Genomic DNA, 57,671 nt, shown 5'->3' with positions numbered 1-57,671 from the left:
TGCCGGCGGTTGCTTTTCGAGATTACCGCCAAAGATCATCAGGCGGGAATCCTCGCCCCATACCTGTTCGGGAACGCGTGACACCGCATCGACAAGCACGTCAATGCCTTTGAATGGATTAATCTGCCCGAAAAAGGCAAAGCGACTGCGCCGTGGGTCCGGTCCGGTAAGCTCGCGCGGCGGCGTTGTCTGTGTGATCGCGATCCCATTTTCGATCACTGCCATTTTCGCAGCATTTATACCCCATTCGCGATAGCGGTTTGCCAGAAACTCGCTGGGCGACACGAAAGCGTCTGCCAGTTCCAGCATCCCGCGCACGAACCGTTCGCGCTTTAAAAAGCGGGCAGGCGGTATCTGCGGGAAGCAGGCGTGACAATCAATTGGCGAGGCTTCATTGCAGAGCTTCGAGGTGCCAGCTTTTACCATCTGCCCGTCATTGTTGCAGATCGATAGGAACTCGTGAAACGTCACCAGAATGATGCGATCCGGTAATGTCTCGCGAATGGCATAAAGCGTTTCGAGGCCGAGGCCGAGTACGTGGTGAAAGTGAATGATATCCGGGTCGAAATCGCGCACAAACCGCAGCAGATCGCGGCGGATTTCGTCGGTGTTTTTGTTTGAAAGATAGAAGTGATCATACTCGTCAGCATGAAAGAGAATTTCATCGCTTGCGCGACGCATACTCATCAGCGCAGTCGTCCCATGCCGCGGGATGGGGTGTGCCGCGCGTGCCAGATAGACTGACTGCACGCCGGGAATGGAGTTTAATCCCTTGTGCAGATTATAGGATGCAATTTCACCGCCGCCGAGTGAGATCGACGGATGGGCGTGGGAAATGACCAGAACGCGGAGCTTCTCGCTCATACGGGTTCCTCCATTTGTACTTTGCGCTTGCCAGCGAGAATGGCCGACCACCGGGCGTCGAAAACCTGGCGGTCGATCCGTTCAATTAAAGCAATCGTTGAAGCCTTGTCGGTGACAGAAGTATCATCCGCACCAAGCATCTGTGCTGATGGCAGCCAATAGGAACGCAGGCCCGATTGTTTGAGCTTCAGTCCAAGGTCCAGGCCCTTTTCATGGGTGCCGAGATAGCCTCGTGTGAAGCCACCGGCAGAAAACAATGCTTCGCGCGGCATGATGCAGCATTCAAAGGTTGCCGTTGCCACTTCGGTCAGCGACATGCCGGATATGGCGTCGATCGGATAGCCCGCATAACGACTGATGAGGGCGCGATCCGATTGTGGTCCTGCAACCCACGTCCCTGCCCAGCGGATTGAATCATCTTCATAGGCAAGGGTTGGAGAGAGCACACAGTCTTTATGGGTTTCATATGCACTGACCAGCTTGTTGAGCCAGCCAGCCTTTCGCGGCAGCAGGGAGCCTGCCAGAAATACAACCTGATCGGTGGTGACGGTGCGTGCGCCGACTTCCAGCGCGTCATAAAGATCTTCCGAGCCATTGGCCGAAACAAGTCGAATGCGCAGACGATAGAAATCAGCCAGCCGTCTGATCTGAACACCGACGCGGTCTATGATTTCAGTTGCTGCTGCGATCACAATCGGTGCTATTCGCGTTTCAGGATCAAGGGCAAGCAGCGCGAGCAATGGCTCGATCTCTTCGACGCGCTCGTCAATCCCGATGATGATTGCTGGCCCCATTGCATCTTCAAATGGTCCCAGATCAACCACACCAAATACTTCAGGTGCCGGGCGGGTAACGCCACGCAGCAGCGGCACCAGCTGCTGATCGACGATGTGGCGCAATGCCCAGGCGTTGGGGTCCGTTGCGCGAAGCTGCCGCACGATTGCATCGCGCGAGGTCACACGCGTAGGCGTCAGCGGAAAGAAGGCTCGCCGCCCGTCGCTGATGGATAATTCTAGGTAGAAGGGTGAGGTACTGTCACCATCAAGTTCCGCAGCAAATGCCACAAAGCCATGAGCATGTCTGCTTGGATCAAGGCCAGCATTGAACGGGGGTTGATTGTCAAATTCACGCGTCACATCCGGGCGATCAATGCGCGTCCATGTTGTGTCGATCTGGATTTCTCCACGATGACGACGCAGTTTTACACCCTCGACGTGGCTGTCGGGATCGAGCAGCCAGCCTGCAACAAGAAGTCCACTGCCTTCAACGCGGAAAACATTGTCGATGCCGATCCGGACCGGAAACGGAAGGGCCGAAACAGTATCGGTGCCGTCAAAGCGATTGGCTGCCGAACGCAGCCTTAACAAAATATCGGTTGAGCTTCTAACGCGCGGCAGGATCGCGCGGATATGGGCCGGCGTCTCGCGGGAGCCAGACAAAAGCCTGCGATCATAGACTTCTGTAAACCGCCAGCCGCGCCTGCCGCGAAACAGAATTCGCTCAATATCATTGGCTTCAACCGGCTCATTGGAAAGCAGCAGCCCGGCAAAACCGGATGCTTGTTCGTTGAGATCAGGGCGGGCGAAAACACTGATCGCACATTCGGCGAGCGACGAATTTTTGCCGCTGATAAGCAGTCGCGTGACACTGGGTGTCAAATCCTGCGCCCAGCCCTGAACGAAAATCTCGCCTTCGTCGCTGGCGCCGATCAATTCGATACAGCCATCCGAACGCGCTCCAGCTTGTAAGAGAACGGTGATCGCTGAAAGCTTCTTCCTGCTGATTGGCCCTGAAATCAGGCCTTCCACGAGCTCGTCAATGACGCCGGGCAGAGTTGAACCCGACAGATCGGCAATCATTGCAACAAAATCCGCAATGGAGGCGGATCGTGAGGCAAAGTTATAGCGCCCCACCTTGGCCCGGTGCTGGAACATGATTGTTTTAAGCACGCCACGACGCAGCACATTGGTCGGAACAATTGCCACAAAACCGTGCGTTCCGGCAGGCGAAGGTTCTTTTAGTGGCCAGGTAATGAGGTTTGTTTTCACACTCATTGCAGGGTCGCCATTCAGAAAGGCCGTAACCTGATCATTGGTCGCACTGCCAATACCCAGCACTAAAACCAGCGTGTCCTCAATCACGCTGCCGACCACCATTTCACCCTCCATCATCATGGGTGGGCGATCAGGTGTTCGGGGCTGTTTTGGAGCCGAATTTGGACGTTCGTCTTGCACCATACGGCTTGTCCTTACGGCATGACTGCAAGCGTCAGAAGCGCGCCTGCGACAAAGCCGGTCAAAACGGCGGCCAGTACGAAAAGTACCTTGATGTCACCGCTGCTTCTCTTGCGCACGTCTTCCATGCGTTGTTCAAGTCCCGCCACCACACCATCCATCCGCATGATATGAACATCAAGTTCGGTCATGCGCTGGTGAAGATCGGTGCGCAGTGCATCAACCGAACCGGCTATATCGAGAAGCTCTGCTGGTGCTGCATTGCCGGAACTGTCGATGGTGGGCGCTGCGCGCTGCAATGAACGCTGGTTGACCTGCAATTGCCGCTGTGCAGCCATCAACATATCGAGTTTATCGAGAATGCGGGTCATCGGTGCTGCGATGAGCGCTTCAGCTGCCTGCTCATCAGGTTTTGGAACGCGCAGCTTTTGCTCATTGCCTGCGGCATTGGCTGCCACGACCACCAGATCGCCAGCGCGGGCTGCAGCAAATTGCGGCAGCATCACTTCGAAAGCGTGCAGCCCATCGCCAATGCCATTGCGCTTGAGGTCTGGTCGCTCTTTGTCGGCAGGTGCTTCGGCAATGGGCTTGTCGTCCAACAGAACGCGAATGATGAGCCGCTCAGTCGGATAGGACGGATCAAATGCCCAGCCGTAAAGGCGTCCTTCTTCAATAGCGTCAACGCGTCCTTTCATGGCTTCAGTCCTTTGAGCTGTCGGCGAAGCGCTCTGTGCTTCAACCGGCTTTTGTGCCCCTTCGGATGGAATTTTGGTCGCGATGTTCATGATCTACCTCTCATGCTGCCTCGACACGGGCCGCGCGCAAGGATCCAATCAGATCGAGATAGCGTGCTGCGGTGGTGTCGATGGTGTCCGGGTGCCGCGCGTTTTCACTAAGCGACTGGCGCAGGTCCGGGTTTTCCGCCATGCGTCGCATTGCTTGGGCGAGCGCCAGCGGATCATTGGGCGGAACGGTGAGACCATTGATGCCATCAGTGATCATCTCGGCCATTCCACCAATATTGCTGCATATGACGGGACGGTTCTGTCCCTGTGCTTCCTGAATGACGAGCGGTGCGTTTTCCCACCAGATCGAAGGCATGATGGCGCAATCCACGGATTGGATGAGTTGCGCGATATCCTCGCGGCGGTAAGCACCACGCCGCTGCACAACAGGAGATGTCTGGGCAAAAAGCTCATCGATTTCGCTGACAAAGCTCTCGCTCTGAAAGGGAGCTGCTCCATGAACACGGAGCTCGAAATCAAATCCCTCGGCAATGAGCAGCTTTGCGGCCTCAAGCAGAACCGTTGCACCCTTCCACGGGTTGAGATTGCCAAAATAGCCAAAGGTCGGCTTGGCCCGCTCATGCGAAACAGCCGTTGATCTTGGACGTTCCGGCTGACCATTGGGGATGACCTGAATGCGATCATCGGCAAGGCCCCATTCTACATAGCGCTGTTTAAGAAACGCACTTGGTGAAACAAAGGCATCGACAGTGCTCAGCAGCGATTTGATGTGCCGCTCACGAAGCACAAATTTATCCAGCGCAATATCTTTGAAGCAGGCGTGGCAGCGATCTGGACTTGCTCCATGACAAAGTTCTTTGCCGGTGGTGCGAACCATCAGCCCGTCATGATGACAGATAGGGTAATAATCGTGCAGCGTCAGGACAATCCGGCAATTAGGCAGTGTGCGGCGCACGATATGGGGGAATTCTGCGCCCAAAAGTAGCAGATGATGCAGGTGCACAATGTCGGGCCTGAAGTCACGCAGCAGTTCAACAATATCCGGCACAATGCCGTATAGGTCGATCTGGCTCATATAGAAGCGATCAAAGTGCCCGGACCACAGCAGAATTTCATCGCCGCCATTGCCGATGCTCTGAAAGCTCGTGCCCGGACGCGCTTCGCGATGCACCTTGTTGGTTGCACCTAGAAACATCGCTTCACATCCTGCCCGCTGATAGGCGCGGAACAGATCATGGGCGAAAATTTCCGTTCCGCCGGGGTGCAGCGAAGGATGATTGTGGGCTGCGATGAGAACGCGCGGGGCCATCAGGCGGCACCTCCGCGCGAGGCAATGAAGATATCCTGATAGTGATCGGCTTCGATGCCGCGCCAATGTCCAAAGGATTTTGTTTGTAGCTCCAGCTTGGCACCTGCAAGCGCACGATCCAGAAAGCCGTTTTCAAAGCCGACCGCCGCAAGGGGCGGAAGTTCCGGCACAAACCAGCAAGGGCCGGTTCCGTGACGCTCAAAGGAGAGGCGCTTGTCGCGCTTGCCGTGCCTGTCGCGAGCGGCAATGTCGTCTACGACAAAGGCAGTCATGAACAGCTTGCCACCAGGCGCTAGGACGCGCGAAATCTGTTCCAGATAGGATTTTACCTCGTCAGGCGGTAAATGCGTGACCACTGAGGTCATGATGACGAAGTCGAAGCTCCTATCCGCAAAAGGCAATGTGAGGGTCAGACCGCTCACGCTTCCTTTTGGATTATAAAGATCATGGGCAATGTCGAGATGACGGAACTCGAAATTGGGATAGCGCGCAGTGATGTTCTGGCGACACCAGTTAACGCCACCGACCACAGGATCAATACCGGCATAGCGTGCCTTCGCCGTGTCGAGATACTGGGTCAGTGGTACGGCCATGCGGCCAATCCCCGAACCGATATCCAACACGCGTGAATCAGGCCTCAGCCCGCCCTTGCGGATGAAATGACCAAGGAACTCGGCACCCACGGCGCGATAATCGCCGTCTCCGACGAACACGCTGTTCGGGTCGGGTGAGGGCAGAAACCGGTTCTTCAAAACAGATTGTATCAGCCAGTCAATCTGTTCTTCGGGTATTGCTGGTTTGGCTTCAGGTTCTGGCTGTTTCAGCATTACCACTTCCGTCAAGCGGCGCTCCTTTCAGATTTGGCCACGATCACATTTGAGGGCATTGAGAGCTGCATCTCGTCGTGTTGCGGGGCCATCAATTCACTGATTTCTTCGTTCCAGCGCTGTGTGTGCAGCCAGGAATTATATTGGCTGGCAAGGCCGCGCATATAATCCGCGCTGCGGCGGATTGAGCGGCGCTCGAAATGGTAGAGGGCAACACTCGGCTCGTAGTAAATCTGGAAACCGAGCTGGCGAATTTTCAGGCACAGGTCGCTGTCTTCGTAATCGCCGATGACGTAATCTTCACTGTAACCGCCTACCAGATCAAAGATGTCCTTGCGGGTAATCAGGCACGCGCCGGTAACGCCCGGAACATCACGCCCACGGCGCGCAGGCGCATAATTGCCGGGCATACCCTTGTGGTAGTGATGATTGAGCCAGATGCCCTGTCGATCGCGGGCGAAATAAAGCCCGGCATGTTGCAGAGAGCCATCTTCAAACAAAAGGCGCGGACCGATTGCACCGAGCTTCGGCTCATCGAATAGCGGCTGGATCAGCTGCTGCAACCAACCATGTTCGGAAGGCACCACATCCGAATTGAGCATAACAATTGTTGTGCCTGTCGCGATGCTTGCGCCCGCATTGCAGGCGCGCGCATAGCCGCCATTGCGGTTCATGATTGCAAGCTTGAACGGCATATCATGAAGGATGTTGAGGCCGCCCAGCATATGCTCCGTGTCATCCTGAATTTCAGGTGAATCGAGCACGAAGATAAATTCAGCATTGGCCATCAGCCAGGGATCAGTTGCCATCGATGAGAACTGAAACCGCAGAAAATCGAGATTGCAGTAAAGCGGGATGACGATCGAGGCCAAAGGAGAAGCAGGCGTCTCACCAAACTCTTTGACTTCCGTGATGCGCACCGTTGCGCCGATCTTCTTTTCAACTTCTGTGAGTGCGGGCGCGAGAATCTGCTCAAAAACATGCGGTCGCGCCTGTTGTGGCGGGACGGAACGCAAGATTCGCATTCGCTGCGCGGATGGTTCAAAAGGTTGTGGCGCAGGCACCAGTGGTGCGGTGCTGCCCGAGGTAAGCCGCATCTGAAAACGCGGCTGCAGCAATGGGCCAAGGTTTTTTGCCGATGGCAACCACGCAACAAAGCCTGTCACGTCCCTTTGTGGAGCATCCTCACGCTTGGCAATTTTGCCTGCAAACTTATGGAAATAAGGCTTGAGCGACTGAGCACTGCCGCCTTCAGGCAAATATTCGATATCGGCTAGCATGGCCGAAGGATCATGCATCCAGCCACCGACGATCAGGCCCCCATCCAATGCCAGCGCCAGATCGATTTCGGCTGCCGGCTGAGAAGCAGATTGTGCAATTTGACGGACAGGCAGCGGCGAGCGCGTCTGTAAATCAATGGCAACGGCGGTCCCTGCCGCATTGATTTTGCCCAGCTGGCGAACCAGAAACTCCCGCAAAGCACCGTTACTCTGCCATTTGCTCCACCATTTGGTGAAGTCGTTCTGTTCTGCCGTTCGGGTTGCCATCTTGCGCACCGCGACACCCTTCTGCCCGCTTAGTACAAGCAGGAGCGATGAAGGCAGATCCTGCGGAGCTTCAACCAGAAGATGGCAGGCCTGCCAGGCATTGCGGCCCTGCTGACCAAGCACAAATCGCGGCGGGATGACCATGACGCTGCCCGGCGTTATGCCGTAAATGGCGGAGATTTCGCCGAGCATCGGATCAACTGCTGTTTCGAGAAGATGATGCCCGGAAACAGGTTCACCACAATGCTGTGCTTCCCGGGGTTCCGGCGTTAACGCGAAAGTCAGCTCGCGCACGAGGGATGCGAATGCCTGATTTCGCGTCAGCCGGAACGTGCTGCGCCAGGTTGTGAGGATATTGGTCAGCAGCTTGATATGGCCGGGCAAAGTGAGATCGCTGACGACATGATTGACGTCGAAAGCTGCAAGCTCATTGGCCGGATAAAGGATTGCTTGTGCTGTAGGTCCCAATGAACCCGCACTTAGCGATAATTCGATTGGTTCGGGTCCGGTCCGCATGGCCCAGAACATGCGCATCCCACCATTTTCCAGTGGAATGCCAACACTGAGCAGCGGGACGGGCTGGACAGGCGTTTCCAGCGTGCATTTGTTTGTGGAGCGAGCCGGGCCGGGAACATCCCAGATGACCACAGCCACGTCGGCGCATAGACGGCAAATGGAGAGGTTCTCGGTTTTGCTTTCAGTGTCCGCCGAATGGTCGAGGTTCAATGTGAGCGCCCTTTCATTCTTGTTGGAAATGCAGGGCCAGAAGCAGCGCTAACGAGGCTGGGTCGGGCCAAAAATCTAGATTGAAAAAAATTAAAGAAGGAACGTGCCCGGCGGGAGGATGCCGGGCACGCACTCAATCGTTTAATCAGTGGACAGTGAAATACTGGTCGGGATGAGCCTGTATATCTTCTGCACTGGTGTTCACGAGGGTAACGGTGTCGCCATTGCCGAGATCGACAACGACATTGCCACCAACCTGTGTGACACGGTCTGCGAGGTCATCCGCCGAATTGACATCAAGGCCATTGATGCCCTGCTGGATCTGAAGGATGTCTTCGCCTGGGTTGAAGTCAAGGATGACGTCGTTTCCGCCGCCGCCATTGAACAAGAAGACGTCGCTACCGGCACCGCCGATAAGGATGTCATCTCCAGCACCGCCATCGAGGATGTCGTTGCCGTCGCCGCCCAAGAGAATGTCATTCCCTTCGCCGCCGAAGAGAAGATCCGAGCCTGCACCGCCCTGAAGAACATCGTCTCCAGCGCCGCCAAACAGCACATCGTTCCCATCGCCGCCGCTTAGGACGTCGTTTCCTGCATCACCGAACAGAATGTCATTTCCGTTTCCGCCGAAAAGGAGGTCATCACCATTTCCGCCGAAGAGGATGTCATTCCCGTCATCGCCGAAGATGGTGTCATTGCCATCACCTCCGAATACGAGATCATCACCGCCATGAGCGCGGATGAAATCGTCAAAGCGGGAACCGAACAACACGTCGTCGTAGGCGCCGCCTTCTAAAGTGGCCATCTGCTTCTCCTTGTGTTCCTGTATGGGTTACAAAAAGGCCGGGAATAAACCGACCATCATGCTTGTAGTAGTTTGCGCCGCATCAATAAGGATTGCAACACTATTAATTGTTGCAATTTTGGCATCCGTAAGTAACAAATTATTACGAATAATTTATATTAAAGTTTTGTAAACACAATTATGATGTATATTTAATATCATTATAATTTCTATTTAGATTATATTTAAATCCAATTTACTTCAAAATTTGAACTGGATCGGTTCGGACAGAAAAATTAATATATTTCAATATGATGACGCCGCGCATGTCGGAACATGTGCGGCGCGGGTATTTTCAGCGTATTCAACCTATGGATGAGTTATATTATAGAATACTCTTTCGTTACGTTTCACGACTATCCGGCTGTTGTTGTGTTAAGCACGCAGCCGGATGCAGTTTAATCTTCGCGGAATGCGCGATTGAGACTGTCGGTAATCGGCGACACGAGATAGTCGATTGCGCGGCGGTCTTTGTGAACGATGATGATTTCTGCAGGCATACCGGGATAAAGTCGTGCAGTTGGATTGGCGACAATCGCCTCAGGCGTAATTTCAGCGCGGGCGACGAAATAAGCCGTATCTGTCTTTTCGTCGAGCGACTGGTCGGCGGCGATATAGGTCAGTCTGCCGTCGAGCGGCGGCATTGAGCGCTGGTTGTAAGCTGTCAGTTTGATCTGTGCGCTTGCCCCCACAGAAATACTATCGATGTCGCGTGGGCTGATCTTCATTTCCACCACCATGGGTTCGTTTTCCGGTACGATATCCATGATCGGTTCACCTGGAGCCACAACGCCGCCAGGCGTCCGCAGCCGGATATTGGCAACAATGCCCTGTTGTGGCGAATTGACCTCGACACGGCGCATGACATCCTTGGCTGCCACGATCCTTTCTTGCACATCGGACAATTCGACCTGACTTGATGTAATCTCGCCGGCGATTTCCGACTGAAGGTCGCTTTCAATCGCGCTCAGTGCAAATTCGGCACCGGCTTTTGCCTGTCCAGCCTTTGCCTTGTCGCCAGCATATTCACCGCGATCACCGGAAAGCTGGCTCAAACGTGTATCGATTTCAGTGAGTTTTGATTTCTGCGCGAAGCCTTTCTCAACAAGACTTGCGATAGCATTGCGCTGTTCAGTAATCAGTTCGATCTGGCGATCAGTCGCGGAAATCTGTGAAGTCGAAGCCTTTTCCTGCTCGGTATATTGCTCAATGGTTTTTTGCTGAATGTCGATTTTGCTCAGCTTCTGGGCGAGGCGCTTCTGAAAGAAGATGTTCTCTGCGCGAACGGCGTTTTCAGCATTCTCGCCACCTTCAGCAAATTTTTCCGGAAAGGTGATTTCCTTTGCACCAGACTGCTCGGCACGCAGGCGCGCAAGTTTTGCAATCAAACCGATGCGACGGCTTTCGAGAGATTGAAGTTCGGATCGCGCCTTTGTTGCATCGAGCCTGACTAACGGCTGACCAACTTTGACGACATCGCCTTCCTGCACCAGTAGCCGATCAAGAATGCCGCCTTCGAGATGGCTGATCGTTTTGCGTTTGGAATCAACAATAACCGTACCCAGTGCCACAGCCGCACTGCCAAGATTGGCGGAATAGGCCCAGGCAAAAAAGCCGCCAAAGGCAACGCCGATTGTTGCAAGCCCTGCGATAATCAGCCCGCGCAGCGGCGATTTCATATCTTCCTGTTCGATATCATGCGCCCATTCCGGCTTAACAGAGCCAAATCGGGTCAACGACTTGTTGTCGGATGATTCTGCACGCGGGGCGAGCAGGCTGGAAACACGACGCGGAATAACGGATTTGCCCATCATGCGCTTGCTGCTCCCATTTTAGGGCCAGTCGTGGCCGGGGTGAGTGTGGAGACCACATCGGTTCGTGGGCCGAATTGCGAAATCCGACCGTTTTCGAGCACCAGCAGCTTGTCTGCGACCTGCATGATAGACGGGCGATGTGCGATCATGATGACAATGGCACCGTCGTCGCGCGCGTGTTCGATGGCCCGCATCAGGGCGCGTTCGCCGACCGCATCAAGGTTCGAGTTCGGCTCGTCCAATACGATGATGCGCGGACGGTTATAGAGGCAGCGTGCCAATCCGATACGCTGGCGCTGACCGCCCGAAAGCGTCAGTCGTCCGTCACCCACAGGTGTATCATAACCAAGTGGCATACGCCCGATCATCTCGTGCACATCAGCAAGGCGTGCGGCTTCCAATACGCGCTGCGGATCACTGTCACCCATGCGGGCGATGTTGTCTTTGATCGTGCCATCGAGCAACGATACCGATTGCGGCAGATAGCCGGCGATTTCGCCAAAAGAGCCGCGTTCCCAGAGATAGACATTGTTGCCATCCAGGAAAACACCGCCGGACGTGGGCTTAACGATACCGATCAGCAAGCGTGCAAGCGTAGACTTGCCTGCAGCCGAAGGACCGACGACGCCAAGCACTTCGCCCGGTGAGATCGAAAACGAAATGCCTTTGATGATTGGCACATCGACGCCGGGTGCCGCGTAGATCAGCTTGTCGACAACCAGATCACCATTGGGTCGGGGGGTTGGCATTGTCTGACGTACAGCAAGGTTTTCGGAAAGCAGGGATTGAACGCGTTTCCAGCTTGCAATTGCGCTGACCCACTGGCGCCAGTTCTCAACAATCCGGTCAAATGGCATCAGCAGGCGACCGATGATGATGCTGGTAGCGATCATTGCGCCTGGCGTGATCTCCTGCTGCATCGCCAGAAGCGTACCGGCGCCAAGTGAGCCGATCTGCACGATGAAGCGTGCCGTTCGCGCAATGGATGACATAGCACGGGCTCGTGTTCCGCCCAGATCAAGCACTTCAAGCGCCTGCATCTGCATGGTGCGCCAGCGGCGCGCCAAAGCGGGCAACATGCCCATGGCTTCAATGGCTTCCGCATGACGCAGGCTGCTGCCGATTTTGGCGACAGCCTCGACATTGGCCTGATTGGCTTCCTGTATGAGATTGCGGGTCAAAAGATCGGTCAGCACGCCACAGGCAACCAGAATGATCACTGCGACCAGACCGATCAGGCCGAGCATTGGATGCAGCATGAACAGCACACCAAGGAAGATCGGCGACCAAGCCGCATCAAGCGGCGCATTGATGGCGGGTGAGGTTAGAAAGCTGCGCAGTTCAGTGAGATCGCGCAGCGTTTGGGTGGCTTTTGGCAGGCCTTGGTTGACCGATGCCTGCACGGCCGCAGTCAGCACTGCCAAGTTTAGCCGGCGAACGAGTGCGCTGCCCATAGCCTGAAACGAAAGTGCCCGAATGTATTCCAGAACACCGAATACGAGCATCGCACCCACGGCCAGAATCGTCAGCATGGTCAGTGTGTCCATGCTTCGGCTGTTCAGCACCCTATCATGAACCTGCAACATATAGAGGGGCACAGTGAGTTGTAGCAAATTGATACAGGCACTCAAAAGCACCGCATAAAGCAGGCCTGACAGGAAAACGCGCCGAGCCTTGAAAATAAGGCTTTTGGACGTAGTTACAGAATCGTCGGGCCTTTTTTTATCCGCTGGGCTCTTGCCAACTGGATTGTTTTCGCGAGTATCATTCATACGCGATCTGCCTTGTAATGGTCACAGGTGGCGGATATCCCTAAAAAGTGTGGTCTAGTTCTCAAGATCAGTAAAGTAATACTGCAGAGAATGTGACAGAAAAAAGTTTTTATGGCGGGGAAATGTGAAAGGAGCCAAATAAATATAACTGCAAATTTCTTCAAAATTTGAAGTAAAATTGAAAAATGGAGAGCTAAAGATGCAAAAACTTCTGCACGAGGGAGTGGAAGTCGAGACATCAGTCGATAGATTTACTTCCGTCGACTTTCCTGAAGTTACCGCCGAAAAACAGGAACGCAGACATCCGGTTCATACAGTTGTAATTACCCATTTCGAGCTGGCCCGGATGATAGAAAGAGTGAATCGTCGCTTTGTAAGCCTTCTGAAAACGGAGCTTACCAAGTTGGGCGTGGAAGACGTTGGCCCAGCACAGACCTTGGTTCTGATGGCTATTGGCGATGTCGAGCTCACTGTGGGTGAACTATTGGATCGCGGGCACTATGTCGGTTCCAACATTTCCTATTATCTTAAACAACTTACAGACGGCGGGTATGTCGATCGCGTTGCCTCTCAGAGGGATAAAAGATCGGCTCGTATTCGTCTGACTGACAAGGGTGAACGGCTGTGTACGAGCTTGCGAAATGCCAGCAGAACCTACAGCCATGTGCTTGCCCGCGACGACGACGATCTTCGAAATCTCGAGATCGCATACCAGACTCTGCACCGGCTTGAGCTCGTGTGGGGCAATGCCGCGCGTTATGGCATTTGATGCTGAATCGCGGTTTTTCGACCGATAACCGGACACTTTTTGTGACATGCGTATAGCTTTTGTGCACAGGCGCGGTTTCGGCCAGTTTGCTGCGTTAGCCGAGAATCTGGCTACCAGTGGACATGATGTCAGCCTGATTTGTGAGACAGTGGACCGTCGCCTCCCAGCGGTCCGCGTCATCCGCCACCGAGTAGAATCTGGTCCTCGCCCAAATGGGGCGATGGCCAGATATCTTGAAATACCCGATCATCATACGAGGATCGGGTATCGGGTGGCTGAAACCCTGGAATCCATGGCACGTCATGGCCAAGCGCCCGACATTGTGATCGGTCACATCGGTTGGGGCAGTATGATGTTCGTGAAAGACGTACTGCCCACCACACCCGCGCTGGGTTACTGCGAATTCTTCTATCGCGCGCATGGCGCGGATGTCGGCTTTGCACCTGATGACACACCGGATATGGAAACGCGAAAGCGGCTGCGCCTGCGAAATATGGCCCAGCTTGTTACGCTCGACGGTATTGATGGCGGTTTCAGCCCCACGCACTGGCAGAAGAGCCTTTACCCCAAATCTGCCCAGAAGCGGATTGCGGTCGTGCATGAGGGCGTGGATACGAAATTGTTTTATCCAGACCGGCACGCCTCAATAGAGCTGCCGGGTGGGCGCGTGCTCAAGGCAGGTGAATCCCGGGTGATTACATTTGTTGCGCGCGATCTCGAGCCCTACCGAGGTTTCCCTCAGGCACTGAAAGCGGCGCAAAAAGTTATCCGGCAAAATAACGACGCGATATTCGTATTTGTTGGTGGAGATGGAGTGAGCTACGGCACGCCGCCGCCGGGTGGTGGTTCGTGGCGCGAATATCTGCTTCGTGAAACCGAGTTGCCACCGGACCGGGTTGTTTTCCCTGGCACCATTTCCCATGCGCAGCTGCGCAAACTCTACCAGATATCCACTGCCCATATCTATCTCACCTATCCGTTTGTGTTGTCCTGGTCCGTCATTGAGGCCATGGCATGTGGTGCGCTCATCATAGGCTCTGATACGCCACCGGTGCGCGAGGTGATCCGGGCAGGGAAAAATGGCCTTCTCGTACCATTTTACGATACCGACATATTGGCGGAAACGATTCTGAACGTGCTTCGAGATCCCGATGCATGCCTGCCGATGCGTGCTGCTGCACGCAGAACAGTGGAAACGCGCTTTCGGTTGTCGGAATGTTTACAACAGCAAAAAACCTTGATCGAAGCAGTATTAGATGGCCGATGAGTGTTATGTGGCAACAATCGGGCATACAAGGCCAAATGATATAATATAAAATCCCGTATTTCTGCGTGTTTAAGCGCTATATTCAATATGTTTTCATATTGTTTCTAATTTTGAATTAAATAGCTTCCAAATATTCGTAATATTATCATATAGTCTTCGCTATATTATTGTTGACAATACATAATCAGTATTTTCTCATTGAGAGTAGAAGCCAAACCTCCCAAGTTGGCTCTTAGACAATGGATGATTATGTTGAGCACACCACTTCCAGCGATCTCGGCGCGGAAAACCCGCCGTTATGCCATTGCTTCAATGCGTGATCGTGAAGCGTTGGAATCGACTTCTCTCGGCGAACTGACAGCTTTCGTTGAAGGAGACGGCAAGCGTCTGCGTCTGGCGAATACATTTCCACTCGTTGCTGTTGCCGCTTCCGATGAGGGCGCAAAAGAACTCAATGGCGTCCTGCAGCAGCTTTACCGGATGCGCACCATTCCTGAAGTCCCCGTCGTGCGCGTTGATGAGGCGTCCCCTGAAACCATACCGCTTCTCGTATCGCAGCTGCTCGAAAACGGTCTCGACCGGCTTGTCGGCCATGTGAGCAAAGTGCATGCCGAACTTGCAATGCTGCGTCGTGAACGCGAAACGATGTTCGAAAACTATCGCGCTATCGAGGATGCCTTTCACGCCCGCAACTGGGATTCCTCTACAGAGATTTTCAGCCATGCGCCTTTGGTCGATCCAAAGGATGAAGGTTTTGCACGCTTGCTGCGTGAATCGGAAATAGAACAGCTCTTTCCAGTTTCAAGCTATGCCGTATCGGGCTTTGCTCTGCATTTCCGTGATATGCCTGCCAATCGCAACGGACAGCTGATCGTAACGCTCGATTATCTGGAGAATGGCGAAGGCATTGCCGAATGGCTCGTGCCTTATGCCACGCTTCATTCGGAATGGAATTTCTTCTCGCTGCCTAAGGCTTGCGATGGTAGCCACCGGACCCTGCGCCTGCGAATTTCCGCGACCGGCGGTGTGCCACCAGAACTCTCGTTGGGCAATGTGATTGCCAATGAACGCTATGCGGCTCGTGCCCGCATCCCGCATGGCGATCTCGATATGCGTCCGCTGGCACTTCGTATTTTTACGGGGCTTCCGGGCGTTCGGCCAGCATCATTGCCCAACGCAATTGTGCCGACATCGCTCATCAATGGCCGCAAGGTTGATGATTATCGCCTGCCGATTGAATTGCTGCGCAATGTCGCCAATGTTTCCGTTACCCCCCTGACGCCGGATTTCCCAACCGTGCGGTTTCTTGAACATGAGGATGCAATCGGCTGCCATCCACTTGAGGAAGGTATTACGGCCGCTGCCATCCGCCGGGTTGTTGCCCCCGGTACGGTCCGGATTTCAGCGCGTGCCGTGATCGACCACCCTGAGGGGCAGCCATGCGTGGCGGGTTTGCTGCTGGTCAATCTCGCTTCCGACGTGAAGGAAGAGATCGACGCGATCACCAATATGGACCGCCGGCGCGCCCAGGTCTTGTTCAGTGGCTGGTCGGAAGTGGCACCCAATCGTCCAATCGATATCAATTTCATGCTCGAAGAGCCGATTGATCGCACGATGGATCTGATCGTGCTCAGCAAGGCTGCAGGTGATTCAGTCGACTTTTCCTGGTTGAAGATTTTCAACTTCCGCCTGGTCAAGCACATCGAAGCCGCAAGCCCCGTTCAGGAATTAGCCAAAGAGGTTGCGAATGTACGATAGATCGAGAGATTTGATCGTCGTTGCCATGCCGCTTTATGGCCATGCGGCGCTTGCGCTGGAGGCGCTCGAAACCCTTCTTGCCTCGGAAACGGTTTTTCGTACCCAGATCGTCGTCTCCGTCGATGGGGATCCGCGTCGCGAAGTTTTCGACAGTCTGGCGCTTTATGCGGCAGCACATCCCAATATCCATGTCATTTTCGGAGAGAATGCCGGCCCCGGTGGCGCACGCAACCGCGCGGTCGATTATATTCTTGAAGAGATGCCGGATGTGAAGGCCGTCTATTTCGTCGATGCCGATAATCGGGTGCAACCGCAAACTATCGACACGCTTTATCGCAAGCTTCTGGCAAGCAATGCCGGTTGGGTTTACACCAATATCGACACGTTTTCAGTCAATTGGCGCTCGCATTATGGCGATAGCTATTCGCGGCTTATTCACTGCATTACTGACAATATCTGCGATACCGGCTCGATGATCTCAGCGGAAGTGTTTCGCAGCGGCGTGCGCTTTGACGACGACCGGCAGAACGGTTTTGAAGACTGGGAATTCTGGCTTTCGGCCATTGAAGCCGGTTTCGTCGGAACGCCATGCCATGATACCGGATTCGAATATCGCCTGCGGGCTGAGAGCCGCTTCAAGGAAGCCAATCGCGACCGCTCCGGCTCCATCAACTTTCTCCGCAAACGACATAAGGCGCTGTTTCGTCGCCCGACGCTTGTAGGTTTCGAGCATGAGGAATGTCCGCGCTATGGCGTGATCCGTGCAGGCGAGGGAACAGTCAGTCTTTTTACTGATCTTAGCCTTGGCACGACTGATCTTAAATTTGATGATGCCATCCGCGCATTTTGGGGTAGCGTTTCCGAGCCGGATAATTTTCACTTCCCGCCATTTCTTGCTTCATCCAACACCGAAACTTTGAAGCTTCTGGCGCGGTCGCGGTTGTTGCCAAACATCCTGTCTCGGCTTGAGAGGCTTTCTGAACAGGCGAATATCGTCTTTGTCGAACTGACCAATGTTGAAGACGAGCGGCGTATCGATACTGAAATCACGCCTTCCGGCACGCGCCAGCCCCATGCGGATCTGATTTTCGTCTCGACGAAACTGATCAAAGACATCATCGAAAACGATGCGCTGGATTGGTTTGCGTCATTGGGTACACAGCAATTGTGGCCCACCTCGGCGCGCATGAAAGTCCGCTTCCCATTTCCGCGCGTTCGTCAGCGCAGGGCGCTTTCCCGCCCCGAACAGTCGATGCTCAATCTGGTGACATCGATTGCGACAAGCCCGCTTAAACAAAGTGCCGCCATGCGCTGGACATGGCGTCCGCGTCGTCTGCCAGCGCTTTCAGAAATGTATCAGGTGTTACGCGATGAAATGGGCGGTGGACCAGTTCTGCCGCTTGCGCATAACACCGCAAGAAAGAAGACGGCTGCAGTGCTGGTGCCCAATGCCTCCTTTGGGGGAGCAGAGAAGGTGGCTTATGCGGCTGGTCGTGAGTTGAAGAACCAGGGATTTGAAACGCATCTGTTCGTGCTTGGCAATGAGCGCATGGATGTGCTCGACGAGTTCGATCAATCCTTCGACTATTTGCACTTCTGGAAAGACGGTATTCCGGCGTGGGGCGACACAAACCGCTTCCTTGGGCAGGATTTCATAACCGAGGATCATCCGCTTGATTGGGGCATCCTGCGCGGGCAACTCTCCGGTTTCGATCTCGTGGTCAACAATCACGTCATGGCAGCGCATCCATTAATGGGCAAGCTGCGTTCGGAAGGCACACGCACGGCCTGTTATTTGCATGTGGTGGACGAAACCGTCTTCCGCAGGCAAGCGGGCCAGCCCTATGCGGCGATTGCCTTCGAACACGCTTATGACGCCTTTCTCACCTGTTCAGATCAGTTGAAAATCTATCTGCACAGCTTTGGCGTGCCGTTTGAGAAAGTATTCTCGGTGCCTAATGGTGCGAGCTTCTCCATTGATTCAAAGCTGCGCGCGCAGGTAACAGCCGCGCGAAAACAGATACGGAAGGGTGAGCCGTTTCGGATGCTTTATATGGGCCGTCTTGATCGCCAAAAGGGGATCGACCGGTTACATGACGCAATCGTCAAGCTCAAAGAGCAGGGCATTGTGTTTGAAGCGCAAGCCATCGGTGGAGAAATCCTTTCCGACGATCCAAGTGCATCTTGGATGACGCGTCTCAAAGATGCGGGCGTGAAGGTCTCGCCACCGGTCTTCGACGGCAGAGATATCGCAAACCATCTCGCCTGGGCAGATGTGCTTTTGATGCCGTCGCGCTGGGAAGGCGCACCGCTGATGATTGCCGAAGCCCAGCAGCTCGGCTGTGTGCCGGTTGCAACTGCGGTGGGTGCTGTCGATGAGCTGATCAATCATGGTCGCGACGGCATCTTAATCCGCAATGGCAATGATGCGCAGATCGTGGCCGATATGACGCGCATTCTCACCATTCTTGCGCAGGATCGCGAAGCCCTGATGCGTACGGCTGAAGGCGCATTGGCGTCAGCCGCTCACCGCACCTGGGGCGCTGCTTTCTCCGAATTTACCGATTGGGCCAATGAAATAAGCCCGGTCTATCCGAAATCCCGGTCCTCCCAGCCGGACGTTGCTGACGATGCCAGCACGATTGCCGTTTTCCCCGGCCGTGCAGTTGCCTGATTATACCAGAAAGGTCGACCTATGAGCCGCCCAACCAACCCAAGAATTCTTGTCACCGGCATTCCGAGCCATCTGACACGTCTCATTGATCGCGCAGACAAAGCGCAGGTCTATTATTCGGAAAAGCAGAAGGATTCAGAATCCAGGGACAATTTTATCCAGGAACTGAAAAACATCTCCAATACCGGAAATTATCTGATCGGCGAGGGCGCAATGACGGCCCTTCTGCCGTCAGCCAAGCATATTCCGTTCTGGCATCTCTATAATTGCGTGAACAATGGAACAGGTGTCGAGGAGATCAACAAGGAGTTCGATATCTGCGTCTTCACTTGCGCAAACCTTCTGCGCAAAGGCCTGTCGGCAGATGCGGAAGCGCTGGTTTTATCCAAGCTCGATATGCCGGTGGTTATGCTGGGCATTGGTATCCAGAACCGCCCTGATATTGAAGGCGAAGACGGTTTGCCTGCTGGCACGAAGAAGCTTCTCGAAGTGCTTAAATCCCGCGAGCATTATTTCCTTACCCGCGGTGAAAATGCAGCCGGCTATCTTCGCGACCAAGGTTTTTCCTATGTGCGTCCGGTTGGTTGCCCGTCGCTTTATTTCCGTCCCGATAATATGCGCAAGGCCATTACGCGTCTGCCGCAGGTCAAAGTGGGTGAAGGCCGCACAGTTTTCACAGGCTATATGGGTGCAGAACTTGAAACCATCGGCGACATGAATGCGCTGAGTTCGGACGACGGTCGTTCAGCCTATGTGGTTCAGGATGAGCTTTTGCATTTCGATATGCAGCTTGAATCGGACGCCAATGGCCGTGCTTATGATTCAACGACTGGTGAGCTGGTGGGACCGCTGACCTACAAAGGCTCAAGCGATCTCAAGAAGAAGCTCAGCGTTCACGCTTTCCTTGACACCAATCAATGGCGTGCCTGGTGCTCGACGATGGACTTCTCATTCGGTCGTCGCTTCCACGGAAATATCATTTCCATGCAGGCGGGCGTACCAAGCCTTATGGTCGCCGTTGATGACCGTATGCGTGAAATGCTCAATTTCTCCGGTCTGCCAAAGATTGATGCCCGTGATCTCAATGCAGCCAACGACCGGCGCGCTTTCGTGAGTGATCATATCGCAGCAATGAACATCCCTGATGTGGTTGAAAAATACTCGGCTCGCGAACGCAATTTCCGAAGCGTGCTTTCAGACATCGGCATTGGGGCATCTCACGCCTAATCCAAATCCAGCAATTTTCTTTAATTTAAGCGAAGATGGATCACCATGCGCATAATGATTACCGGCATTCCGTCCTATTTGATGCGGACCGTCGAAAGCGTTTCGGGTGCAAGTGTTAAACACCGCCCTTATTTCGAGCCCATCCGCACCAAAAAAGATGTGATCGACCAGGTCAAAAAGATTGCCAATACTGGCAATTACCTCATTGGTGAAGGCGCTGCCAATGCCGTCCGCGGCCATGATGTGACTTATGTTCCGTTCTGGCATCTGGCCAACAGCCTCAATTCACCTGACACCTATGCAAAGCTCAATGAAAGCTTTGATCTTTGCCTGTTTGCGTCGGCAAATCTTTTGCGTCCCGGTTATGCCGCAACAACTGAATCCTTCGTCTTTGAAAAGCTGAACATGCCGATTGTCGTCATGGGCATCGGCATTCAGAAGAAGGAAAATCTGAAAGCCGAATTGCCGGAAGGCACGCGCCGGTTTTTGGAAATTCTGCGCCGCAAGGAAAGTTTCTTCCTCACACGCGGGCATTTTACGGAAGCGTTCCTGAAAGATGCGGGCATGAAATATGTCCGCCCGACCGGCTGCCCTTCGCTCTACTATCGACCAGAGCAGATGAAGCTATCGCTGAGCCGTCTTGCTGATCCGAGCCTTGCGGATGCGCAAAAAATCTCATTCGGCGGCTATCTCGGCAGTGTGGCCGATACGATTGTCGATGCCCATGCGCTGCTCGAAAAAGACAGTGTTGCAAGCTATGTCATTCAGGACGAGGTGATCGTCTATAATATGAACATCGCAGGCGAAGATCATGCGCAAGCTTTCGATGAGGCTGCAAGCCGCATCACCGCACCTGTCGACTACAAACACATGGAAAAGTGGCAGCGCAAAAACGAGCTGCTGGTGTTTTTCGATACGCATAAGTGGCGCAGCTGGATTTCCAGTCAGGATTTCGGTTTAAGCCGTCGTTTCCACGGCACGATCATCGGTATGCAGTCGGGTGTTCCGGGACTGATGATCGCGGTCGATGACCGAATGCGAGAAATGCTCGGCTTCGTCGGCTTTCCACATATTGATGCAAGCATCTGGAACCGTGAGCCGCAGAAGAAGGCCTATCTGCGCGACTTCCTTTCCAAGATCGATGTGCCTGCTGCCATCAATCGCTATTCGGAATGTGAAGCCAATTTCAACGGCGCACTCAAGGATATCGGGATAAGATGATGCCAAGCTGCAAGAGCATCGCGGGCAAAATGGTGGCGATGATAGCGCTTGTGGGCGCTTTGTCGTTGGCTCTCCAGCCTCAAAGTGCTCTTGCCGATACACGCTTCGGCGTCAACCGGGTCAATATGGCCTGGCTCAAGCCAGCAGAGCGTGAGCTGATTTTTGATCAGATGGTGGATAATGACGTGGTGGCAGTTCGGCTGTCCCTCACGCGACCGGTGGATCAGAGTATCGATGCGGTGCGTCTTGCTCATGAAAAAGGTTTGGCCATCCTGCTCGAAATCTCGCTCAATAACGCGGATTTCTATCCTGAAGGAACGAAGCCTCGTTCCGGTCGCGGGCGCATCTGGGATATGTATCGGCTTTCAGATATATCGCCGGATCGCTTTCAGCAGGCGATCGCAGATGCCTTGCAAAAGATTGATGCACTTGGGGTGCCACTGGTTGCTGTTGAACCCGGCAATGAGATCAATTGGGGTGCCTATAATGGCGATCTTGCCATTTTACCCAAGGAAAAGATGAAGACCGCACGTTCTTTGGATGAGATGGAAGAACTGCCTTTGGTCGAAAAGGGTGCAGAAAAATACGTCGATCTACTGCGCATTGTCAGGGCGGAGCTGGCAAAGACCAAGCACAGCGCCAAAGCAAAAGTTGTATCTGCGGGTTTGTCCGATATTCCTTTCATTGATGCCGACCGGCGCGGAATAGACAGCGTTGATCCAGCCGTCTTTACGGATCTTCTCAGGAAATATGGTCTCAATGATGTGGCCGACGGCTACGGCATTCACATTTATCCGGGCAGCAGCGGCTCACGGGCTGCGCGCGCGAAACACATCGCCAGTGCGCTGTCTTTCTGCGGTGGTGCCAATGGCAAGCCATGCTGGATCACAGAATGGGGTTTTGCGAATACCTCCAAAGCCTGCCCGGCCAATGATAACAACCGCGAACAGCTGGTTGAGAAGGCGCGCGATCGGTTTCGTCAGATGATGGATAGTGGCCAGATCGCAGCCGCTTATTATTTTGATTGGGATGCAAGCACTTACGGTGTGTGGCGTTGCGGTTCGCTGACGCCGGCAGGCCAAGCTGCAACGGTGACGAAATGAAGCTCAAGACTGTAATCATCGGTGGTTCAAACACCGTCATGCTGCCCGGCTATTTGCCAACCCTTCTGGGGACGATGGCAAAACGCGGCGTGGAGCTGGACATTGTTGCTGATCTTGCCGTGGGCGGCACCACGAGCGCGCTTGGCCTTTATCAGCTCAAGCAGTTTGAACAGCTCGAGGATTGCGAGCTGCTGCTGATCGAATATGCGATCAATGATGCCTTTGTTTACGGTGATGAACGGCGTCCGTTTCGCCATTGGGCACGATTTTACGAAGGGATCATTCGTTACGCGCTGGAACGCAATCCAAATCTGCGGGTCGCAACGCTTGTATTTGGCGCACGCAATGGCTCGTTCCTGAATTCTGTTCCTTCAATTGATGCAGGCATCAATTACATATCGCAATGGTATGGCACCATTTCTGTCGATGTTTCGCGGATGCTGATGCAGCAATATGGCCGTGATGTCGTAAGCAATCCGGCTTTCTATCTCGATCAGGGTCATTATGCGCGCCCTGTTTCAACGACCATTGTAGCCAACTTGATCGCTGATGTTCTCGAACCAGCTTTGTCTATGCAGCATCGCCCAAAAGCGCTGCCATTTGCTATTGATCCGGACCATTTCGCCAATGCACGCGCCCTGAGCGGCGAACAGCTTTGCAAGCGGTTAGGACGCGTGCCAATTCAATATAGCAACCGCCGCTTTTCAATTTCCGCGCTCGATCTTGGTGCAGACAGAATGCGCTTTGAGGTTGATAACGGCCAACTGCTCGCGCTTGGTTATGTTTGTGATCCCCGTATTCCACCGCTTGATGTAGCAATCGGCGAGGAGGTCCATCGCGCCGCCATGATGAAGGGTGGTGTGCGCGATGGAACCTATAAATTCCTCGTTTCGATGCTGAGCTTCGAGTTCCTGTACGGGACAAAATTGCTGGAAGCACGCGGGAATGTATCGCTTATCATGTCCGGTGCCGATGACGGCACCGAGCATAAGCTTCATGTTCCAAAAGACAGCACCCACCATGAAGCACTGCCTGCGGAACCAGTTCTGCCGATCACCGGCATTCTATTTTCAGGTAATCTCAAGACGATGACGCTTGAGAAAAAGACCCCTGCCATACCAATTATCGCAGAAGCCGCTCAGTAATTAAGTTCAGTAATTTGAAGATAAATAATTAGGCCGCCCGGTTTGATAATGCCAGGGCACAGTCTCTCCACGCACTTACCGCAGTTCCCTGCGTCACATTTTCTACAACAATATGCTTTCCATCGAATACACCGGATGCAATCCAGTGACGTGCTTCTCGCTGATATACATCGATCGTAATACCCAGCTGTTCTACTTTGGCTTCTGCCAGCATATATTTTGCTCCACGAATGATGAATCTTGGGCGAAGGTCGCAATATAGACCAAATCCACGACAATCCGATGTCACGTTTGTGCTACCGGATTGTGAATGGCACTTTCAGTGCAAAACAAACTTCCATTATGGAATATTGGTTCCCAGTTGAGGAAACAAACATTCAATAAAACGCGCAGCTGTCGGCTGCGGTTCATGATTTGCAAGGCCAGGACGCTCGTTCGCTTCGATGAACACATATTCTGGTGTTTCGGGTGACTTCACCATGAAATCAATGCCCACAACCGGAATATCAATAGCGCGTGCTGCCTTGCACGCAGCATCAACCAATGTCGGTTCCACGATAGTCGTTACATCGTGGATCGTGCCACCGGTATGAAGGTTGGCTGCTTTACGAACGGTAATTTCACGTCTGTCTGTAAGCACGTCATCTAGTATCAGACCTTGCTGCTCAAGACAACGCTTTGTCTCGGCATCAACCGGAATGCGGCTTTCACCGCCCGTTGCAGCCATACGGCGGCGTGATTGAACTTCGATGAGGCGTCTGATCGTTGATTTGCCGTCGCCGATCACGCGTGGTGGACGACGCACCGCGGCGGCAACCAGCTTGTAATCGATAATCACCAGTCGCAGATCTTCACCTTCAAAACAGGCTTCGAGCAACACCTGATTGCAAACCTCTCGCGCTTGCTTGATGGCGGCACGCAAGTCTTTCATCGTGGTGACACCGACAGAAATCCCGCGACCCTGTTCGCCGCGCGCGGGCTTCACAACAAGCTTCTGATGTTTGGCAAGAAAGGCTTCCAGCGTTTCATCATCTGCATCGGCTGCGATTTGCTCAGGCACGCTCAGACCGGCTTTTGCGACGGTGCGGCGGGTGACTGCCTTGTCGTCACAGATCGACATGGCGACACCGGATGTCATTTCAGACAGGCTTTCGCGGCAATGGATCGAGCGTCCGCCATGGGAGAGGCGGAAGAAGCCGCCTTCCGCATCGGTGATATCCACATGCACGCCGCGACGCAGCGCTTCGTCCACAATGAGACGGGCGTAAGGATTGAGCGCATCAAGGGAGTTGATCGGCTGGGCGAAAAATTTCTCATTGATCGCGTTTTTGCGTTTGATCGCAAAAAGCGGGACGCGACGAAACTTCAGCTTCTCGTAGAGGCGGATTGCATTGTCATTATCGTACAGCACCGACAGATCGACATGGTTGAGCCCACGCGCCTGAAAATGCTCGGCCAGTTTGCGAACCAGCTTCTCACCAATGCCGGGCTGGCGTGCCTGCGGATGCACTGCCAGACACCAGAGCGAACCGCCCTGATCAGGATCATTGAACAGGCGTTGGTGATTGATGCCGGTAACTGTTCCGACAATTTCGCCCGTCGCATCATCTTGCGCGACGAAATAGGTGACGGCACGGTTATCGCGTTCTGATGAGAAGAAATCAGCCCGCAACTGGACCATGCCACAGGCGGCATAGACCGCATTGATGCCATCCGCGTCAATTTCCGATACTGCGCGACGAATGGTGATGCCGCGTGTGCGACGCCCACCGGCGCGGTAATTGGACAGCTCAAGCCGGTAGGTGTGCGAGGGATCGAGAAAGATCTCCTGCGGTGCCTGCGATAGAAGCACATGCGGATCGCTGACATAAAACAGAATATCACGGCTTAAAGGAGCCTCAGCGCGCAATGCTTCGATGATCCCTTCATTGCTCTCGAACGTCTGTGCGAAAAGCAACCGCCCCCAACCGCAGTCGAGCACGATATTGCGGTTGGCAGAACGTTCATCTTCCTGCGCGTGACCGTGCAGATGCTCCTGATAAAAGCCCGCACTTTCGGGTGTGCGCAGTCGCGTGAGCCTGTGCGAGAAAGCATTTCTGCCCCTTGCTTTCTGCCGGGTCATTTCAACCTCACCTGTCTTTTTCATTTTGGGCCTCCCAACCTCATGCTTCCTGAGTTTGAAGCCACATTTCGAGCAGTCCGGCCTGCCAAAGCTCCGAGCCGCGCAAAGGGGTGATGTGTTCGGAAGGATTTGCGAACAACCGGTCGAGATAATCGCGCTGGAAAAGGCCGCGTTCGCGTGCCTTCTGCGATGACAAAGCATCGCGCAGCATGTCGAGATAGGGGCCAGCGATATATTTGAGCTGCGGCACCGGGAAGTAACCCTTCTTGCGGTCGATCACCTCGCTTGGCACGACCTTGCGGGCGACATCCTTCAGAATGCCCTTGCCGCCATCCCGCAGCTTTTCTTCTGGCGGCATACGCGCTGCAAGTTCCACAAGTTCATGGTCGAGAAACGGCACGCGGGCTTCCAACCCCCAGGCCATCGTCATGTTATCGACGCGTTTGACGGGGTCATCGACCAGCATGATATTGCTGTCGAGACGAAGTGCGCGGTCAACGGGTGTATCAGCACCATCGCGCAACAAATGCTCTTCGATGAGTTCGCGGCTATAGTCGCGATCTGTCATCCAGTCGGGCGACAGCTGAGTTTTAAGCACATCATGCGAGCGGTCACAGAATGCCTTGGCATAATCGCTGACCACATCATTGGAGTCGACAAGTGGCGGATACCAGTGATAGCCCGCAAAGACCTCATCGGCACCCTGACCGGATTGCACGACCTTGATATGTTTGGAAACTTCCTTCGACAGCAGATAAAAGCCGACATTGTCGTAGGAAACCATTGGTTCCGACATGGCGGCAATCGTACCGGGAAGCGCATCCATCAAATCAGAACTCGGCACAAAAATCTTGTGATGATCGGTGCCGAAATGTTTTGCAATCAGATCGGAATAGACGAACTCGTCGCCTTTTTCGCCGTTGGCTTCTTCAAAGCCGACCGAAAAGCTCATGAGGCCGGTCTGGCCTGCTTCGGCAAGAAGACCGACAATCAGGCTCGAATCCACACCACCTGACAGAAGAACGCCAACCGGCACGTCAGAAATCATGCGGCGTTTGACGGCAACGCGCAGCATGTCGAGGAGCTGTTCCTGCCAGTCTTCACGGCTGATAGTGCTGTCGCCAGCCAGACGGCTATGCGGCGGCTGCCAATAGATGCGATCACGAAATTCGCCATTGGCCTGATAAACACGGATCGTCGCCGCAGGCAGCTTGCGCACACCGTTATAGATGGTGCGCGGTGGTGGAACCACAGCGTGGAAGCTCATATAATTATGCAGTGCCGCGCGGTCGATTGAGGTATCGACACCGCCAGCCTTCACAAGTGCAGGCAGCGACGAGGCAAAGCGCAGCGCGCCGCTGACCTCTGCCAGATAAAGCGGTTTGATGCCAAAACGGTCGCGGGCAAAGATCAGTCTGCCGGTATCGCGCTCATGGATGGCAAAGGCGAACATGCCGTAAAAGCGGGAAACACATTCCTCGCCCCAGGCGTGCCATGCCTTGATGATGACTTCTGTGTCGCCATCAGAAAAGAAGCGGTAGCCCTTGGCTTCGAGCTCAGCGCGCAATTCGCGGAAATTGTAAATGCAGCCGTTGAAGACAACGCTTATGCCAAGATCGGCGTCGATCATGGGCTGCTGGGATTTCTCCGACAGATCAAGAATTCTCAATCGCCGGTGTCCAAAGCCGACATTGCCACGCACAACGATGCCAGAAGCGTCTGGCCCTCTGGGGGCAAGAATGTCTGCCATTTTCGAGATTGCCGAAACCGACGGTGTCGCACCGTCGAACCTGACTTCTCCGCAAATTCCACACATAAAAAGGGTCAAAACCTCCATGATCAAACACAACAAGCAAGGCCGTCGCATGAGTTATGGCGGCGGCCTGCATATTGGCTAATGCACGCACGCCGGGATGGTTCCGAAATTTCTGATTTTTATGCGCTTGGTGCTTTTTTCAGCTCTTTTTCTTTGGAAAGCATGTATTTTTCGGCGGAAATCATATGTTCCAGCGCGATTTTGCGGGCATCTTCGGCCCTGTTTTCCATCAGAGCTGTCAGAAGGCGATGCTGAAAAAGCAGACCTTCTTCGCGGGATGCGGGTGTCGGATCGGCATAGATTGAGCGGGCAACAGGCATGTTGCGCAGCAGATTATGCGTTAGACCACACATGAAGCCCAGGAGCCGGTCCGGGCAGAGTTGTGCGAGCTGTGTATGAAAATCCAGCTCTGCCACACGCTGCTGAAACTGGTCGTCCAGATTGGTCGGAGGGCGGTCGTAAAACCGCATTGTGCTCTCCAGTTTCGTAAGATCTTCATTGCTCAATCTGCCGGCAAGTGAGGCAGCGATCTCAGGCTCCAGCAGCTTGCGTAGGGAATAGATTTCCTGAAGGCTTGGCTGGTCAAAGAAGAAATAATTGCCGAGCATTTCCATCGCATGTTGCGCAGATGGTTCTGCAACGAAGACGCCGCCACCGGGGCCGGTGCGGGTGAAGAGCAGGCCTTGGGTTTCTAGCGCCTTCATCGCCTCGCGCACAGTACCTTTGGCCGCCTTGAACTGGTCGATCAGGTCTTTTTCCTGCGGCAGCCGATCACCGGGTTTGAGACGGTCCATCTGGATCACGTCTTTGATACGGTCAGCAATGACCTCAGGCCGCCGCTTTGATTTGGTCAGCGAAGCATTGTCCGATTTGCTGCGGCTGTTCCGGGCCATACCTTGCTACTCTCTTTTCATACGCGGCGCGCTGTCTATCAGCTGACGTGTATAGGCATGTTGTGGCTTCGCAAAAAGGTCCTCGGCGGTCGCTTCCTCGACGATTTCCCCATAATACATGACGGCAACGCGGTCGCTGATGGCTTCCACCACCGCAAGATCATGGCTGATGAAGAGATAGGACAGGCCGAACTGCTGTTTAAGCTCATCGAGCAGCAGCAGCACCTGCGCCTGAACGGAGACATCAAGCGCACTTACCGGCTCATCCAGCACGATGATTTCGGCATTTGCCGCAAGTGTGCGGGCAATGGCGATACGCTGGGCCTGCCCGCCTGAAAACTCATGCGGGTAGCGCAGAAGAGTATCTTTTGGCATCTGCACGGCATCGAGCAGTTCTTCCATACGCTTTTGGCGCTTTTGACTATCAAGTTCACCGAGCAGCTTCAGGGGTGTTTCCAGTATCTGCCGGATGGTCTTGCGCGGATTGAGCGACGCCACGGGGTCCTGAAACACATACTGGATCACTTTGCCAAAAGCTCGCGGACCAGAGCGGCGAAGTGCGCTGGCATCCTGTCCGGCGATTTTCATCGTGCCCTCGCTTGGCTCTGTCAACCCCACCAGCATTCGCGCCAGAGTGCTTTTTCCCGAGCCGCTTTCGCCTACGATTGCCAATGTTTCGCCGCGCGCGAGATTGAGCGACACAGACTTGACCGCTTCAACAGCATGGCGCTGTTTGCCGAAGAATGTGCGTCCGCCACCAAAGGTTTTGCTCAGATTCTGGACACTGATTGCAGCCTGACTCATGTGGCGGCCTCCGTCTTTTTGCGGCTGAACAGCTTTGCCACGCGCTCATAGAAGTCCTTGCCGTGGCCAAGTTCCGGCACGCAGGCAATCAGCCGCTTGGTATAACTGTGTTGCGGATTGGCGAGCACCTCTCTGGCGGTCCCTGTCTCGACGATCACCCCGTCTTTCATGACGGCAACGCGATCGCAGATTTCGGAAACGACGCCAAAGTCATGAGTGATAAACAAAAGCGCCATGCCGCGTTCGCGCTGCAGATCGCGTAAAAGCTCAAGAATGCGCGCCTGTACGGTCACATCAAGTGCGGTGGTCGGCTCATCGGCGATGATGATGTCGGGATCATTTGCAAGTGCCATGGCTATGCCGACACGCTGACGCTGACCGCCGGAAAGTTGGTGCGGGTAATGATCTGCACGCTCTTTTGCTTCCGGAATACCCACTTTCTCCAGCAAGGCGATAGCTTCTGCCCGGCGTTCGGATGCGCTGATCGATTTATGCGCAGCGATTGCCTCCTCGACCTGTTTGCCGATTGAATACATCGGGTGCAGCGTGGTCAACGGATCTTGAAAGACATAGGCGACCTTGCTGCCGCGCGTGGCGGTCAGTTCGGTTTCGCTCATGTCGAGTACGTCTTTGCCGTCAAGATAGATGGCACCGTTGCGGATCAATCCAGGCGGTGAGGCCACAAGCCCCATGATGGAAAGTGCGGTGACGCTTTTGCCTGAGCCGCTTTCGCCAATCAGGCCAAGACATTCACCGCGATTAAGATGCAGGGAAACACTGTTGACCGCAGGCGTGTAGTTGCCATTGTTGACGAAGCCTGTTTCGAGCTTTTCGACCGCGAGGGCTGCATCCAACATCCTCGTCTTGGGCGCGGTTCTGTTCTTGGCGATTGCCGTTACCGAGCCGGGGCGGGCAAGGGCACCGGAGCGCAAACGGGGATCAAGCACATCGCGGATTCCGTCGCCCAGTACATTGAGGCTGATGACAATCAGAAAGATCATCAGGCCCGGCACGATGGAAACATGCGGTGCCGTGAACATCTGCGCACGGCCTTCACCAAGCATCGAGCCAAGATCAGCCTGCGGCGGCTGCGCACCAAGACCCAGAAAGCTGAGGCCTGCCGTTTCAAGGATCATCCAGCCTGCCGTGGTTGACATGGTGATGACGATGACCGGCAACACATTGGGCAACACTTCGGTAAGCAGGATTGAAATGTGCCCTTTGCCGGAAAGCCGGGCAGCATCCACAAACTCGCGATTGGCAAGGCCGAGTGCTGTGCCGCGCACATTACGTGCAAAGAACGGGATATTGACCACGGCAATTGCATAAAGCGCATTCATCAATCCCGGTCCCAGCGCTGCAACGATAGCAAGTGCCAGCAGGATATAGGGGAAGGCCATCAGCATATCGATGCCGCGCATCATAAGGTTGTCGGTGCGCCCGCCTGCATAGCCTGCGACTATGCCGATAGCCGAGCCGATCACGGCGGCAATCAGCGTGGCTGCAAAGCCTACCGCGACCGAGACGCGTGCGCCCCAGAGAAGGCGGCTCAGAATATCGCGTCCAAGCTGGTCTGTGCCCAGCAGATGACCTGCAGAAAAGACCGGTTGCAGCCGGTTTGCGGGTGCTGTCGCATCCGGGTTGGGTAATGGCAGGATTGGCACGAGTATTATCAGCACGCAGATGAGCGCGAGCAGAAAAAAGCCAAAAGCTGCCAGACGGTTGCTCATCAGCAGACGCCATGACGACAGGCGTGCAGGAGCGGCTGGGGTGTAGGTTTCCGAAAGGGCGCTCATGTGCGTATCCTCGGATCAAGCATGGTCTGAAGGACATCGGCGAGCAGATTGAACAGCACATAGCTGGCTGCCACGATCAGCACGCCGCCCTGCACAAGCAGGATGTCGCGGGTCGAAATTGCCTTCACAAGCATCGCGCCGATACCGGGCCATTGAAACACGGTCTCGATATAGACCGCACCGCCCAGCACGAAGCCTGCCTGAATGCCGATAACGGGAATGACACTGACAAGGGCTGCACGAAAGGCGTGGCCGTAAATCACGCGACGCTCATCGAGCCCTTTCGCGCGTGCGGTGCGGATATAATCCTGACGCAGCACTTCAAGCATTGCGCCGCGCGTCAGCCGGGCAATCACACCGGCAGCAACTACCGCAAGCGTCGATGCTGGCAGGATCAGATGCCAGATCAGGTCCTTGAGATCGCCGCCGCCATAGACTGCATACATGCCTGATGCTGGAAGGATGCGCCAATGCACTGCGAAGAGATAGATCAGCAGAAGGCCAAGCCAGAATGACGGGATCGAAATGCCTGCCAGAACGATGAAGGTGATGGTGCGATCTGCCCAGCCAAACTGACGAACGGCTGAGACAATGCCTGCGAAAAGTCCGAAGATCGAACAAAGTACGAGAGCAACACCTGCCAGAATGAGCGTTGCCTGAAAGCGTTCCAGCACCTCATCGAGAACAGGACGATTGAGCACGAAGGAGCGACCGAAATCACCGTGCAACAGATTGCCGATCCAGATGAAATATTGCTGGACCAGTGGCTTGTCGAGGCCGAGATCACGATTGATACGCTCGACATTTTCCGGCGTTGCATAAGAGCCGAGCAGGGCTGTGGCGGTATCGCCGGGAATTGATGCCATCACCAGAAAGACGATGATGGACAGCCCGAAAAGTACGGGAACGACTGCGATGAGCCGCTTGAAGATATAGGCTGGCATTGGCCCTCCTCCGCTTCATCTGGGGCGCATTTGGTGCAAAACCGGGTTTCGCTTCTGCTTAAAATGCGCAAGTAAAATTGCGCCAGCGGCCCTAGAGCGCCGTGCGTCCAATTGGACGCACAAAGGACGCTCTAAATTATTGAATCTACGCATCGTGCTTTCCAAAAATCGAATACGATTTTTGGGCCGATGCTGTAACCTCTGGCGCAAAGCTTCATTGTTTGGTCACATCTTTGAGATGCAGCAGGAATGACGGCTGGAGCTTGAAGCCCTGAACTGCAGCTGTTGTGACAGCATTCTGTTTCCAGTTGGCAACAAAGAGCCATGGCGCATCGTCGTGCACGATAGACTGGATCTCGCCGTAGAGCTTGCCGCGCTCTGCCTGATCGGTCGATGTGCGGGCCTTGGTCAGCAATTCATCGACTTTCGGATTGGAATAATAGCCCGAGTTAAAGCCGCCTTTGTCCGGCAGGGCTTCGGTGCGAAGCGTGAGAAATGGAACCGTGTCTGGATCATTGGTCATCCACGCCATTTCAGCCATGTCTGCTTTGCCATCGAGGCCGGAATTCACGCGACCAAGAAAGGTGTTCCACTCGTAGGTTTCAATCTTCACCTTGAAGCCGACGGCCTGAAGATCAGCCTGAATAGCTGCGCCCATATTGATCGGGTCAAGCATCCCCGAGCCACCTTCTGTCACATAGAAAGTGAGTTCAGGATTGGTAGCGCCTGTTTCTTTTAACAGCGCCTTGGCTTTTTCCGGATCGTAAGGATAAGGCTCGGTTTTATCATCAACCCAGTTGAATGCAGGTGGCACGGGACCGGCCGCGACAGTTGCAGAACCTTGCAGGACATTATCGACCAGACCCTGTTTGTTGACTGCATAATTTGCAGCCTGACGAACTTTCTTGTCGGCGAACGGTCCGCTTTTGGTGTTGAGAATGCTGAACCAGACATGCGGCCCCGCCTGTTCTGCGACAGCGAAATTTGCATCCTGCTTGAAGGTTGCGAGATTATCCGGCGGCACCTCGACCATGATATCGATGCCACCTGCCATCATTTCAGCAACGCGGGTATTGGCGTCGGTGATGGGACGGAAAACAATCGCGTTCAAGGTCGGAGCCTTATCCCAGTAGTCAGGATTACGCTCGACCACCACGCGCTGGCCAGACTGCCATTCGGCAAATTTGAATGGGCCGGTGCCCGACGGATGGCGACCAAATTCAGTGCCATATTGTTCGACCGCGGCTGGCGAAACGATCAGGCCGGTCGGATAGGCGAGGTTTGACAGGAAGGGCGCGAACGGCTCTTTCAGCTTGAACTCGACTGTGTTTGCATCGACCGCATTGACGCTTTCAATGGATTCAAAGTTGAAGGAGAGGGGGAACGGGCCGGTATTGTAGAACGGATGATCCTTGTTCAGCATCCGCTCGAAGTTGAATTTGACCGCTTCCGCGTTGAAATCCGAACCGTCATGGAATTTCACGCCCTGTCTCAGCTTGAATGTATAGGTTTTGCCATCGTCTGAAATGGTCCAGCTTTCAGCAAGCGCCGGCTCGATTTCCAGAGTGCCATCCTTATAGCGGACCAGACCGTCATAGATGTTCACAAGGATGCGGAAATCATTGGTTGCCGTGACCGTGTGTGGGTCAAGCGATTGCGGTTCAGCAATCTGCCCGACGATCAGAACATCGGGCGGTGTCTGCGCGCCAGCGTGAAATGTCGCTGAAGCCAGAACCAGAGTGGCCGCTGTCAAAACGGCGCGAAATAACCTCTTCATCAGCGGTTCCTTTCGTTTGGCCATATCTGCCTGCAAATCTGTCAGGATATAATTTATAGGGAGGAAATGACGTATATCAACAAATTATCATAATTAATTTGCGTGGCCGCGCCCGCTTTACGCTTTTGGGGACGCGCTCAAAAAAAGGCGGGATGATCCCGCCTTCAAATTCTCTGTCCTGTTTTCAGCTATTCCGTCGGGCTGTCTTCAGGCCTCAGGTCCTGCTCGGCCGTAGTCGATGTCTGATGCGTGAAGCCCTTAAGACCCTTGGTGGTTTCCTCGGCATCGCGCTTGATCTCAACCTCGCTCATTGCATAGTGAACAGTGAGCTTTGCAATCGATGTGAGTGCGCTCAAATGAATGCGCTCATAACCGTGCGAGGCATCGACACCGAAGGTCAGAAGCGCGGTGCGAACATCGTGGCCGGCCTCTACCGCAGATGCCGCGTCGGAGCGATAATAGCGGAAAACGTCCTTCTGCACCGGGATATCGTGCTCGCCGCAAAGCTCGTAAAGCTTCTTCGTCAGATGATAATCGAAAGGTCCGGTCTGGTCGGCCATGGCGAGTGTTACGCCAAACTCAGACGAATTCTGACCCGGAGCTGTGGTGCCATTATCAATGGCGACCAGAGAAGCAATATCCGGCACAACGGCTGCAGAAGCGCCGACGCCGACTTCTTCGCCGATGGTGAATATCCAGTACGTATCGACCGGCGTTTCGACATCGAGCCGCTGCATGGCTTCGAGCGATGCCAGCATGATCGCAACGCCCGCCTTGTCATCAAGATGGCGCGAGACGATGAAGCCATTATCGATGAATTCCGGCATGGGATCGACGGCGACAATGTCGCCAACATCAATGCCGAGCTCAATGAGGTCTTCCTTGTTGCGGGCAAGCGCATCGACGCGCAACTCGATATAGGTCCAGCCAACGGGAAGCGTATCCACTTCTTCATTGAAGGTGTGGCCCGACGCTTTTAGCGGCAGGATCGAGCCGCGATAGGTACCTTTGGAAGAGAAGATCGAAACGCGCGCACCTTCTGCAAAGCGTGCCGACCAGTTGCCGATTGAAACAAGCTCAAGCCGCCCGTTGGATTTGAGATATTTGACCTGTGCGCCGAGCGTATCAACATGGGAGACGATACCGCGCGCGGGCTTTCTCGATTTGCCGCTGCGGCGTGCGCGGATCGCCCCGCGTCGCGTCAGGATGACTTCAAGGCCGAGGCGCTCCAGTTCGCGTGCAACGAAATGCACCGCCTCATCTGTGAAGCCGGTTGGACTTGGGATTGCCAGGAGCGCGCCCAGTTTTTCGAGGAGATAATTTTGATCAATCGCAATATTTGTCATGGTCAGGTAATCTACGGCCCCGATAATCAACGTCAACCTTGCGGGTAGATTTAAAGTTAAATCCCGATGGGAACTGAGTTCTGCAACGTCTACGCGTGAGCTTTTTCTAAAGTTTATTTTAAGGATGGTCTAATTTCGCGATAATTTCAGCATGTTAAGCATTGGCTTCCAGCCTTGAGTTGTGTAATTTCGCGCAAACAACGGGGGCGTTGATTTGCTGCTTGGGGACATTCATCCTGATGATAAAGCTGCGTACCAACGGGGATCGGTGGTTTGTTGCGCTCGTCGCTTGTTTAGGCATCGCCATAACAATTCTTTTAGGGCAGCTGGAACTGGTTCGGCTCGCTTACATTCGCCTTAACGAATACAGGGACAATCTCTTGTCCCATTCGGTAAATGTCACACAATCTGGCAGAAATACGCTTGCAGTGGTGAATAGCTCCATGCAGGAATTCTGCTCGGATGAAAATCTGACCGAGCTGCGACTGCTGGCATATAAGGCGCATTATCTGCGCGATATTGGCCGCGTTTTAAACAATCGCATTGTTTGTACTGCTTTATGGGGGCGTCTGTCTCCGCCTGCCGATCTGCCGAAATGGGATCGTGAGGTGGATGGCGGGCATCGATTATGGGCAAATGCCGAAAAGATCGGAAAACACCAGACAAAGGTGGAAATGATCATGCACGGCTCGGCGATTGTTTTTACATCGCCCGTTGCTTTTGCCTTGTACGAACGTGCGGAACCTAACCTCAGCGCGCAGGTCGTTAGCCGCGACAGCAAATATATTTACCGAGCGTTTGGCGATACGAGAAAGATAGCGGAACGGCCGCCCGAAAAGCTGCCATGGTATGATCTGCGCACGCATCGGCTGGTTTCGCAATGTGCCGATGGCATCGATGTCTGTGTGACGGCATCCATGACCAATGTCAGCATTTTCCAGCAATCGCCGGGCGTATTGATGGCACTCGCAGTCTTCGGTGCATTGGCCGGTGGCGGACTGGGAGCCGCAGGGGTTCAATGGCGTAGGGGCCATGCATCGCTCGCACAGCAGATCAAACGTTCCATTGCGGAAGGCCGCGTCGATGTCGTCTTTCAGCCATTGGTGCGGTTGCGTGACGGACAAGTGATTGGAGCGGAAGTGCTTGCTCGTCTGTCAGACGAAGATGGTGTGCCGATTCCTCCGGATGTATTCATTCCGATTGCGGAGCAGCAGGGCGATATCAAGAATATTACGCGGATTGTCGTGCGCAAAGCGCTTGATCAAATGAACATGCGCTTACATGCAAATGAAGATCTTTATCTTAGCCTCAATCTTTCGGTCGATGATGTTATTGATCCGAAAACGCTGGTCTTTCTGGACCAGGAGGTCAAGCGCCATGGACTTTCTTCGCTCAGAGTTGTGCTTGAGATCACGGAGCGCTCGACAGCTAATCATGAACGCCTGATTGAAGCGATGAAATCCTTTCGCACGAGGGGCTATGAATTTTTCATCGATGATTTCGGCACTGGCTATTCCAATCTCGCCTATCTCGCAAAACTGCCGATCAGCGGGATCAAGATAGATCGCATGTTCACGCAAGCGATCGGAACCGAGGCTGTCAGCGCCGAAATTGTCGAGAACATTTGCAATATCGCACGGCGGCTCGAGTTGAAGCTGGTGGTTGAAGGCGTGGAGACGCAAGAACAGGCGGATTATGTGCGGGCTTTACATCCGGATGCCATAGGACAAGGTTGGCTGTTTGGCCGTCCTGTTCCCGCCGCTATTTTCGATCATGGCAGCAATGCAATAATAAGTTGACTCTTACAGTCATATATTACAGTAAATGCTAACTCTGCCGCTATAGGCGGGTCAGAGGATTGTGTATCCGGTCTGGAGAGGATCGGTGCGATGGCATTTAGCTATTCCGAATGAGCTTCGTTTGATGTGGAATCTGCAACGCCTTTTCCAGAACCATGCGCGGGAGCTGCATCGCTTTTTCCGGCGCAGAGGGCACAATGCAGAGACGGCAGCCGATCTGACACAAGATACGTTTGTGCGGGTGATGTCGGCAACACCATCAGGCAATGAGCATAATCCGCGCGCCTATCTGCATCAGGTAGCACGCAATCTGTCCATTGATCTCTACCGGCGCGAGCGCATCGTTGAATATGTCGATATGCCTGACGAAGAATGGCGCCGCGTTGCCGATACGACGCCTACGCCAGAAACTATCGTCTATGACCGGCAGCGCCTCTTGATTATTGAAAAGGCGCTGCTTGAGTTGCCTGAACAAACACGCCGTGCGTTTGAACTGCATCGTCTCGATGAAAAGACGATTGCTGAAGTAGCCAGCGAACTGGGGCTTTCCGTCTCGCGAACATGGACATTGATCAAGCGTGGTTACGTGCATCTGAGAGCGTGTTTGAATGAAGATGCGGCTGGCAGTCTTTAAAAGAGAAAATTCCCTCCCTTCATTCGTTATATTCAGTAGGACATAATTTGAGAGAAGCAGTTCGGCGGTGAGAAACGGCTGAATTAAAGGGGCTGACGCTGCATGGATGACGAATTATCGAAAAGCGAAAAGCTGTTCGAAGAAGCATTGGATATTGTCATCCGCATTCAGGATGATCCGGATAATCCTGTGGCCCAAGAGCTGGTCAACCGCTGGCGTGCGCGTGGACCGGAACACGAAACCGCCTGGCGTGAGGCGATGGAAATCTATGGCATGACGGGTAAAGTCATGCATGATCAGCGCCGTGCGGCAGCTCCTAAAATATCCCGCCGTTCGATCCTCACGGGCGGAGCAGCTGGGCTTTCCGTTGTTGCAGTCGGGGCACTGTTTGGGCCACAGCTGATGTTGCAGGCGCAAGCGGATTACATGACCGCTTCCGCTCAGTTGCAGGATGTACCGCTGCCGGATGGCAGTCGTGCGATGCTTGGTCCTGATAGTGCGATCCAACTGCGATTTAGCCCGAATGAGCGCCGCGTCGAGCTTCTTGCTGGAATGGCATTTTTCGATGTGAAGCCCGATCCCGTACGTCCATTTCGTGTGCAGACCGGAAAGCTTACCGCGACCGCACTCGGTACTGCTTTCGATGTGAGCAATGACGCGGGTTATCTCTCGGTTTCGGTGGATCATGGTTTGGTCGCCGTCAGGCCGACCGGTGCGAACGATACTGTAACACCACTTGGGCAGGGCGACTGGCTGTCGTTCAATGAGCAAAGCCACGACTTCGAGCGTGGTAATCGTGACGTTTCCCAAATTGCAGCCTGGCGGCAGGGAATGCTGGTGGCCGAGCGCGATACGATTGCGTCAGTTGTCGCGCGCATTGCACGCTGGCAATCAGGCCGGGTGCTGCTGGCTCAATCGAGCTTCGGCACACAACGCATTAGTGGTGTGTTTGATCTCAACCAACCGATTGCCGCGCTGGAAGCAGTGGTTGAACCTTATGGCGGAAAAGTTCGGCAGATATCGCCTTGGCTGACGGTCATTTCGTCAATCTGATATTTTTTTGATGCAAGGGGAGAAAATCCCGAAGCCCCGCTCGTTGTAAGCATCAGGGTCGGACGTTAGCTGCTGCCATACAACCGCCTTTTCACCAAAAGATGGAGTGGTTGGACAATGGGGCGTCGGGTTAATAAAAGTGTTGTGCAGCGCTTGGGGACGAAAGTTCTGACAGCAGCACTTCTGGGTTCTACATGCGTTTATGCCTTGTCCCTTTCGACAGCTTTTCAAGCGCAAGCGCAGACTGCGCGACAGGTTTCTTTCAATATTCCCGCAGGCTCGCTGTCTTCAGCACTCGCCAATTTCGGTCGGCAGGCTGGAATGCAGGTGACCTATCAGCCGCAGATTGCTTCCGCTAAACAGGCTCCCGCCGTTTCGGGCATGATGACACCACAAGATGCACTTTCGCGTCTGCTTGCGGGATCTGGTATTTCCCATCGTTTCACGGGTAGCAACACTGTCGCATTGGCCGCACAATCGGCAGCTGCACAGGCACCATTGGCCGCTGACGGCACCACACTGCTTGATACGATTACCGTCACCGGCGGTGCGGGCGTGGTGGGGGCAGAAGCACCTTATCAAACGGCAGCGCCGACCAATTATATCTCGTCCGAAACCATTGAGCGTTTCCGCGGCTCAAGCCCTGCCGATATTTTCCGCGGTACGCCGGGGGTGATGTCGGGTGAAGCGCGTAACGGTGCGGGCTCGGTCGATGTTAATATTCGCGGTATGCAGGGCATGGGGCGTGTTGCAACCACGATTGATGGCGCTGAAAACAGCGTGACCGTTTATCAGGGCTATCAAGGCCTTTCCAATCGTACTTACATTGATCCCGATCTGATTGCGGGCATTGATATCAACAAAGGCTCGGACGCATCCTCGCGTGGTATCGCGGGCAACGTCGCCATTCGAACACTCGATGCCGATGATATCGTCAAGGAAGGCGATAACTGGGGTATGCGTGTGAAAGGTGAATATGGCTCGAATTCCTCATCACCGCATGCGGGCGCCAAGGGAGGATATGCATGGCCCTATTCGCCGAGTGATGTCCCGGAAGTCGTCGGGTCGCCCGACGGTATGAACCGTCCTTCTTTCCTTACACCGACCAATGGCTCTGCCAGTATTGTCGCTGCGATCAAGGAAGAGAATTACGATTTCTTTGCGGGCTATGCTTATCGTAAGCGTGGCAATTATCATGCAGGCAAGCATGGCCCATCAGCCGATCCGGTGAATATCGGCCCTGCAAGGACCTGCAATACATCGGGTTCCTGGTGTCAGAACTGGCCTGAATATATCGAAAACGGCGGCCTTACGAATTATCGTGCTGGCGAAGAAGTCCTCAATACGCAGCTTGAGACCAAATCCTTCCTGACAAAAGCGACGCTGCGCTTTGATGGCGGTCATACGCTGAAGCTGGGCTATACTGGTTTTCGTGGGGAGGCTGGCGATCTTCTTGCATCCCGTTTCACAGGGGACAGAAATCAACCTGTTCAGCAGGAGCTGACATCTGGTTCCAAGCTCGATACCGGCACCCTGCGCTATTATTGGAACCCGGATGACAACGAACTCATTGATCTGAAAGCGAATCTTTGGGTCACAAAACTGGAACTGCGTAATCCACGTCGCGGCAACATGATACCGACATCGGAATCTCTCGGCCTTTCGCCGAATTTCCGCACTGGATCGAATACGATCATGTGGGGCGGGGATGTTGCCAATACGTCCAAGTTTTCGTTTGGCGACTATGGCGATCTCGACCTGAATTATGGTGTGTCTTATCTCAGGGAAGATACGCGTCCGAGTGCTTATACTAACGAACTTGAGGGCTGGCTAAACCTGCGTGACGCTTATCGTGACGAACTTGGCGTCTTCACCAAAGCGGCCTACAAGCCAGTCGACTGGCTGACATTGAATGCTGGCCTGCGTTATTCGCATTACTGGTCACATGACCGCCGCACTGAGGCCAACTCTGCTGTACAGCTAAACCCGGAACCGAACCGCGATTCAGGCGGTTTCAGTCCATCGGTCGGTGTGACGGTCGAACCTTTCGATGGCAGCCAGCTTTATGTCAATTATTCCAACGCGCTACGCTATCCGAGCCTGTTTGAATCGGTTTCAGCCTTCACTGTCATTCCCAATGCCGGATTGCAGCCAGAGCGTTCCAGTAACTGGGAAGTTGGGGCGAACTTCACGCGAGATGGTCTGTTGAATGATGATGATCGCGGCATGGTCAAGTTTGGCTACTTTAACTGGGACGTTAAAGATTATGTTGCGCGTGCATTCCGCGATTTCTACGATGACAGCGGAAAATTTGTTTACAGCGGTATGCAGGTCTACAACATTGATCGCGCACGCTTTTCAGGTCTTGAATTCTCAAGTCGTTACGAGGCGGGCGGGTTTACGGCCGATTTCTCGGCAAATTATTATCTTGATGTAGAATTCTGCCGCACCTCTGACACCTGTGGAGCCAAGTCGCTTTATGGTGACTATGCGACCAACCAGGTGCCTCCGAAATACAGCGTGGATCTGACGCTCTCGCAGAAGATGCTTGAAGACAGGCTGACGCTTGGCGGGCGTGTTTCTTATGTCGGTCCGCGTGCGATTGGTCATGGCGATGTTACAGCGGTGGGTGCTGGTGAGTTTATTTCGCTGACACGCTGGAAGCCCTATACGCTCATCGATGTCTTTGCCGAATATAAGATCAATGACAGCCTGACCGCGACAGCTCGTATCGAAAATCTGACGGATCAATATTACGTCGATCCGCTTGGCTTGGTGAACCAGCCTGGTCCGGGCCGGACGTTCTATGCGGGCCTTACCAGCAATTTCGGCGGCGATCAGCGCCTGCCGCAACTCTCGCCATTCTCCCGGTCACAGGGTGGGGCACCGGGAATCGACTGGACCGGCTTCTACGGCGGTGTTCATGCCGGTATGACTTCCGGGCGCACTTGGGGCAACACGACTGCGCTTGATGGCGCGGTTGATCCGATATCGGCGAGTGAATCTGCGGATCGTGGATTTGGCAATTCGGCCCTGTTCGGCGTGCAGGCGGGCTATAACCACCAGTTTAGCAACCGCGTCGTACTTGGTATCGAGGCCGATGTCAGCAAAACGCGTTTGAAGGGCGCGCAGGCGGCCTTCATGCAGGAAGACTGGATTGCTGCTGAAAAGGACATTGCCGGTATTCAGGCAGACACGCATTACGACATTGATTGGACGGGGTCCATTCGCGGTCGCCTTGGTTATGCGCTGGATAATCGCTGGCTTGTCTATGGAACGGCGGGTGTTGCCTTCGCGCATGAGAAGCAGACCCGCGACCAGTACCGCTATTCTGAAGATATCATGGGCAAGGCAAGCTCAAGCTTGTTCTTCGTCGATCAGTTGTCGGGAATGCGAACGGGCGTCACGGTTGGTGGCGGTGTTGAATATGCAATCAACGATCGCTGGTCGGTCATGGCCGATTACACCTACAGCCGCTTTGGCAACCGCAGCTTCAGCTTTGAAAATGCCCGTGCCGGAACAGGGGGCAACTACACGACCAGAGAGCAGACAGGTGTAGAAATTACACCGCCCGATCCATTCTTCTGTGAGATTCTGGGAGGATCGTTCTGCAATCCACGCGAGAAGCCAATCTATAAATATACCGACCACACTGGCAGCTCGAATATCGCCAATGGCCGCAAAGCTTCCAATTCACTGGATACACACACCGTGAAACTTGGCCTCAATTTCCACTTTTAATTGGGGTTAGGTGCGACATTTTGGCCAAGGTGAAGTTTTTTTGCCTTGGCGTTGCAAAAAATAGCGTCCTCAATCGTCTTAATAAGTAGAGCGGTGTTATCGGCTTTACGCGCTGAGAACACCGTCTATCAATAGGGATATTCGAAATGACTGATGCTGCTACACTTGAGCACCCCGTTGCTCTTCCCCGCTCTAAGCGCTTGAAAGCGCGAACGACGGGCACTCACGAACGTCTTGATCAGACCATCATGGCGGGCAAACCATTTGCCAGCCGCGAAAGCTATGCATTGTTCGTTGAGGTGCAGTATCAGTTCCACCGTGACATCAATGCGCTTTATGATGATGCCGCGCTGGAGGTGTTGCTGCCCGACCTAAAGGGGCGCCGTCGCTTTGAGCAGGTTGGTCAGGACATGATCGATCTCGGTTTCGATCTGCCTGCAGCAGATGGCGCGCCTGCCTTCCCTGCCGGAAGCGACATTGATCTGCCGACCGCACTTGGCTGGCTCTATGTGGCTGAAGGCTCCAACCTCGGTGCGGCCTTTCTGCTCAAAGAAGCGCTGAAGCTGGGCTTGTCTGAAGAACTTGGTGCGCGCCATCTGGCCGGTGCTCCTGAAGGTCGCGGACTGCATTGGCGGACCTTCACTGCGGCGCTTGATGAAATTGAGCTTTCTGACGCTGAGGAAGAACGCGTGGTCGCTGGTGCGGAAGCTGCTTTCCGCCGTGTCCATGCACTGGTGCGGAAAATCTTTCATGAGCGTCTCTAACCTGACGACTGCAAATAACGGGGCCGCCCAATTCGCCTATCCCGATGAGCGGCAGCGCGCAGGTTATCTCGCGCTGGGGCTGTTACTGGTCGTGGCGGCTTTGATTGGTTTGAAGATACCTATGATGCCTTCAGCCCTGTTTGTCTTTGGTGCAGCACTTTGCTTTGTGCAGCTTTCATCCAGCATTCTAGGCTGGCTGGAAACCAATAGAAGTACACGCCTTGTCATCGATGCATGGCGCGCACTTGGTACTCTGTCCTTTCTGTTCAGGCTGTGCCTGCTCAGTCTGGTTACGGCAATCGGCTTGGGAGCCGTTGTTTTGAACCCTCATCTTTTCGGGGTGGAACTGGCAATCAATGCAATGCTGTTTGCAGGCCTCATGCTCTTTGTCGGCCCGCAATATCGAGAAGTGAAATTCGTTCCAGAATAAAGATAGTTTGCAATGCGATTCACCCGACAGGCAGAGCTTTCAATTGAGTTTCTTGTTCTTTGCGAGCGAGCACCAGATGGGACTGCACTGACCACCCGTGCTGCTGCAGAAGCCACAGGCACGACAAAAGATCACGCCGCGCAGATCGTTTCAGATCTCATACATCACGGTTTTCTGGTTGGCTCACGCGGGCGCGGTGGAGGCATTCGTCTTGCGCGCCCGGCAAAGACAATCAATGTCGGAACAGTTCTGCGACTGATGCAGCCGGGTTTCGATGAACAGGCGACAAAGCAGTCGGGATCAGATTCAGCATTCGGCATGTTGCTGCAGGCAGCCTTGCGGTCCTTCGTGGCGGCTTTTGATGATTTCACCATTGCAGATCTTGCGATTGAGACCAGTGATGGTCGCCTGGCTTGTCTTGATTGCGATCTGCGCAATCTGATCAACCACGGTCAAATGCTCTCTGAGCTGCGCCGCAGAAGCGAATATACGGATGAGCCTGCCTGGGCGGGCGCATCATGAATGGTGCAACGGATAGTATCGGGGTGCGCGAAAGCTTTAGCGAGCTTGCGCTTTGGGCGGGGGCAAGCCTTCTCGTACTATCCTTGCATGTGGGAGCCGCAATGTGGCTTCTACGCGAGCCGGACATGATAGCGGCCGATGATACACCGCCGGCCGCTATCATGATCGAGCTGGCTGAAACGCCTGAAGCAACTGAAACCGAAGAAAACGAGATATCACCGGATAAAGTGATGTCGGATGCAAGCGCTGCAGCCGAGAAGGTTGAAGAACCTGTCGATGAACCTGTACTCGAGCAGGAAGTGGTTCAGGACGAGCCGGAGCCTGTTGAAGAAGAGCCTCGGGAAGAAATAGCGCAGCTCGATAAGGTTGAGGTTCCGCTACCTGTCGCAAAACCTAAGCCGCCGGAGCCCAAAAAGGAAATCGTCAAGAAGGATGAGCCGAAGAAGAAGCCGGTGAAACAGCGCGAACAGGCATCGGCCAAGCAGGCAGTGAAGGCACAGGCACAGGTCACGCAGTCCAGCCGCAACGCAGCGAGACAGTCGGCTTCCGGTTTGTTTGCATCTTCCATGACACCGGCGCGCTGGCAATCGCGTTTGATGGCGCATCTGGAGCGCCGCAAGAAATATCCATCGGGTGCCAAGTCGCGTCGGGAAGAGGGCACCGTCTATGTTCGGTTTCGCATCGATGATAGCGGCAAGGTGCTTTCTGCGACGCTTGCACGATCTTCTGGCTGGCCGGAGCTGGATAATGAGGTGCTATCGCTGGTTCAGCGAGCTTCACCGGTTCCGGCTCCCCCACCAGACGTCAACAAGACGATCACCGCGCCAGTCAAATTCAACAGACGATAAAAGAAGGGCTGGAAACGAACTTCCAGCCCTTTGATGACTTAGAACTTACGGCTGAAAGAGACCTTCAGATTGCGGCCTGGCATGGCTGTGATGCCGTCAGTCAGATAAGGTTCGTATTCCTTATCGAACACGTTCTCCAGTGCGAGACGCAATTCCGAGTCCTTCATGAAGCCTTTGGTCGGCGTCCAGTTGAAGAACAGGTCATGCACGGCATAGCCCGGCGTTTCTGGTCGATTGTAGCTGAGATCGCCTTTGACATAGGAGGTCCGGTCCTGCTTGTCGACAAAGGTCCCCGTCCAGCCAAAATTGATATCCTGATCCGGCAGCTTGTATCCGAGGGTCGCTACAACCGTTGTCGGCATGATATCGTTGATATAGCTATCTGGCCCATAGATGTTGTTGACCGTGCCATGGCGCCGACCAATCATGTAGGTGACGCTTGCATCGGCGAACATGAAGTCATTTTCGTAATGCGCTTCCAGTTCCACACCACGCGAATAATAGGAAGGCATGTTCCAGTAGAATGGGACTTCGCCGTCTTTCAGGCCAACCTTGTTTGCGCTGCCGACGCGACGCGCCACCGGGTTGGTGACGTGGTTGTTAAAGAACGAGCCGCGCACCATGAACACATCGGAATCGGTAAAGATACCGCTGAACGACGTATCCGCGCCGATATTGATCGTGTTGTTGCGCTCGACTGCCAGATCTCTGCTTGTGCCGGAGGTTTGCGTGCGTCCGCTTTGCACCGAGTAGATTTCGTCAATATTGGGCGCGCGCATGGCATAAGCCCAGTCAGCAAACAGGCGCGTCGTGGGTGTTATCTGATAGGATGCGCTGATCGCTGGTGTGAAACCATGGTGAGATGCTGACGAATAGTCATGTCCGGCTTTTGGATCGTTATAGATCGCAGCTGCATTTGGCTCGCCTTCGGAGCGAACATAGTCATAGCGGATGCCGGGCGTGATGGTCAGCTTGTCGGTAATGGCCATGCGATCACGCATGAAGAAGGATGTTACATCCTGTTTGCCGCCGGGCATGATCCATGGGGCGTAATAGCCATAATTATAGCTTTTGTCGTTCTTCTTCGTGATGTCGAACATCGTCACATCGCGAATGTGGTGGTTATACTGCACACCGTAGTTCAGGCTGTGTTCGATACCGCCAAGCTCGAAGTTGGAGGTGTTTTCAGCTTCGATATGAAAATCCGAATATTTCGCATCGTTTTCGGTACCACCAAGCGATGCCGTGCCATTTACGCCGGTTGCACGTTCAGCATGCATGTCGGTCGAGGAATAGCTCGCCATGATGCGGGTGTTTACGAGGTCGCTGTCGCCGTCATAGGTGTGCTCGAATACCGAAGTGAAGTCTTTCAGCTCACGCCATGCAAGCAGCCTGCGCATTGCTTCCTTATAGGCAGGTGTGCCGGGAACCAGGCTGTTGCTGGTTGGCTGAAGCTGTCCGCGAATGGCCGCGAGTGGTCCCCAATTGGCGCTTTCACCATAAAGAACAGAGGCCTTCACCTTGTGCCCGCCATATTCGCCGGAAAGCTTGCCGGAGAATGAAGTGAGTTCAGAACTTGAGTAATTATAGGTCTCGCCGCCGCCGACACGCATGTTGTCGCTCTTGCGCCAAGTTAGGCTGGCAATACCGTCAAACGTCATGCCGGTGCCGAGATTGGAGCGGCCATAAACCGCGCCGGTTTCCAGAAACTGCTTGTTAGCTGTCTGATATGCGGTTTTACCCCACGCACCCCAGCTTTCGCCTTCGCGCAGCATATCAGCGGCATCCTTGCTCTCAAGCTTCACGGTGCCACCGAAGCCGCCATTGCCATATCGAACCGAGGTTGCACCCTTTTCAATCTCGACGCGCTTGAGCAGTTCTGGCTCAACGAAGATCGTGCCCTGATCGTATTTTTCAAAGTTTTTCGGCGCGCCGTCGAGCAGAACCCGAACGTCAGTCTGTCGCGAGAAACCACGGATCGAAATCGACTGGCCTTCAGTGCGGACGCCTCCCAGCATTGCCACGCCGGGCGTCTTTTTGATGAGTTCGGGAATTGTCGAGGCCTGTGCCTGTTGCATCTGTTCAGGCGTAATCTGGGAGACGCGCGGGTCGAGATCAGCGAAGTTCACGCCGGTAATCTGGGAGAAGCTGATCGTGTCGAGCTGCACTGCTCCGTCAACAGCAGGCACGGCTGCATTGTTTGCAGCCGTTTCACGCTCTAGGCGTACAGTGCGATTGCCGGTAAAGCGATACTGGATATCCGTGTTGCGCAGCAATGCAGAAAGCGCGTCGGCTGGTGCCATGGTTCCGCTGACGCCGGATGTTCTGAGGCCGCTGGTGACGGATGCATCGAATGCGATTTGCAGACCCGTCTGAACTGCAAGGCGATTAAGTGCCGTTGAAAGCGCACCTGCCGGAATGTTGATACTGACTGCTTGCGATGCTGTCTGTGCCATTGCTGGTGCAGTGATAATCGGGCTTAGAACCGTGCCGCTCAAAAGCAGCGAAGCAAACAGCGGGTGGGCGCAGGCAGTGAGAATGCGCGAGGAGGGGCTTTTCATATCGTTTCCAGTCTCAACGTTCAAGGCGTTGGTGTCGGGCATTGGGTGGCTGAGGCATTCGCGCGGGCTGCGCAAACTGCCTTTCACCAACTGGACGAATGAATTGAGCTGTTTGGGACATTTGGACGAAAATTAATTATGCAGCACCGTGAGCAATGACCCCACACGGACTGCTTTCAACTCAAATGCCTTGATAAAATCATCAAGTGCTGTCGAGGGCGCGGAGAGATCGAAGGTGCCGGTGATCCGGCGTTCGGCGAGGTCGCTGCTTGCGATCATCACCTTGCCGGGAAGGTGGCGCGCAATATCTCTGACCACATGTTCAAGCGGCTGGTCCTCGAAAACAAGACGGCCGCTTCGCCAGGATGCCGCAAGTTCCGGATCAACCATCGAAACCGGGCCTATACCATTCCGGCTGTCGTATGAAACGCTGTGTCCCTCATCCAGCCGCAGCGTATCAAGCGGGCTGAAAGCAGATGATGACGCACTGGTCTGCACCTGAACTGCGTGTTCGGTAACAATGACATCTGCGCCGCCATCTTTCAGCTTCACATCGAATTGGGTGCCAAGGGCCGTCACTTCGCCATTCGCGGCCTTAACCGTGAAGGGGCGCTGTGGATCTGGCGCCACAATGAAATAGGCTTCGCCGCGCAACAGCTGCACCTGACGCCCATCATTCGTAATATCGAAAGCGATTGCCGATCCGGCATTCAGCTGAACGGTCGAACCATCGCTTAACTCAATGACCGGCATCTCGCTGCTCGCCGATATAGCATCAGCACGCAAGCGCATCGGCCCGTCAAAGGCAAGGAAACCGCCCGCGAGGGCCGCGAATAACAGCATGGAGCTGACGGCCCCGCGCACTGGGTAGCGCGGCTTTCTGGCTGCGGTTTTTGCAAAGTCGGTGTCTTGCAGCAACAGAAAGCGCGTATCGCTGAAAACGCGTGAAGCCTTGGCAAATGCAAGCTCGTGCCGGGAATCGCTAGCGCGCCAAAGCGCACAGGCTTCGACAATCTCCAGATCTCTGGGCGATGCCTGCAACTGCATCAGCCAGTCGACAGCCTGTTCCTGGATTTGGCGCTCAGCCTTATCGTTCTTCCTTGCCGTCGCGCGCATTATGCCTGATCCAGTTCGTCGAGCCGCAAGAGGCAGTGCATAAGCGCTTTCCGCAGATGCCTGTCTACCATGTTACGCGTAATTCCGAAGCGTACGGCTATTTCATCTGGGGATAGATTGCCGATCCGGTGGGCAATGAACACGCGGCGCTGGCGCAATGGCAGTTCCATGATCGCATCACGCAGGCAGGCGAGGCGGCGCGGCATATCCAGCGCCAGATCAGGATTTGCATCCTTGCTTGCAATGTTTGCGGCTTCGTCTTCAGTGCCACAAAACAGCTTTGCTTCAAAGCGTTCGCGGCGAAACCGATCAAGACCGAGATTAATCGCAGCGCGCGTAAGAAAGGCGCGTAACGACGATTTGCCTTGAAGATCGGTCCTGCGGTCTTTCAGCCTGACATAAAGATCGTGGACGACTTCATTGGCATTGGAGGAGGCGTGCCCACGCCGACGGACTGCGCGGCACAGTTCGTCGTAATAATCTGTAATAGCGGCATCGATATCTGCAATTTCTTGCAGAGGAAAAGCCGAAGGCAGATTGGATTTGTCAGATTGGTTCAAGGCAGGCACCACATTTTCGTGGCGGCACCATAGTTATGCGCTTGTGCAAACGCAATAATATATGAGCAATATACTCATCTTATGTGAATGCTGTTGCATTTCAGCAAAATTGGCCGATAGCCGCAACGATGGAGAGCACTCCACCGCAGCGACAAAGGAAGCAAAACCTTATTTCGGCAACTGGGCCGCAGCCTGCTTGATGGCCGTTGTAATCTGCTGGCAGAAAGGCTCGACGCTTTTGCCAGATGTCTTGGCATAGTCTTCGACGTCGGTTTCCTGCCCCATTGACTGGACTACGCCCTTTTTGCCGGCTGCCTGTGCTTCTTCAAGACCGGATTTGTCGGCTGGTGCCTGCATGATCTTCATGATGGACTGCTGGCTGTCGATGTCTTCCTGTGTCGCGAAGCCTTTGTCCTTACAATACTCGACGATACCGAGCTGGTTCTGTGCTGCTTTATAGAGCGCTTCCGGTGTCATCTGCTGTGTGGCCTGGCCTTGCGCCATAGCGCCGCCTGCGGTGACCGATGCCAGAATAAAAGCGCAGATACCTGCAGTTTTCATCGTTTCAACCTTTCAGTTCTTTTGCATTTCCCACCCGAGCAAACAGATAGAGCGGGTCCGGTAAAACGGAACCCGCCCTGAAAGACTTAAAGGTCATAAAAGGCATCGCGAAATAAAGACCTGCAAAACCGGGTAACAAGTTTTTACTGTATCCGGGGTTTCCAAGGCTTTGTTTCGTCACATTCGGAACCGGGGGTTACGCCCAGAAATACCGCACAATGTGGAAGAACACCGGGGCCGAGAAGACAAGACTGTCGGCGCGGTCGAGCATGCCGCCATGTCCTTCAATCATGTGTCCCCAGTCTTTGACCCCCCGATCACGTTTGATGGCAGATGCCACAAGCCCGCCGAAAAAGCCCATGACGCAAGCGGTCGCGGCCAGCGCACCAGCTTGCAATGGCGAAAACGGTGTGAGCCAGGCAAGTCCAGCCCCCAGAAGAGATGCGCTCGCGACCCCTCCGACAAAGCCTTCCCAGGTTTTGGATGGAGAAATATTGGGTGCAATGCGATGCTTGCCGAATAGTTTTCCGAAAACATATTGCAGCACGTCGCTACCCTGAACGGTTGCCACCAGAAATGCGATCAGCAGCAGCTTCTTGCCTTCGAAGCCCGGAATATCCAGCGTCATCAACGCAGGCACATGGCTGATGCAATAGACCGAGAGCATGATGCCCCATTGCTGCTCGCTGATGCGTTCGAGAAAGCGCGACGTATCTCCGGAAAGGGCAGTCAGCACCGGCATGGCGAGGAAGCAATAGACCGGAATGAAGATGGAATAGAGGCCGTACCAGTCAATCCAGATCAGGTAATATTGCACCGGAATGACCAGCAGGAACATGCCAAGCAGCACGCGATGATCGGCGCGACGGGTTTGTGTAAGCGTCGCATATTCGCGCAATGACGCAAACGAAATGAGCCCAAACAGCACGATCACGCCGCCTTTGCCGAACAGGAAGGCGATGCACATGGCGCCGACCATGATCCACCATGCCTTGATGCGGGCATTGAGGTTGACCAGCGTGGATGAAAGCGGTTTTGGCGCACGCCATGACAAGACACCGGCAACGGCACTGGCTGTGACCAGAACGCCCATGAGGCCAAGGAAGAGTTGGGTTGTTTCGCTCATGGGTGATTACCATTCTGAGGCTGAATATCGAGAAGGCTCTGGCGCGCGCGCGTGAGAAATTCCTTGCGGTCCTCGCCCTCATGGAGCTGAACCGGCGCACCGAAAATCACACGACAAAGAAGCGGCACGGGCAGCATCGCGCCCTTTGGCAACACGCGTGACATGTTTTCAATCCAGCATGGCACCAGTTCAACATCCGGTCGCGCCAGCGCAAGATTGTAGATGCCGGACCGAAAACGCAGCAGCGCCTCATCGGTCATGTTGCGTGTGCCTTCGGGAAAGATGATGAGCGAATGACCATCGGCCAGCGCTTTCAGCATCACTTCCATCGGATCTTGTGTGCGTTCCACCCAGTTGCGTTCCACAAGCACAGTGCGCAGCAGCACTTCAGCCATGAACTGGCGTACGGCATTGCCCCGCCAGTAATCAGCACCGGCGACCGCGCGGGTGCGCGCACGTTCTTCCTGATTAAGACAAGACGAAAGCAGAATGAAATCACCATGGCTGGTGTGGTTGGCGAAATAGATGCGCTGATTGCGCGAGGGTCCGGTGCCGCTCCAGATGGGCCGCACGCCGGTAATCCCGCGTGACAGGATCGCCAGAAACGAGCCGAAAATCGATTGCACCTGATGGCGGATCAGTTCCCGCATATCAAAGCCCCTGACCATGTGGCACGAAGGCCAGAAGAATGAACAGCACGATGGCAAGCGCCAGAAAAAACCGCAAACGACCGATGATGCGCCGGGAACCGGCGATCCTTTCGAAGAGCGGTCGGGTGGGGCCGATTGCTTCACGCAGGCCCATTTTTTCGAGCGTCCTGTCGAGTTCGATCAGTCCTGCCTCTTCAATGGGATTTGCGGCAACCAGCCGAAAAAGTGCTGCATCAAACAGCAGGTGAGCGGCAATTCCGAGAGTGACCAAACTACTCGCAAGAAGAACTGGCCAGACCAGCCAGAAGGTGAGGTCATGCGCGACGCGCAAAAACGGTGCTACAGTCAGTATCAATACGGCCAGTGCAATGCCGAGATAGGCGTTACGCTGCAAACTTGCCGCGATGTTTGATGCCTGCGCGCTCATTCATGCACCTCACTTTCGTGCAGATGCACCGGCCAGCCTTTTGCGCGGATCAGCGCTTCGGCTTCGCGTTGATTGTTCACGCGACCTGTGTTGATGAGCCAATGAGCTGCAACCGTGGCGCTGCGTTGAAAGCCCAACGCGCAACAAATGAGCACCGGACCGTGATGGCGTGCGACTTCGACTGCATCTGATGCAAGCCGCAGCTTTTCTGCGGGAGGCTTGATGAGATCAATCGTGCCGTAGCTTTTCCAGTCGATAGAGTGCGATGGTGGCACCATTTCGGATGCAAGATCAATGACGGTCGAGAAAAATTGCAGTTCTCTAGCCTTTGGGAAACGTCCGAGGAAAACATTGTCGCCAAGCTCGACATGGGCTGGAAGCCTTCGCGTCCAGAAGCGGATATTCAGTCGGGCAAAGAAGCGGTAAGGCCAGAGCAACAGGCGGCTGGCAAGACTGACCGCACCGTCTGTCTGTTTTTCGAAAATACCGGCACCCGCACCGAAATAACCAAGCGCCACGAGCGCCAGTGCGGTTGTGGGCCAGAACCAGAAGATCGCATAGCCGGTGATGCTCAGACCATGGACGACCAGCGCAAGAAAAACTGTTGCCCCCGCAAGATAATACAAGCCGATACGCCGGGATTTCGGGTCTGATGTGAGCTGAAAATCTGCCAAAGGCGATGGCGTGTTGCGTGGAAAAAGCCACAGCGCAAACAGCCCGAGCAAAGCGCCTGCCGGAATATCGACGGCATGATGCTGATAGGTGGTTAGCACCGATAATCCGATCAGCAGACACCAGACATGCCAGACCACACGCATTACATCGCCCATCACGCGACGCATCTGATCCCAGATAATGATCAAAAGCGCGATATGCAGCGACGGCGCCTGGTTAAACGGTTTGTCGAAACCGCCCAGCACATCGAACATGAAGCCGGGCAGGCCGGATGTCTCAGGTTTGACAAATGTGGCTGTCAGCGGAAAGGCGACAAAGCAAAGAACGGCGATAATCTGCGCGGTGAGATAACGCTTTGCCAGCCGGTCCACCTGTTCCGGGCTGTCATTGACGAAAAGTGCTATCGCGTAAAACAGATTGACCGACCAATAGGGAATGATGCTCCACGCGATAAAGGGAACATGGCCTTCCCAGTTGAAAGCGAGGTTCGGCACGTCATCATGGAGCGATGCAAGCCAGTTGGCCGTGCCATAGGTCAGATAGAAAAACGGTCCAAGAAACAGAAGCCAAGCGATTGCGCGGCGGATCACAGGCCACCGCGAGAAACCATCAAGCTCCGTCAATTGCGTGGTCACGCTTCAGCGTCTCCGATGCGTTCGGCAATCGATACGGTAAAGATGCCCCATTGATCGGTGCGCTGTTCGATTTTGCGATAACCCGCTTTTTCGACGAGCTGATCCATTTCGCCCTGTGTGCGGCGGCGCATCACCCATGCCTGTCCGCCGCGATGTGACGTGAGCGCGCGCGCGATCATTTCAAGCTGCGGATGCCATGGCTGGTTGGTGTAAATGAGCAGTGAGCCCGGCTTCTGCACACGGGCGAGACCCGAAAGCGACCGGTTAATGAGCGCATTGTCCGGGAAAAGCTCATAAAGCCCCGAAACAATCGCGAGGTCTGGCTGTGGTGTGACCGTTGCCAGACTTTCCTCATTGAACGCATCGCCTTCTTCCATATGGGCGATTGCTTCAAGACCGCGATCCTTGATGAGCTTGCGGCCAGCCAGCACATTGATCGGCGAGTAATCGCGAAGATGAATGCTGTCCGGCAATTCGCCGGCACGCACCACCGCATCAATCACATAGCGGCCATGCCCACAGGCAATGTCGAGGATATTGGTCGATCGACCTTCGCTTTCCAGCCGCCTGATGGCGTGTCTGATCAGTTCCTCAAGATGCACTTTGCGCTGGCGAATGCCGCGCCAGCCAATGGCTTCCAGAAACTGCTTGTCGATGAGCTTGCCGCCGGGACCCAAGCCTCGTGCTTCATTTTCATAGACATAATCGAGCGTGGAACCTGAATCGAAACCGGTACGACGACCAACTTTCAGACCTTCCGACAAAAGCGAGCCAAAGCCGATAGAGGCGCGCGTCGAGGCCCAATAAAGCCCGCGCGGTGAAAGCAGCGGTAGCGGACTTGATAGTCTGTCAGCCTCATCGCGCGTATGGCCTGCAATATGCGCTTCTGTCAGATCGGTGCGTTGTGGTGCCTCCGCAAAACGCGCCTCGATGAAATCATGGATCAGCGCGAGTGCCGGTTTGCGATCCCTTTCGCCCAGCGTGTCATGGTAAAAACCTTTGAGCACATGGCGCTCTTTAATGCGGCTGCCGAGGTTCTCAAAAAAGCGATGCTGTGGTGTTGGCCGCACGACAAAATCGCTGCCGGAAATGAGCAGCTGTGTCGGAACGGTAATCGCCCGCGCATCATCCACCACGCGCTTTGCCGCCTCATAAAGCTGAAGCAGAATATGCGAGGCGATGGGCCGTGTAATCAGCGGATCGGTGCGATAGGATTCAATACGCTCCCGATCATGGGTCAGAAACTGCGGTTTGACGTAGGAATTGACGAAGAACGTGCCTTTGAGTTTCTGCCAGAGCGCGATGCCCTCTTTGGCGAAAGGCACATAAAGCTTGATGTCGAAGGCTGGCGACGCCATGACAAGCGCACGGATATTGGGCGCATAGTCATGCACCCATGCGCTCGCCAGAACGGCGCCGACGCTCTGCGCAATAAGCGCCACGTCTTCGTTTCTTAGGCCGGTTTCATTGCGGATATGGGCAACGAAACTATCGAGATCGCGGATCGAAGCGCCGAAGGACGGCGAAAAGCCGCGCACGCCCGGAGAGTTTCCATGGCCGCGCGCATCCCAGGCATAGAATGCATAATCATCAAGGCCGAGCTCATCCACGAGATGTTTCACACGCCCGCTATGCTCATGGCCGCGATGCAGCAGAACGATAACGCCCTTCGGCTTTTCGGAGCGGGCAGGCCAGAAACGATAGAACAGCGAAGTGCCGTCATGGGTGACGAAATGGGATTCTAGCGGTTCACGATGTGACGCCGTTTCATGCCCCGGCAATTCTGTGCGCTGGCTCATCATTTCTCCTCTCAACAGGCCTTCTCCCATTTTTCGGGATGAACTCCAAGTTATTCGACCCATTACTATTGAGTAGAATAGAATGTTTGAATAAACGAGCTAAGGCCGGTCGCAAATAGCTGATTTCTACATAATCGTCATTTCCAAAAGTTTCCCGAAAGTTTCTTATGTCTGTTTATCAACTTAAGTCCCGTTTCCAGAACTTGTTGAGACCTCTTGTCGTGCAGCTTGCTACAAAAGGTGTGACGGCCAATCAGGTCACGATTGCAGCTGCACTGGTCTCAATTGTTCTTGGTGCTTTTCTTGGGTTGAACGGGAATGCAGTCTTGTTTGCGCTGGTGCCGGTCTGGCTTTTTCTGCGCATGGCGCTCAACGCAGTTGATGGTATGCTGGCGCGCGAACATGGTCAGAAATCCATACTGGGTGCCTATCTAAACGAGATCGGCGATGTAATTTCCGACGCGGCGCTCTATGCGCCTTTTGCGATTATCGCGCCGTTTTCGGCGCTGTGGATATTCGCCATTATCTTCATCGCCACACTGACAGAATTTGTCGGCGTGACGGCAGCCTCGCTCGGATCAAGCCGCCGTTACGACGGCCCAATGGGCAAGAGCGACCGCGCTGTGGTCTTTGGTGTGCTGGGTGCGTGGATCGCCATTGATGGTATTCTGCCACAATGGATGTTCTGGTTGCAGCCTGTGCTGTGTGCGCTTTTGATCCTCACCGTCGTCAAGCGCATCCGCAACGGCATGGCAGAAGCCCCGAACGCATAAACGCGGGGCTTCTTCTGTCTTGAGAACTATTCGCTTTTAGTTTGCAGAAACAAAAGCCGACATGCTGGTGATCAGCAGCATTCCGACAGTTGCGCCTGCGTCCTGAAGGCCGATGGTCTTTTCCTGAAAAGCTGCGGCCTTGCCGTGCTGGGCAACCATCGTTTTAGTCGCTTCAAGCGCATCTTCTGCAGCTTTGGCGGTGGCTGCAAGCGCATCTGCCAGTGAAGCACCCGCTGATGCTTGTGCTTCAAGCGTTAGAGCGATTGGATCAAGCACATCGAGAAGCGTCTTGTCGCCAACCTTTGCCTTGCCGCGCTCAGCAATACCATCACGATAGGCACGCCAGAATGCGGCAATCTCTGCGGTTCCCAGCTCGTCAATACCGTCACAGGCCTTGCTTGCACGCAGGAAGCCGGTTGCGGTCAGCGTACCCATGGTTGATGGCGCGACGCGGGCCATGGTGGCACCAGCGGTGCGCAGAAGCTTGGCGATGCCTGCAGCCTCACCTTCCGCATGGACAGCTTCCGAAGCTGCTGCAAAGGCCTTGCTCATGGTGATGCCGAGATCGCTATCGCCAACCTTGCCGTCCAGCGCGATAAGGAATTCGCGCTGTTCTGCAAAAAGCTGCTTCCAGCTGTCGAAGAGATTGATCAGATCAGATGCTGTAATGACGTTCATAATCTGACCTCAACCCGCAAAATGCTTGAAGAATGGGGTGTTTGCGGAAGCGGCAACCAGTGGCTCCAGTTCTTCATCAAGATGCAGCACGGAAACCGACGCACCAGCCATTTCCATGGACGTGGCAAACTCGCCGATCCAGACATGCTTGACCTTGACACCACGCTCATCAAACAGCTGCGAAACCCGGCGGAACATGATGTAAAGCTCTTCAAGCGGCGTGCCGCCAAGACCATTGACCAGAACGGCAACTTCGTCGCCGTTGGCATAGGCCTGCTCGGCGAAAATACGTTCCATCAGCTCGTCGATGACTGCATCTGCACTTGCTAGCTTCTTACGGCTGATGCCGGGTTCGCCATGGATGCCCATGCCGATTTCCATTTCATCTTCGCCGATGGAGAAGGTGGCGTGACCGATTTCCGGTACAACGCAGCTCGAAAGAGCAACGCCCATGGTGCGGGTGCGCAGACGTGCCTTATCGGCAAGACGCGTCACTTCATCAAGCGACAGACCATTGGCTGCAGCTGCACCGGCTGCCTTGTAAACAAAGAAGATACCGGCGACGCCACGACGCTTGTGTTCTTCACCGACAACCGAGGACGCCACATCATCATTGCCGACAACCTGTTTGACGGCGATGCCATCGAGATCGGCAAGTTCTGCAGCCATATCGAAATTGATGATGTCGCCGCTATAGTTACCATAGATGTAGAGCACGCCTGCGCCCTGATCGATGGCTTTGGTGACCTGATACATCTGCTCTGAGCTTGGCGATTGGAAGACGCCGCCGACAGCTGCGCCATCGATCATGCCTTCGCCGATATAGCCGAGGAACAGCGGCAGATGGCCGGAGCCGCCGCCTGTCGCAATGCCGACCTTGCCGGATTTGGTATTTGCTGTGACCATACAACGCTTGTCATTATCGACAAAGGTAAGCTCGGGATGTGCCCGATAGATGCCTTCGAGCATCTCAT

At 54.4% G+C, this 57,671-nt stretch carries 47 protein-coding genes (1 of these 47 running past the window's edge); 18 read left to right on the top strand and 29 right to left on the bottom strand.

Annotated elements, in window-relative coordinates:
- The 9 genes from RT142_RS11985 to RT142_RS11945 all read right to left on the bottom strand — a co-directional run.
- A protein-coding gene (locus RT142_RS11985; protein ID WP_313028763.1) for a glycosyltransferase family 4 protein crosses the window boundary here: on the bottom strand, positions 1-864 show its 5' portion. It extends 459 nt beyond the left edge of the window; 864 of the gene's 1,323 nt are visible here — the first part of the coding sequence; its start codon is at positions 862-864; its stop codon lies off the left edge, out of view.
- Positions 861-3,101: a hypothetical protein gene (locus RT142_RS11980; RefSeq protein WP_313028761.1), complete on the bottom strand. Its 2,241-nt coding sequence runs from the start codon at positions 3,099-3,101 to the stop codon at positions 861-863. The genes RT142_RS11985 and RT142_RS11980 overlap by 4 nt, the downstream gene beginning before the upstream one ends.
- A gap of 11 nt (positions 3,102-3,112) precedes the next feature.
- On the bottom strand, positions 3,113-3,883 hold the full coding sequence (locus tag RT142_RS11975; RefSeq protein ID WP_079213264.1) for a hypothetical protein: 771 nt from the start codon (positions 3,881-3,883) through the stop codon (positions 3,113-3,115).
- A gap of 10 nt (positions 3,884-3,893) precedes the next feature.
- The gene (locus RT142_RS11970; RefSeq protein ID WP_313028760.1) at positions 3,894-5,153 is read right to left on the bottom strand and encodes a glycosyltransferase family 4 protein; all 1,260 of its coding nucleotides are present in this window, start codon (positions 5,151-5,153) and stop codon (positions 3,894-3,896) included.
- Positions 5,153-5,995, bottom strand: coding sequence for a class I SAM-dependent methyltransferase (locus RT142_RS11965; protein WP_409558580.1), 843 nt, complete (start codon positions 5,993-5,995; stop codon positions 5,153-5,155). Before RT142_RS11965 ends, RT142_RS11970 begins: the two co-directional genes overlap by 1 nt.
- Positions 5,992-8,253 (bottom strand): glycosyltransferase family 2 protein, encoded by a 2,262-nt coding sequence (locus RT142_RS11960; protein ID WP_313028758.1) that lies wholly within the window; start codon positions 8,251-8,253, stop codon positions 5,992-5,994. Before RT142_RS11960 ends, RT142_RS11965 begins: the two co-directional genes overlap by 4 nt.
- Before the next feature lie 145 nt (positions 8,254-8,398).
- Positions 8,399-9,058: a calcium-binding protein gene (locus RT142_RS11955; RefSeq protein WP_007877305.1), complete on the bottom strand. Its 660-nt coding sequence runs from the start codon at positions 9,056-9,058 to the stop codon at positions 8,399-8,401.
- Positions 9,059-9,495: 437 nt separating this feature from the next.
- A complete protein-coding gene (locus tag RT142_RS11950) occupies positions 9,496-10,911 on the bottom strand; it encodes an HlyD family type I secretion periplasmic adaptor subunit (RefSeq protein ID WP_007877304.1) in 1,416 nt (471 codons plus the stop codon).
- On the bottom strand, positions 10,908-12,683 hold the full coding sequence (locus RT142_RS11945; protein ID WP_079213259.1) for a type I secretion system permease/ATPase: 1,776 nt from the start codon (positions 12,681-12,683) through the stop codon (positions 10,908-10,910). The genes RT142_RS11950 and RT142_RS11945 overlap by 4 nt, the downstream gene beginning before the upstream one ends.
- 199 nt (positions 12,684-12,882) lie before the next feature.
- Here RT142_RS11945 and RT142_RS11940 point away from each other — a divergent pair, with 199 nt between their 5' ends.
- The 8 genes from RT142_RS11940 (at position 12,883) to RT142_RS11905 (ending at position 23,847) form a co-directional block, all read left to right on the top strand.
- On the top strand, positions 12,883-13,452 hold the full coding sequence (locus RT142_RS11940; RefSeq protein WP_007877300.1) for a MarR family transcriptional regulator: 570 nt from the start codon (positions 12,883-12,885) through the stop codon (positions 13,450-13,452).
- 46 nt (positions 13,453-13,498) lie between these two features.
- A complete protein-coding gene (locus RT142_RS11935; RefSeq protein WP_313028756.1) occupies positions 13,499-14,719 on the top strand; it encodes a glycosyltransferase family 4 protein in 1,221 nt (406 codons plus the stop codon).
- Between the two features lie 249 nt (positions 14,720-14,968).
- Positions 14,969-16,477 (top strand): DUF6212 domain-containing protein, encoded by a 1,509-nt coding sequence (locus RT142_RS11930; RefSeq protein WP_079213257.1) that lies wholly within the window; start codon positions 14,969-14,971, stop codon positions 16,475-16,477.
- Positions 16,467-19,151 (top strand): glycosyltransferase, encoded by a 2,685-nt coding sequence (locus tag RT142_RS11925; protein ID WP_313028754.1) that lies wholly within the window; start codon positions 16,467-16,469, stop codon positions 19,149-19,151. The genes RT142_RS11930 and RT142_RS11925 overlap by 11 nt, the downstream gene beginning before the upstream one ends.
- Before the next feature lie 21 nt (positions 19,152-19,172).
- Complete coding sequence (locus tag RT142_RS11920) at positions 19,173-20,378, top strand: polysaccharide pyruvyl transferase family protein (RefSeq protein ID WP_079213255.1); 1,206 nt, start codon at positions 19,173-19,175, stop codon at positions 20,376-20,378.
- A 45-nt stretch (positions 20,379-20,423) separates the two neighbouring features.
- A complete protein-coding gene (locus tag RT142_RS11915; protein ID WP_105519262.1) occupies positions 20,424-21,599 on the top strand; it encodes a polysaccharide pyruvyl transferase family protein in 1,176 nt (391 codons plus the stop codon).
- On the top strand, positions 21,596-22,702 hold the full coding sequence (locus RT142_RS11910) for a glycoside hydrolase (RefSeq protein ID WP_313028752.1): 1,107 nt from the start codon (positions 21,596-21,598) through the stop codon (positions 22,700-22,702). Before RT142_RS11915 ends, RT142_RS11910 begins: the two co-directional genes overlap by 4 nt.
- Positions 22,699-23,847, top strand: a complete 1,149-nt coding sequence (locus RT142_RS11905; RefSeq protein ID WP_200638134.1) for an SGNH/GDSL hydrolase family protein — start codon at positions 22,699-22,701, stop codon at positions 23,845-23,847. The genes RT142_RS11910 and RT142_RS11905 overlap by 4 nt, the downstream gene beginning before the upstream one ends.
- Positions 23,848-23,875: 28 nt before the next feature.
- Here the strand turns inward: RT142_RS11905 and RT142_RS11900 are convergent, their stop codons facing one another.
- The 3 genes from RT142_RS11900 to RT142_RS11890 form a co-directional block, all read right to left on the bottom strand.
- Positions 23,876-24,061 (bottom strand): hypothetical protein, encoded by a 186-nt coding sequence (locus tag RT142_RS11900; RefSeq protein WP_007877280.1) that lies wholly within the window; start codon positions 24,059-24,061, stop codon positions 23,876-23,878.
- Between the two features lie 126 nt (positions 24,062-24,187).
- Entirely contained in the window at positions 24,188-25,993 is a 1,806-nt protein-coding gene (ngg, locus tag RT142_RS11895; RefSeq protein WP_007877278.1) for an N-acetylglutaminylglutamine synthetase, read from the bottom strand.
- 16 nt (positions 25,994-26,009) lie between these two features.
- Positions 26,010-27,785 carry an N-acetylglutaminylglutamine amidotransferase gene (locus RT142_RS11890; protein WP_151563349.1) on the bottom strand — a complete coding sequence of 592 codons (1,776 nt, stop codon included), beginning with the start codon at positions 27,783-27,785 and terminating at the stop codon, positions 26,010-26,012.
- On the opposite strand from RT142_RS11890, the gene RT142_RS11885 reads away from it, so the two are divergent.
- Positions 27,709-27,867 (top strand): hypothetical protein, encoded by a 159-nt coding sequence (locus RT142_RS11885; protein WP_162699591.1) that lies wholly within the window; start codon positions 27,709-27,711, stop codon positions 27,865-27,867. The genes RT142_RS11890 and RT142_RS11885 overlap by 77 nt on opposite strands.
- Before the next feature lie 37 nt (positions 27,868-27,904).
- Here the strand turns inward: RT142_RS11885 and RT142_RS11880 are convergent, their stop codons facing one another.
- The 6 genes from RT142_RS11880 to RT142_RS11855 all read right to left on the bottom strand — a co-directional run bounded on the left by RT142_RS11880 (position 27,905) and on the right by RT142_RS11855 (position 35,345).
- The gene (locus RT142_RS11880; RefSeq protein ID WP_200638136.1) at positions 27,905-28,678 is read right to left on the bottom strand and encodes a FadR/GntR family transcriptional regulator; all 774 of its coding nucleotides are present in this window, start codon (positions 28,676-28,678) and stop codon (positions 27,905-27,907) included.
- A gap of 6 nt (positions 28,679-28,684) precedes the next feature.
- A complete protein-coding gene (locus RT142_RS11875; RefSeq protein WP_313028748.1) occupies positions 28,685-29,482 on the bottom strand; it encodes an ATP-binding cassette domain-containing protein in 798 nt (265 codons plus the stop codon).
- Complete coding sequence (locus tag RT142_RS11870) at positions 29,479-31,278, bottom strand: dipeptide/oligopeptide/nickel ABC transporter permease/ATP-binding protein (RefSeq protein ID WP_313028746.1); 1,800 nt, start codon at positions 31,276-31,278, stop codon at positions 29,479-29,481. The genes RT142_RS11875 and RT142_RS11870 overlap by 4 nt, the downstream gene beginning before the upstream one ends.
- Positions 31,275-32,222 carry an ABC transporter permease gene (locus RT142_RS11865; RefSeq protein WP_313028745.1) on the bottom strand — a complete coding sequence of 316 codons (948 nt, stop codon included), beginning with the start codon at positions 32,220-32,222 and terminating at the stop codon, positions 31,275-31,277. Before RT142_RS11865 ends, RT142_RS11870 begins: the two co-directional genes overlap by 4 nt.
- Positions 32,223-32,436: 214 nt before the next feature.
- Positions 32,437-33,999 (bottom strand): ABC transporter substrate-binding protein, encoded by a 1,563-nt coding sequence (locus RT142_RS11860; protein WP_313028743.1) that lies wholly within the window; start codon positions 33,997-33,999, stop codon positions 32,437-32,439.
- Between the two features lie 188 nt (positions 34,000-34,187).
- Entirely contained in the window at positions 34,188-35,345 is a 1,158-nt protein-coding gene (locus tag RT142_RS11855) for an osmoprotectant NAGGN system M42 family peptidase (protein WP_079213908.1), read from the bottom strand.
- A 239-nt stretch (positions 35,346-35,584) separates the two neighbouring features.
- Between RT142_RS11855 and RT142_RS11850 the strand changes: the two genes are divergently transcribed.
- From RT142_RS11850 to RT142_RS11815, 8 genes are all read left to right on the top strand, one after another.
- Entirely contained in the window at positions 35,585-37,144 is a 1,560-nt protein-coding gene (locus tag RT142_RS11850) for an EAL domain-containing protein (protein ID WP_313028741.1), read from the top strand.
- A 124-nt stretch (positions 37,145-37,268) separates the two neighbouring features.
- On the top strand, positions 37,269-37,778 hold the full coding sequence (locus RT142_RS11845) for an RNA polymerase sigma factor (protein ID WP_007877264.1): 510 nt from the start codon (positions 37,269-37,271) through the stop codon (positions 37,776-37,778).
- A 102-nt stretch (positions 37,779-37,880) separates the two neighbouring features.
- On the top strand, positions 37,881-38,831 hold the full coding sequence (locus RT142_RS11840) for a FecR family protein (protein WP_313028739.1): 951 nt from the start codon (positions 37,881-37,883) through the stop codon (positions 38,829-38,831).
- Positions 38,832-38,948: 117 nt separating this feature from the next.
- On the top strand, positions 38,949-42,572 hold the full coding sequence (locus RT142_RS11835; RefSeq protein ID WP_313028738.1) for a TonB-dependent receptor domain-containing protein: 3,624 nt from the start codon (positions 38,949-38,951) through the stop codon (positions 42,570-42,572).
- A gap of 146 nt (positions 42,573-42,718) precedes the next feature.
- Positions 42,719-43,336 (top strand): biliverdin-producing heme oxygenase, encoded by a 618-nt coding sequence (locus tag RT142_RS11830; protein ID WP_313028736.1) that lies wholly within the window; start codon positions 42,719-42,721, stop codon positions 43,334-43,336.
- Positions 43,323-43,766, top strand: coding sequence for a DUF454 family protein (locus tag RT142_RS11825; RefSeq protein WP_313028735.1), 444 nt, complete (start codon positions 43,323-43,325; stop codon positions 43,764-43,766). The genes RT142_RS11830 and RT142_RS11825 overlap by 14 nt, the downstream gene beginning before the upstream one ends.
- A gap of 12 nt (positions 43,767-43,778) precedes the next feature.
- Positions 43,779-44,288 carry an Rrf2 family transcriptional regulator gene (locus tag RT142_RS11820; protein ID WP_007877252.1) on the top strand — a complete coding sequence of 170 codons (510 nt, stop codon included), beginning with the start codon at positions 43,779-43,781 and terminating at the stop codon, positions 44,286-44,288.
- Positions 44,285-45,136 carry an energy transducer TonB gene (locus RT142_RS11815; RefSeq protein ID WP_313028733.1) on the top strand — a complete coding sequence of 284 codons (852 nt, stop codon included), beginning with the start codon at positions 44,285-44,287 and terminating at the stop codon, positions 45,134-45,136. Before RT142_RS11820 ends, RT142_RS11815 begins: the two co-directional genes overlap by 4 nt.
- A 38-nt stretch (positions 45,137-45,174) precedes the next feature.
- Here RT142_RS11815 and RT142_RS11810 read toward each other — a convergent pair whose 3' ends face one another.
- The 9 genes from RT142_RS11810 to RT142_RS11770 all read right to left on the bottom strand — a co-directional run bounded on the left by RT142_RS11810 (position 45,175) and on the right by RT142_RS11770 (position 55,246).
- On the bottom strand, positions 45,175-47,697 hold the full coding sequence (locus RT142_RS11810; protein ID WP_313028731.1) for a TonB-dependent receptor: 2,523 nt from the start codon (positions 47,695-47,697) through the stop codon (positions 45,175-45,177).
- 132 nt (positions 47,698-47,829) lie between these two features.
- Positions 47,830-48,813: a FecR family protein gene (locus tag RT142_RS11805; protein ID WP_313028729.1), complete on the bottom strand. Its 984-nt coding sequence runs from the start codon at positions 48,811-48,813 to the stop codon at positions 47,830-47,832.
- Positions 48,813-49,382: an RNA polymerase sigma factor gene (locus RT142_RS11800; RefSeq protein ID WP_313028728.1), complete on the bottom strand. Its 570-nt coding sequence runs from the start codon at positions 49,380-49,382 to the stop codon at positions 48,813-48,815. Before RT142_RS11800 ends, RT142_RS11805 begins: the two co-directional genes overlap by 1 nt.
- Positions 49,383-49,541: 159 nt before the next feature.
- Positions 49,542-49,934, bottom strand: a complete 393-nt coding sequence (locus RT142_RS11795) for a hypothetical protein (RefSeq protein ID WP_079213235.1) — start codon at positions 49,932-49,934, stop codon at positions 49,542-49,544.
- Positions 49,935-50,130: 196 nt separating this feature from the next.
- Positions 50,131-51,060, bottom strand: coding sequence for a phosphatidate cytidylyltransferase (locus tag RT142_RS11790; RefSeq protein ID WP_007877240.1), 930 nt, complete (start codon positions 51,058-51,060; stop codon positions 50,131-50,133).
- Positions 51,057-51,710, bottom strand: coding sequence for a lysophospholipid acyltransferase family protein (locus tag RT142_RS11785; RefSeq protein WP_007877239.1), 654 nt, complete (start codon positions 51,708-51,710; stop codon positions 51,057-51,059). Before RT142_RS11785 ends, RT142_RS11790 begins: the two co-directional genes overlap by 4 nt.
- 1 nt (position 51,711) lies before the next feature.
- A complete protein-coding gene (locus tag RT142_RS11780; protein WP_313028725.1) occupies positions 51,712-52,137 on the bottom strand; it encodes a hypothetical protein in 426 nt (141 codons plus the stop codon).
- Positions 52,134-53,447 (bottom strand): phosphatase PAP2/dual specificity phosphatase family protein, encoded by a 1,314-nt coding sequence (locus RT142_RS11775; protein WP_313028724.1) that lies wholly within the window; start codon positions 53,445-53,447, stop codon positions 52,134-52,136. The genes RT142_RS11780 and RT142_RS11775 overlap by 4 nt, the downstream gene beginning before the upstream one ends.
- The gene (locus RT142_RS11770) at positions 53,444-55,246 is read right to left on the bottom strand and encodes a bifunctional alpha/beta hydrolase/class I SAM-dependent methyltransferase (protein ID WP_313028970.1); all 1,803 of its coding nucleotides are present in this window, start codon (positions 55,244-55,246) and stop codon (positions 53,444-53,446) included. Before RT142_RS11770 ends, RT142_RS11775 begins: the two co-directional genes overlap by 4 nt.
- A 167-nt stretch (positions 55,247-55,413) precedes the next feature.
- On the opposite strand from RT142_RS11770, the gene RT142_RS11765 reads away from it, so the two are divergent.
- On the top strand, positions 55,414-56,019 hold the full coding sequence (locus tag RT142_RS11765; protein ID WP_313028722.1) for a CDP-alcohol phosphatidyltransferase family protein: 606 nt from the start codon (positions 55,414-55,416) through the stop codon (positions 56,017-56,019).
- 36 nt (positions 56,020-56,055) lie between these two features.
- Here RT142_RS11765 and RT142_RS11760 read toward each other — a convergent pair whose 3' ends face one another.
- Entirely contained in the window at positions 56,056-56,697 is a 642-nt protein-coding gene (locus tag RT142_RS11760) for a dihydroxyacetone kinase subunit L (protein ID WP_312470373.1), read from the bottom strand.
- 9 nt (positions 56,698-56,706) lie between these two features.
- Positions 56,707-57,671: dihydroxyacetone kinase subunit DhaK (locus RT142_RS11755; protein WP_313028721.1), on the bottom strand; the 965-nt coding region annotated here is incomplete at its 5' end.

This window comes from Brucella sp. (assembly GCF_032066345.1).
In the GTDB taxonomy this organism is placed as follows: Bacteria; Pseudomonadota; Alphaproteobacteria; order Rhizobiales; family Rhizobiaceae; genus Brucella; species Brucella pseudogrignonensis.
Note: the sequence above shows the minus strand (reverse complement) of the source record. Positions and strands in the feature narration are given on the sequence as shown.

What these genes read in the sequence shown, in the direction of transcription:
- RT142_RS11830 (WP_313028736.1), top strand. Translation starts at nt 42,719, where the DNA reads ATGACTGATGCTGCTACACTTGAGCACCCCGTTGCTCTTCCCCGCTCT.
- RT142_RS11855 (WP_079213908.1), bottom strand. Translation starts at nt 35,345, where the DNA reads ATGACAAATATTGCGATTGATCAAAATTATCTCCTCGAAAAACTGGGC.
- RT142_RS11850 (WP_313028741.1), top strand. Translation starts at nt 35,585, where the DNA reads ATGATAAAGCTGCGTACCAACGGGGATCGGTGGTTTGTTGCGCTCGTC.
- RT142_RS11940 (WP_007877300.1), top strand. Translation starts at nt 12,883, where the DNA reads ATGCAAAAACTTCTGCACGAGGGAGTGGAAGTCGAGACATCAGTCGAT.
- RT142_RS11875 (WP_313028748.1), bottom strand. Translation starts at nt 29,482, where the DNA reads ATGAGTCAGGCTGCAATCAGTGTCCAGAATCTGAGCAAAACCTTTGGT.
- RT142_RS11860 (WP_313028743.1), bottom strand. Translation starts at nt 33,999, where the DNA reads ATGAAGAGGTTATTTCGCGCCGTTTTGACAGCGGCCACTCTGGTTCTG.
- RT142_RS11935 (WP_313028756.1), top strand. Translation starts at nt 13,499, where the DNA reads ATGCGTATAGCTTTTGTGCACAGGCGCGGTTTCGGCCAGTTTGCTGCG.
- RT142_RS11785 (WP_007877239.1), bottom strand. Translation starts at nt 51,710, where the DNA reads ATGCGGGAACTGATCCGCCATCAGGTGCAATCGATTTTCGGCTCGTTT.
- RT142_RS11870 (WP_313028746.1), bottom strand. Translation starts at nt 31,278, where the DNA reads ATGAGCGCCCTTTCGGAAACCTACACCCCAGCCGCTCCTGCACGCCTG.
- RT142_RS11795 (WP_079213235.1), bottom strand. Translation starts at nt 49,934, where the DNA reads ATGAAAACTGCAGGTATCTGCGCTTTTATTCTGGCATCGGTCACCGCA.
- RT142_RS11815 (WP_313028733.1), top strand. Translation starts at nt 44,285, where the DNA reads ATGAATGGTGCAACGGATAGTATCGGGGTGCGCGAAAGCTTTAGCGAG.
- RT142_RS11845 (WP_007877264.1), top strand. Translation starts at nt 37,269, where the DNA reads ATGTGGAATCTGCAACGCCTTTTCCAGAACCATGCGCGGGAGCTGCAT.
- RT142_RS11805 (WP_313028729.1), bottom strand. Translation starts at nt 48,813, where the DNA reads ATGCGCGCGACGGCAAGGAAGAACGATAAGGCTGAGCGCCAAATCCAG.
- RT142_RS11945 (WP_079213259.1), bottom strand. Translation starts at nt 12,683, where the DNA reads ATGAATGATACTCGCGAAAACAATCCAGTTGGCAAGAGCCCAGCGGAT.
- RT142_RS11930 (WP_079213257.1), top strand. Translation starts at nt 14,969, where the DNA reads ATGTTGAGCACACCACTTCCAGCGATCTCGGCGCGGAAAACCCGCCGT.
- RT142_RS11790 (WP_007877240.1), bottom strand. Translation starts at nt 51,060, where the DNA reads ATGAGCGAAACAACCCAACTCTTCCTTGGCCTCATGGGCGTTCTGGTC.
- RT142_RS11770 (WP_313028970.1), bottom strand. Translation starts at nt 55,246, where the DNA reads ATGAGCCAGCGCACAGAATTGCCGGGGCATGAAACGGCGTCACATCGT.
- RT142_RS11780 (WP_313028725.1), bottom strand. Translation starts at nt 52,137, where the DNA reads ATGAGCGCGCAGGCATCAAACATCGCGGCAAGTTTGCAGCGTAACGCC.
- RT142_RS11925 (WP_313028754.1), top strand. Translation starts at nt 16,467, where the DNA reads ATGTACGATAGATCGAGAGATTTGATCGTCGTTGCCATGCCGCTTTAT.
- RT142_RS11970 (WP_313028760.1), bottom strand. Translation starts at nt 5,153, where the DNA reads ATGGCCCCGCGCGTTCTCATCGCAGCCCACAATCATCCTTCGCTGCAC.
- RT142_RS11885 (WP_162699591.1), top strand. Translation starts at nt 27,709, where the DNA reads ATGTCTGCCATTTTCGAGATTGCCGAAACCGACGGTGTCGCACCGTCG.
- RT142_RS11905 (WP_200638134.1), top strand. Translation starts at nt 22,699, where the DNA reads ATGAAGCTCAAGACTGTAATCATCGGTGGTTCAAACACCGTCATGCTG.
- RT142_RS11980 (WP_313028761.1), bottom strand. Translation starts at nt 3,101, where the DNA reads ATGGTGCAAGACGAACGTCCAAATTCGGCTCCAAAACAGCCCCGAACA.
- RT142_RS11865 (WP_313028745.1), bottom strand. Translation starts at nt 32,222, where the DNA reads ATGCCAGCCTATATCTTCAAGCGGCTCATCGCAGTCGTTCCCGTACTT.
- RT142_RS11835 (WP_313028738.1), top strand. Translation starts at nt 38,949, where the DNA reads ATGGGGCGTCGGGTTAATAAAAGTGTTGTGCAGCGCTTGGGGACGAAA.
- RT142_RS11900 (WP_007877280.1), bottom strand. Translation starts at nt 24,061, where the DNA reads ATGCTGGCAGAAGCCAAAGTAGAACAGCTGGGTATTACGATCGATGTA.
- RT142_RS11840 (WP_313028739.1), top strand. Translation starts at nt 37,881, where the DNA reads ATGGATGACGAATTATCGAAAAGCGAAAAGCTGTTCGAAGAAGCATTG.
- RT142_RS11810 (WP_313028731.1), bottom strand. Translation starts at nt 47,697, where the DNA reads ATGAAAAGCCCCTCCTCGCGCATTCTCACTGCCTGCGCCCACCCGCTG.
- ngg (WP_007877278.1), bottom strand. Translation starts at nt 25,993, where the DNA reads ATGAAAAAGACAGGTGAGGTTGAAATGACCCGGCAGAAAGCAAGGGGC.
- RT142_RS11765 (WP_313028722.1), top strand. Translation starts at nt 55,414, where the DNA reads ATGTCTGTTTATCAACTTAAGTCCCGTTTCCAGAACTTGTTGAGACCT.
- RT142_RS11910 (WP_313028752.1), top strand. Translation starts at nt 21,596, where the DNA reads ATGATGCCAAGCTGCAAGAGCATCGCGGGCAAAATGGTGGCGATGATA.
- RT142_RS11890 (WP_151563349.1), bottom strand. Translation starts at nt 27,785, where the DNA reads ATGTGTGGAATTTGCGGAGAAGTCAGGTTCGACGGTGCGACACCGTCG.
- RT142_RS11920 (WP_079213255.1), top strand. Translation starts at nt 19,173, where the DNA reads ATGAGCCGCCCAACCAACCCAAGAATTCTTGTCACCGGCATTCCGAGC.
- RT142_RS11950 (WP_007877304.1), bottom strand. Translation starts at nt 10,911, where the DNA reads ATGATGGGCAAATCCGTTATTCCGCGTCGTGTTTCCAGCCTGCTCGCC.
- RT142_RS11820 (WP_007877252.1), top strand. Translation starts at nt 43,779, where the DNA reads ATGCGATTCACCCGACAGGCAGAGCTTTCAATTGAGTTTCTTGTTCTT.
- RT142_RS11880 (WP_200638136.1), bottom strand. Translation starts at nt 28,678, where the DNA reads ATGGCCCGGAACAGCCGCAGCAAATCGGACAATGCTTCGCTGACCAAA.
- RT142_RS11975 (WP_079213264.1), bottom strand. Translation starts at nt 3,883, where the DNA reads ATGAACATCGCGACCAAAATTCCATCCGAAGGGGCACAAAAGCCGGTT.
- RT142_RS11955 (WP_007877305.1), bottom strand. Translation starts at nt 9,058, where the DNA reads ATGGCCACTTTAGAAGGCGGCGCCTACGACGACGTGTTGTTCGGTTCC.
- RT142_RS11825 (WP_313028735.1), top strand. Translation starts at nt 43,323, where the DNA reads ATGAGCGTCTCTAACCTGACGACTGCAAATAACGGGGCCGCCCAATTC.
- RT142_RS11915 (WP_105519262.1), top strand. Translation starts at nt 20,424, where the DNA reads ATGCGCATAATGATTACCGGCATTCCGTCCTATTTGATGCGGACCGTC.
- RT142_RS11760 (WP_312470373.1), bottom strand. Translation starts at nt 56,697, where the DNA reads ATGAACGTCATTACAGCATCTGATCTGATCAATCTCTTCGACAGCTGG.